The following is a 47,047-nucleotide window of genomic DNA, read 5'->3' on the forward strand; positions in this document are numbered from 1 at the left end:
TGTCCCTTCCATTCGTCTGCTTTTTGTTTAACTAATGTTTCAGAGGTACGCAAAAAGGGGTTGGTGAGGCGTTCCAGGCCGATGGTTGATGGCAAAGTGATGCGATTGTCGGCGCGCAAACGGGTAACGTCTTCGAACCGTTGCTGAACGTGCAGATTGGTGGGCTCCACAGCCTTGGCGAAACGCAGGTTGCTCAGGGTGTATTCGTGGGCGCAATAGACTTCGGTCTGCTCGGGAAGCGCCGCCAGACGGGCAAGGGCGGGCTGCATCTGCGCCGGGGTGCCTTCGAACATGCGCCCGCAGCCGGCGGCGAACAGGGTGTCGCCACTGAACAGCAGCGGTGTCGCGGGCTGATCGCTGAAGTAGGCAATATGGCCCAGGGTATGGCCAGGCACGGCCATCACCTGGAAAGTCACACCCAGCACCGTCACCTCGTCGCCGTCCTCCAGCGCCAGGTCGCGGCAGGGAATGCGCTCGTTGGCCGGGCCGCAGACCCTGGCCGCGGTCAAGTGCTTGAGGCGTTCGACGCCACCGACATGGTCGTTGTGGTGGTGGGTGACCAGGATGTCCGCGAGTACCCAGCCGGGGTTGGCGGCCAACCAGGCCTCCACCGGGCCGGCGTCGCCGGGATCGACCACCGCACAACGGCGTTTGGCAGTATCCTGTAACAACCAGATGTAGTTGTCGGAGAAAGCGGGGAGAGCATCGATCTGTATCATGGTGCGGATCCGATTCGCCTAGCGTGGCACATGAGGGCATCTTAGCCGCGATGGCGCGGTGCGAGAACCTTCGAGGGAGAGCGCAATGACCGACCAAGCCTTTGCCCAGGCCGACCCCGATTGGGTCGAGCTGATCTGCCTGGCACGTGAATGGTTCAACGGCCCTCTTGGCCAGTTGATGCTCAAGGAAGAGGAAAAGTTGCTGGAAGAAGAGCTCGGGCGCTTCTTCGGTGGTTACCTGGTGCATTACGGCCCCTGCGCCGAAGCACCGCCCAGCGCCCCTCAGGTGCAGCGCAACGTGCGTCTCGGCGCGCCGCTGCCAGGGGTGGAGATCGTCTGCGAGGAACAGGCCTGGCCGCTCAGCGAGCATGCCGCCGACGTGGTGGTACTGCAGCACGGCCTGGATTTCAGCCTGTCGCCCCATGGCTTGCTGCGCGAGGCCGCCAGTGCCGTGCGTCCGGGCGGGCACTTGCTGATCGTCGGCATCAATCCCTGGAGCAGCTGGGGCATGCGCCATTTCTTCAGCCATGGCGCGCTGCGCAAGGCCCGTTGCATTTCGCCGTCACGGGTGGGCGACTGGTTGAATCTGCTGGGCTTCGCGCTGGAGAAACGCCGCTTCGGGTGCTATCGTCCGCCGCTTGCCTCGCCGGCCTGGCAACAACGCCTGGCGGGCTGGGAGCGGCTGGCGGGTGGCTGGCAGGGTTCTGGCGGCGGGGTCTATCTGCTGGTGGCGCGCAAGATGGTGGTGGGCCTGCGGCCGTTGCGCCCGGAGCGTCGCGAACCGATGGGCAAACTGCTGCCATTGCCGTTGGCCAAGGTCAACCGCACCGCCGTCAATCCCGATACCGAAAAGCACTGAACATGAGTGGTACATGAGCGATAGCGTCGAGCTGTATACCGATGGTGCCTGCAAGGGCAATCCTGGCCCGGGCGGCTGGGGCGTCCTGCTGATCTACAAGGGCGTCGAGAAGGAACTGTGGGGCGGCGAGCGCGAAACCACCAACAACCGCATGGAACTGATGGCGGCGATCCAGGGGCTGATGGCGCTCAAGCGTGAATGCGAGGTGGTGCTGACCACCGACTCGCAGTACGTGATGAAGGGCATCAACGAATGGATGGTCAACTGGAAGAAGCGCGGCTGGAAAACCGCCGCGAAAGAGCCGGTGAAGAATGCCGACCTGTGGCAGTTGCTGGATGAGCAGGTCAACCGCCACAAGGTCACCTGGAAGTGGGTGCGCGGCCATATCGGCCACCCTGGCAACGAACGCGCCGACCAGCTGGCCAACCGTGGCGTCGAGGAAGTGCGCGCCAAGCGTTGAGCTGGGGTACAATCCGCGGCTCAGTAATTGATGCAAGTTGGAGCGCCCCGCGTGGAGCAGCAGCAAGATAAACGCCTGGTCATTCTCGATACCGAAACCACGGGCATGCCGGTCAGCGAAGGCCACCGGATCATCGAGATCGGCTGCGTCGAGGTCATTGGCCGCCGCCTGACCGGGCGACACTTCCACGTCTACCTGCAACCTGACCGCGAAAGTGACGAGGGCGCCATCAACGTCCACGGCATCACCGATGCCTTCCTGGTCGGCAAGCCGCGTTTCGCAGAGGTTGCCGAGGAATTCTTCGAATTCATCCAGGGCGCCACGCTGGTCATCCACAACGCGGCGTTCGACGTTGGCTTCATCAACAACGAGTTCGCGTTGCTGGGTCAGGGCGACCGCGCCGATATCTCGAACCACTGCACCATCCTCGATACCCTGTTGCTGGCCCGCGCCCGCCACCCGGGGCAGCGCAACAGCCTCGATGCGTTGTGCAAACGCTACGACATCGACAACTCGGGCCGTGAGCTGCACGGCGCGTTGCTCGACTCGGAACTGCTGGCCGACGTCTACCTGGCGATGACCGGTGGCCAGACCAGCTTGTCGCTGGCTGGGCACGGGGCTGATGGTGACAGCGAAGGGCAGGGCAGTGGCAGCGAGATCCGCCGGATTACCGGGCGTGCGCCGGGGCGGGTGATCGTGGCCAGTGCCGAGGAGCTTGAGGCGCATGCCGAACGCTTGGCGGCGATTGCCAAGTCGGCGGGTGGGCCTTCGATGTGGCAGGCGTTGACCGAGACCCCGGCTGGCTGATTCTTCGTCTGTACCGGCCCTATCGCCGGCAAGCCGGCTCCCACAAGGTTCACCGCTGACCTCCTGTGGGAGCCGGCTTGCCGGCGATGGGGCCGGTACTGTAACCATCAGGCTCTACTACCCTGAGAGGGACGATCCGTCCTTCGGAGGTAGCCGCCTGATGTACAAGGACCTCAAGTTCCCCATCCTCATCGTCCACCGCGCCATCAAGGCCGACAGCGTCGCCGGCGAGCGCATCCGTGGCATCGCCGAGGAACTGCGCCAGGACGGCTTCGACATCCTCGCCGCCGCCGACCACGCCGAAGCGCGCCTGGTCGCCGCCACCCACCACGGCCTGGCCTGCATGTTGATTGCCGCCGAAGGCGTCGGTGCCAACACCCACCTGCTGGAAAACATCGCCGAACTGATCCGCCTGGCCCGTGCACGTGCGCCCAACCTGCCGATCTTCGCCCTTGGCGAGCAGGTCACGCTGGAGAACGCTCCCGCCGAGGCCATGGGCGAGCTCAACCAGTTGCGCGGCATTCTCTACCTGTTCGAAGACACCGTGCCCTTTCTCGCCCGTCAGGTGGCGCGTGCAGCGCACAATTACCTCGACGGCCTGTTGCCACCGTTCTTCAAGGCCCTGGTGCAGCACACCGCGCAGTCCAACTATTCCTGGCATACCCCCGGCCACGGCGGTGGCGTGGCCTACCGCAAAAGTCCGGTGGGCCAGGCGTTTCACCAGTTCTTCGGGGAAAATACCCTGCGCTCGGACTTGTCCGTATCGGTGCCGGAGCTGGGCTCGCTGCTCGACCATACCGGCCCGCTGGCCCAGGCCGAAGCCCGCGCAGCGCGCAATTTCGGCGCCGACCATACGTTTTTCGTGATCAATGGCACCTCCACCGCCAACAAGATCGTCTGGCATGCGATGGTCGGCCGTGACGACCTGGTGCTGGTGGACCGCAACTGCCACAAGTCGGTGGTGCACGCCATCATCATGACCGGCGCCATCCCCCTCTATCTTTGCCCTGAGCGTAACGAGCTGGGCATTATCGGGCCGATCCCGCTCAGCGAATTCACCCCCGAGGCGATCCAGGCCAAAATCCACGCCAACCCCCTGGCCCAGGGCCGTGAGCCGCGGATCAAGCTGGCGGTGGTGACCAACTCGACCTATGACGGCCTGTGCTATCACGCAGGCCTGATCAAGCAGGTGCTGGGGCCCAGTGTCGAAGTGCTGCATTTTGATGAAGCCTGGTTCGCCTACGCGGCCTTCCACGACTTTTTCGCCGAGCGCTACGCCATGGGCACCCTGTGCAACGCGCAAAGCCCGCTGGTGTTCAGCACCCATTCCACCCACAAGCTGCTCGCCGCCTTCAGCCAGGCGTCGATGATTCATGTGCAGGATGGCGCGCAACGGCAGCTGGACCGCGACCGGTTCAATGAAGCGTTCATGATGCACATCTCCACCTCCCCGCAATACAGCATCCTCGCCTCGCTGGATGTGGCGTCGGCGATGATGGAGGGGCCTGCGGGGCGTTCGCTGCTGCAGGAGATGTTCGATGAGGCCCTGAGCTTTCGCCGGGCCCTGGCCAACCTGCGCGAGCACATCGCTGCCGATGACTGGTGGTTCAGTATCTGGCAGCCACCAGCGGCGGAGGGAATCCAGCGCCTCGATGCCCAGGACTGGCTATTGCAGCCGAGGGCCGAGTGGCATGGTTTTGGCGAGGTTGCGGACGACTATGTGCTGCTCGACCCGCTGAAGGTGACATTGGTGATGCCGGGCCTGAGTGCAGGTGGCGTGCTGGGTGAGCACGGCATTCCTGCGGCAGTGGTCAGCAAGTTTCTCTGGGAACGCGGCCTGGTAGTGGAGAAGACCGGGCTCTACAGCTTCCTGGTGCTGTTCTCGATGGGCATCACCAAGGGCAAGTGGAGCACGCTGTTGACCGAGCTGCTGGAGTTCAAGCGCCACTATGACGCCAACACCGCGCTTGGCACGTGCCTGCCCAGCATCGTCGCGGTCGACGCTCCACGTTACCAGGGCATGGGCCTGCGCGATCTGTGCGATCAGTTGCACGCCTGCTACCGCGCCAATGCCACGGCCAAGCAACTCAAGCGTCTGTTCACGCGCTTGCCCGAAGTGGCCATGACGCCGGCGCGGGCCTACGACCTGATGGTGCGTGGGGAGGTGGAGGCGGTACCGATCGAGGCGCTGCTGGGCCGGGTCGCTGCCGTGATGCTGGTGCCTTACCCGCCGGGCATTCCGTTGATCATGCCGGGCGAGCGGTTTACCGAAGCGACCCGCTCGATCCTCGACTACCTGGCATTCGCCCGTGCTTTCAACAGTGGCTTCCCCGGCTTCGTCGCCGATGTGCATGGCCTGCAGAACGAAAGTGGCCAGTACACGGTGGACTGCATCAAGGAATGCGAATGATCTCGACGCCGGTGCGCGCCAGCTCGAATCGGTTTTCACCCAAGTGGTTGACCCGGTCACCAATGGCCAGGCGATAGGTCGTGATCGGCGCGCCCAGGGTGCTGCCGTCGGTTTGCAGGGTCGACTCCTGGAACTCGTGAACGGGGTAGATGCGGCCTTCGGCGTCTCGGGCGTGGAACTGGCCGACCATTACTGCTGCCATTTAGGTGGAAACCTCTGAATTACGTAAGAAATGTCTGCAGCGATAGACCGTGCAACATAGCCGGAGTTTTCAAGGCCGGCAAAAAAAACCTAAACGCCGAGGAACGGTCATCTATAACTACAACGTCTCTTTAGCCAGCAAAGGTTGGAAATCGCCATGAGCCAGGTGTATTCGGTAGCGGTCGTCGTCGGCAGCTTGCGCAAGGACTCCTACAACCGCAAGGTGGCCCGCGCCCTTTCAGAGCTGGCACCGTCCAGCCTTGCCCTGAAGATCGTCGAGATCGGCGACTTGCCGCTGTACAACGAGGATGTCGAGGCCGCAGGTGTGCCCGAGCCGTGGAAGCGCCTTCGCGAAGAGATCCGCCGCAGCGATGCCGTGCTGTTCGTCACCCCGGAGTACAACCGCTCGGTGCCAGGTTGCCTGAAAAATGCCATCGACGTAGGTTCGCGGCCTTACGGTCAGAGCGCCTGGAGCGGCAAGCCCGCGGCCGTGGTGAGCGTGTCGCCGGGGGCCATTGGCGGCTTTGGTGCCAACCACGCCGTGCGCCAGTCGCTGGTCTTCCTCGACATGCCCTGCATGCAGATGCCAGAGGCCTATCTGGGCGGTGCAGCGAACCTGTTCGATGACAGTGGCAAACTCAGTGACAAGACCCGGCCGTTCCTGCAGGGCTTCATCGACAAGTTCGCCTCTTGGGTCAAGCTGAACCGGGCGGTCTGAGCTCACGCCCTTGCCGGCAGCCATTCCAGCTGTAGTCAGGCCGGGTAATCCTTACAGCATTGTCGCTCCTGAATCTCGTTGCTGGAGCGACAATGTCCAACACACCCTCGGCGATGCGCACGGCCGATGAAAAAATCCTCGGCGCCACCGATGACTTCATTGCTGCAAGGCTGCCAGCCTGGTTGAAGCAGGCTTCACGCGCCCAGTTGTCAGGATTGCGTGCGGCTTTCAATACTCACCAGGCCAGCCAGGCGCGCCTGCGTGGGCAAACCCTGAAGCTTGAACCGCTCGACGTATTCGCCGAAAAGCACCTCAAGGTGCTGTTGGCCAAGCCACTGCCTGAGGGCGTGGAGTTTTCACAGCTGGAATGGCTGGTGGTGACGCCCTGGCTGGGTACGCTCGGCAGTTCTGACATGCAGGCGTTTGGTTACAAGGCAACACGCACCTCCGGCATCTTGCGTCTGATGAGCAACTTCGAGCTTGGCAACTCCTTCTATGCCGGATCCGGCCTGGTTGCGCCTGGCCAGGATGAAGTGCTGTCGATCTCGGATACGGAGCTGGTGTCCACGTGCCGAAGGCTGGATGTGGGAAAAAAATATCAGGATGAGTTGGATCAGGTCTTCAACGCTGAGGCCCTGGGCATCCTGGCCGATGACAAGCGTTCCGGGCTTGCCTTGGCAAGCAAGATTGCAGCGATGAAAGGCGACATTTCCGCCAAGGTGGAAATCGCATTGCTTGAAATGACACGCGAACAGATACATCTGGAGAAGTCTGGGCTGCGCGGTTACGGCGGGACCTTGCAGGTTCTGGGTCAGGTGGCGGCCGATGGCATGCTGGTCCGCTTGCGCGATGTGGAGGGCAAGCAGGTGGGTGTCCTGCTCTACCTGCCGAGCGATCCGTTGCAGGCATTGCGCTACTTCGCTGATGAATCTTCGATGAACAGTGCCCTGGCCGCATTGCTGCAAGGCGAATCCTACCTTTCCTTTTTCACTCAGTTGATCAGCTTGAAAAACCGGGCCAGTTTCGTCGAGCAACTCGGCAAGCGCCTGAAAGACCCGAAACCTGACCTTGACCTTGAAGGTGTCGTGGTTGAAGGCAGCATTTTCGACGCGCTGGCCAGTGCCCAGGTCAAACGCACCAAAGAAGATGCGCGGTTACTGCTGGTGCCAACCGCCGAGGCCGATGTCAAGGCCGCCCGCGCCCGGCATGAGGCCTGGAAGTCAGCAGGCCTGAACCTGATCAACCTGGCAGGGCTTTTCATCCCGGTGCTCGGTGCGCTGTTGCTGGGGCAACTGGTGTTGCAGACCTTGAGTGATGTCTTCGAGGGCGCACAGGACTGGTACGAGGGGCACCGTCATGAAGCCTTGGAGCATATGCTCGGCGTGGCCGAAGCGCTGGCTGTGACCACCGCGACCGTGGTCGGCGTGAGTGTCGTGCGCAGTGCCCTGGTCGCTGCCATGGAACCCGTCAATGTAAGAACCGGTATCAAGCGTCTGTGGGACGACAGTCTCGTGCCTTACGAGTCGGTGCCCGAGAACATTGCCCTGCGTCCCGATGGCTTGTATGGCGATGGCAAGCAGCGCTGGCTGCGCTCCGGTTCACGTTACTACGAGGTGCATCGGCCTGACCCGCAGGGCCCTTATCGGTTACGCCATCAGCGTCGTTCAGGGGCATACGAGCCCGTCGTGCTGCATAACGATGAGCGATGCTGGCGGCCGATATGCGAGCGGCCCTGGGAGTGGGATGACCGTGCGCGAATGCTCGATCGGCTGTGGCCGCAGCACCCGATGATCGGTGCGCAACGGGCGGAGCAGGTGTTGCGCGTGGCAGGGGTCGATCAAGATGAACTGCGTGGCATCCTGATGGAAAACCGGGTGTTGCCTGTCAATCTGCGCGAAGCGCTGCGCAGCTTCGAGGCGGATGAGCAAATCGGGCGGTTCTTCGACCATTTGCAGCGCAAACGTCTGGATGCGCAGGATGAGAAGCTATTGAAGTGGTGTGAGGGGTTGCCCGATGTGGGCAAGGGTATCGCGCAGGTACTGAAGGCAAAGCTGCAGCTGCGCGGGGCGCTTTACACGCACCTGACACGGCCGGACATTGTTGGAAACGACCCTTTGTTCAAACAGTTGCAGAGGGATTTTCCTGGTTTGGGAGATAGCTATGCCAAGCTGCTGGAAGGCGGGGCCAGTGCGCTTGAACGCAGTGAAGCAGTCAGCAATCGCAAGCTTCCCCAAGGGTTGGCGCTCAAAGCGGCTTCGTTGCTGCGTGTGGCGAGAATCAGCAAGGCCTTGGCGGGCCTTTACCTTGCCAGCAGCTATTGCACGGAAACCGGCGAGCTGGTGTTCGCATTGCTCAATCAACTTGACCCTCGGACCATCAACATCAACCTGTGTGAGGGTGAAGTCGACGGACGCCTGGTGGCGAGTCTGGTGGCGCAGGGCCAGGGAGAGCCATTACGGACACTGGTTCATCAGGAGGGGCGGTTCAATGCCTTCGAGGCTGATGGCAGCAAGCTTGAGATTTCCGTAGACGACCCGGGCGATCTTTTCGAAGTCATCACCGCATTGACGACGCCTGCCCAATGGGCCGAGTTGGGGGTCGAGGGGGATGACGGGGTCAGCCAGTTACTGCGGGCCCGGGCACTGGAGCAACTGCCTGAAGGCCATGAGGAGATTGCCCGCTTCATGGAGTGGCCAGAGCGCACACGTTGGTTCAACCCGGGGCAACGCCTGGAAGACGGCCGGGTCGGTTACCTGCTCAGTGGGCGCGGAGCAGAGCGCGCGAGAACGTCTCGGGAGGTGTTGCGAGACGGTATGCGCCGCTACTTTCCAGGCTTGAGCGAAACGCAAATCGATAAGGAACTGCAGCGAATGCTGGCGGGACGGGCTTCGGCGTACGATCTGTTGCTCGAGTTGCAGGACGACCACGAGCAGTTGGAAGTGACGCTGCAACGCTGGCAAGGCAGTGAGCTCAATGATGCCAGGCGGCAAATCCGTGGACACGTTGCCCAACGTCTGAGAAGAGCGTGGGGCGCGCAGGCCGAGGTGGAAGCGGTGAACGATGACGGTGTGGTGCGGCAGCGCCTGAGCCTGACTGACTTGACTATCACCACCCTTCCGGCATTTGCGCTACAACTGAACTTCACCTACATCACCTCGTTGGTGATGACCGGTACAACGATCAGCGAAGTGCCGTCACAATTTCTCAGTGCTTTTCGCGGTTTGCGGGTTTTGAGCATGGGGGGGAATGCCCTGCTGCGGGTTCCAGAAGGTATTTCCTACCTCACCGAGCTGCGCGAGCTGAGCTTGGCGCGCAACAATATTCGACTGGACGCTGCCTCTGAGCAGGCATTGACCCTATTGCCGCGCCTCTGCTCGCTCGACCTCAGCCATAATCCTCTTGGTCAATTCGCGATGAGGTTCAATCATCTGCCGCACATGGTGAAACTGTATTTGCGTAACTGTCGCCTGGGTACCTGGCCGCTCGGCGTGGAGCTCTGTGGCTTTCTCGAGGTAGCAGACTTGCGCTACAACCAGTTGCCGGCTGCGCCAAACGACTTGCTGCTCATGCCGTATGAGTTTCGCCGCGCTTTCCAGCTTGACGGCAATTCGATAAGCAGTGGAGACCTGCAGCGCTTCTACGCGTTGGACAGCATACCGGAAGAGCCGTCTGCGCCGCCCGTCTCGACGATCGATGCACGCGTGTGGTGGTCAGGTGCAGATGCCCAGGGCCAGGTCAGCCTCGGTAAACGCTGGGACGAATTGCAGAAAACAGTGGAAGGGCAAAAGTTTGTTGGACTGTTGGGCAACCTGATTGCGTTTGCCGACTTCAGCTGGAAGCGGTCGTACCTGTTCGAACAGGGCTGGAGCGTGCTGACCGAGCGGGAAAACAATGCCGTGTTTCGCCAGCAAGTCGACGCATTGATGGCCCAGCCGATGACAGATGACAACGCTGTCATCGACCGTTTCAGCCAGTTGTCATTGCACTTGCGCATTGCTCGGGCAGAGGCGCGTGTGGCTGTTGGCCGCGGTGCCGAGCTATTGGATTTCGGGCGGGCGTTGATGCGGCTGGACTTCCTGGATCAGTACGCTCGTCGAGATGCCGACCGGCGCCAGCAGTTGCGCGTGCGCGTAGACCGCACGAGCATTGTCCTGGGCTACAGGGTACGCCTGCGCCAGCGCTTGAACTTGCCCCAGCAGCCGTTGGCACTGCGCGAGTCGCAGGACGGTCGGGTATCCGGGGAGCAGTTGCTGGAGGCGCTGCGTGCCTTGCGCGAGAACGAAACCCATGAAAATCTGGCAGCCAGCCTCTGTCGCCGGTCGTTCTGGCAACGGTATGTGGAGCTTGAGAATGCCGGTTCATTCAGTCACTTGACTGATGTGTACGCGCAGAGGCGCAACCTTGTCGAAGGGCAGCGTGCCCAGTTGGGTGAGCTCCAGTATCGAGCCAGCCTGAACGCGTTGGAAATCGAAAAGGACGCCGATACCCATGCCTTGAGGCTGCAGCTCACCTTGCAGACCATTCGCAGCCTTGAGAGAAGTCGGGGTTAGGCAAGGATTGCGCTCGGGCGATTTCACCCAGCGCTTTGGCGCGCAAGCCCGCACCTGCAGGCTCGAGGTTGTGCCTGTAGGCGCGGGCTGGGTGCAGCAGCGATGGATCAGGATGCCTGCGGCATTTCCCCTTTGGCCAAGCGCCGGTTGATGTCGGCGATCACCTCGGGCAGCTCATTGATGGTGTCGATCAGGTAGTGCGGGCGTGAACGCTCGAACATCGCGTGGATACGTTTTCGCTCGCTTTCCAGCTTTTCCGCACTCAGCGCCTGATAGCCTTCCCAGGTCAGGCCCAACGCATTACCCGAGCACACCAGGGCGACGGTCCACATGCCGGCGCGGCGGCCCTCCAGGATGCCCGGCACCGTGTCGTCAACCTTCACGCAGGCCGCGACATCATCGATGCCCAGGGCAATCACGTTGGCCAGGGCCTGGGCTGGCCATGGGCGGCCATTCGGGGTTTCGTCGGTGGCCACCACATGGTCGGCGACATAACCGTTGTTGGCCGCCAATTCCACCACCTTGTCCATCACCACTTTCGGGTATCCCGAGCACGAGCCGATCTTCAGGCCGTCCTGGCGCAGGCCGGTGAGGGTGTCCAGGGCGCCAGGGATCAGCGCCGAGTGCACGGCGATCTTTTCGATCTGCAGTGGCATGAAGCGGTTGTAGATGGCGGTGACGTCATCATCGGTCGGCGTGCGGCCGAACACCTTGCGATAGCGCTCGGCGATTTCCGGCACATCGCACAGGGTGCGGATGTGGTCCCACTTGCCCATGCCCATCGGGCCTCGGGCTTCTTCGATCGAGACCTGTACATCGAACTCGGCGAAGGCTTCGACGAAGATCTGGGTCGGGGCGAAGGAGCCGAAGTCGACCACGGTGCCGGCCCAGTCGAGGATGGCGGCTTGCAGCTGGGTAGGGTTGCTGTAGTTCATGTGCGCGTTTTCCTGAAATTGAGAGGGCAGCGAGTCAGATGTCCAGTACTTCCATTTCCCGCAGCACGTCGGCCACGGCATTGACGGCGGCCTGCATGCCGTCCGCCCCGACCACGCCAATGCAGCCGACGCGGAAGGTCTCGACCTGGGTCAGCTTGCCCGGATAGAGGATGAAGCCCTTGGCCTTGACGCGTTCGTAGAAGTCCTTGAACTGGTAGCGGGCATCGTTCGGCGCGTGGAAGGTGACGATGATCGGCGCCTGGATCTCGGCTGGCAGGAAGCTGCGCAGGCCGATGGCGGCCATGCCCTCGAGCAGGGTCTTGCAGTTGTTGGCATAGCGCTGGTGGCGGGCGGGCAGGCCGCCTTCCTCGTTGTACTGCTGCAAGGCCTCGTGCAGGGCCGCGACCACGTGGGTCGGTGGGGTGAAGCGCCACTGTCCGGTCTTGGCCATGTAGGCGTGCTGGTCGTGCAAGTCCATGGCCAGCGAATGGGCATTGCCTTCGGCGGCGGCCAGGGCGGTCTTTTCGGCGAATACGAAGCCCATGCCCGGTACGCCTTCCAGGCATTTGCCCGAGGCGGCGATCAGTGCTTCGAAGGGGATCTGGCGGGCGTCGATCGGCAGCGCACCAAAGGAGCTCATGGCGTCGATGATCAGGCGCTTGCCGTGGCGTTTGATCACCTGGGCGATCTCTGGCAGCGGGTTGAGGATGCCGGTGCTGGTTTCGCAGTGGATCAGCGCCACGTGAGTCACGGCCGGGTCCGCGGCGAGCAGGCGGTCGACGTCGGCGGCAGTGGTCGGTTGGTCTTCGGCGGTTTCGAAGGTGCTGAAGGTACGGCCGAGCACTTTGCAGATCTTCGCCAGGCGTTGGCCGTAGGCGCCGTTGATCAGTACCATGACCTTGCCGTCACGGGGTACCAGGGTGCCGATGGCGGCTTCCACGGCGAAGGTGCCGCTGCCCTGCAGGGGCACGCAGTGGTGGCTGGCGCTGCCGTCGATGATCGCCAGCAGCTGCTCGCAGACGCTGGCGGTCAGTTGGTTGAAATCGCGGTCCCAGGAGCCCCAGTCCTCCAGCATGGCTTGGCGGGTGCGCAGTGACGTGGTCAATGGGCCGGGGGTCAGCAGAATCGGGGCGTTGCTCATTCCGTGGTTCCTCACAAGCTGCGGTGGTCGCCGGTTGGTTGGGCGCTGAAACTACGGGGCCTAGGTTGCAATTCGCCAGGCTATCAATCAAATTGTTTGTTGTTATGTCAGCTATAAGTCAGGCCGATACGAAATGAACCTGTTCCAGCTTCGTGCTTTCGATGCCGTTGCCCGCGAAGGCAGCTTCACGCGTGCCGCCGAGCGTCTGTTCATCAGCCAGCCGGCGGTCACCGGGCACGTCAAGGCACTCGAGGAGCACTATCAGATCACGCTGCTCAGGCGGACCGCTCGGCGCGTCGAACTCACCGAGGAGGGCACGCGCCTGGCGGCCATCACCCGTGCCATGTTCGGCCTGGCCGAGGAGGCGCAGGCCATGCTCGAAGCCAATCGTCAGCTCCTTACCGGGCGTCTGGAGGTGGCTGCCGATGGGCCGCACCGGGTCATGCCCATGCTGGCGCTGCTGCGCGAGCGCTATCCAGGCATTACCGTCAACCTGCGCCTGGGCAATGCGCAGGAGACCCTGGCCGCGCTGCTGTCGGAGCATGCTGACGTCGCCGTGCTGACCGAGATCGAGCCGCGCAAGGGGCTGCATCTGCAGAGCCTCTGCGCGTCGCGCTTGTGCGCATTGCTGCCCGTAGGCCACGACTGGGCCAGCGGCGAGGATGACCTGCCGCTGGCCGCACTGCACCAGCAAATCATGGTCCTGCGCGAGCCGAGCTCGACGACCCGGCGTACGTTCGACAACGCCTGTGCCCAGGCCAAGGTACAACCGTGTGTACTGCTGGAACTGGACAGCCGCGAGGCGGTGACCGAAGCGGTGGCCTCGGAATTGGGCATTGGTGTTGTCTCTTCGACCGAGGTGGCGCATGACCCGCGTGTGGTGGCTCGACCGTTGGCGGGAGAGGGGCTGCGTAACCAGCACATGCTCGGTTGCCTGGAGCGGCGCCGCGAATTGCGCTTGATCCAGGCCTTCCTTGGCTTGGCGGCAAGCCTGTGAGGCCGCGCCTGGTTGCCGTAAGATGGCCGCCAACGAGCAAGCTGGCGCCGGATGGCCGATGAGCGAGAAAGATACGATTTCCATGCAGCTGGTGCGTGAGGCGCTGTTGCAGAGCTGCCCCGACAGTGATGCCGCTGGCGCTCTGCTGCGACGCGCCGGGATCGATGCCAGCCTGTTCGAACAGGCCGATGCACGGGTGCCTGCAAGCGCCTATGCGCGCCTGTGGCGGCTGTTGTCGCAGCGCTGCAACGACGAGTTCTTTGCCATGGATCCCCGTGGCCTGCGCACCGGCAGCCTGGCTCTGCTGGCGCGCGCCGCCATGGCCCAGCCCAGCCTGGGAGAAGCGTTGGACGTGGCCTTGGGTTTCCTTGGCCTGATGCTCGAAGACCTGCAACCGGTACTGGTGCGCCAGGGCAGCCTGGCCGAGATCGTCATTGGCGAGCCACGGGAACAACCGCGGCGCGCCTTCACCTATTTCACCTTCTGGATGATCGTGCATGGTGTGGCCTGCTGGTTGGCCGGACGGCGTATTCCCATTCTGGCCATCGACCTGCGCTGCGCCGAGCCAGCGTTTTGCGATGACTATCGGGTGATGTTCTCCGAAAACCTCCAGTTCGACCGTCCGCGCACACGCATGATCATCGCCGCCGATTGCCTGGCGCTGACGCCCAGGCGCACGGCGGAAGACCTGCAGCGCTTCCTGGCGGAGGCGCCCGGCAACATCCTGGTCAAGTACCGCGACCCGGACAGTCTGGCCCGGCGCATTCGCCATGACCTGCGCCAGCATGACCCGGCGGGTTGGCCTGATGCCGAGCGCCTGGCGCTTGAGCTGTGCATGTCAGCTTCCACGCTGCGCCGCCGGCTGGCCGAAGAGGGGCAGACCTACCAGGGCCTGAAAGACAGCGTGCGGCGCGAACTGGCGATCAGTTGGCTGGCCGACGCCGAACTTGGCCTGGCGCAGGTTGCCGAGCGCCTGGGGTTCGCCGACAGCAGTTCGTTCTACAAGGCCTTTCGCAAGTGGTTCGGCTGCAACCCGGGACATTACCGCACGTTGGTGTTGCAAGGGGACGGCGCGAGCTTCTCGTAGTTTGCTGTTGCGCCAGTTCCCTCTGCAGTGTCGAACCGCCACTGCAGCACTGTATGCGCTTTCCGACCTTCAGAGGTGTAGTGATGGCGCAAACCAAACAGCCTGTCAGGGCGCTCGACAAGTATGCCGACGCGTTCGTGGCAACCCGGCTGCCCCAGTGGCTCAAGCAAGCATCGCCCGGACAGATCAACAAACTGCGTGACTGTTACACGGCGCACCGCAACAGTCATGAGCCACTGGACAAGGCACTGCGCAGCCTGCCAACGCCCCAGGCCTACGCGTTGAAGGTATTCACACCTTTGCTGTCGAATTCAGCGGCCACACTGGGATTCGACAAGATGCAATGGCTCGATGTGCGTCGTCGCCTGGACGTGCCCGTTGGCATTGGCGTACCCACCGATGAGCTCAGATACGTGCGAACACCGGCGTTGTTGACCCTCATGCAGAATTTCCCCGATGGCGATCCTTTCTATGAGGGCAGTGGGTTGGTGGTCGAGGGCGAGTCGCTGGTGCTGATCGATGGGAACGGGTTGGCCAAGCAGTGCCGGAAGGCGGATGCAGGCCAGGGTTATCAGAAATTGTTGGCATCCACTGTCACCGATTCAGTGCGCGGAAAATTGGCCGCGCACAAGCGCACAGGTTTCGCGTTGGCACTGGAATTGGCGGCGCTCAAAGGGCAGCTGGACGGTGCTAGCCATGCAGCCCTGCGGGCTGTGGGCACGACCGGGCACGGGGACAAGCTGCTGCGTGGTTATGCCGGGCAGCTGAAAGTCCTCAATTGCTTGATCGCCGATGCCTTGCTGATCCAGTTGCACGAAGCCGACGGCAAGAACAAGGGCATGGTGCTGTATTTGCCCAGCGATGTGCAGCAGCCGCTACGCTACTTCGCTGATATCGCGGCGGTCTGCGATGCCTTGGTCAAGGATCTGAGCGAGAAGGCATTCCAGCAAAACCTCTGCAATCAGGTGAAGTTGAGGGAACGGGCCGACTTCATTGAAACCCTGAACCAACGCCTGAAGGACTCCCAACCCGACCTCCAGCTTGAACGCGCCACGCTGACAGGCGATGTTTTTGCCGCCCTCGCCAAGGCACATTTCGAACACCTGGAAGACGATGCCAGGATGCTGCTGGTGTCCACGGCCGATGCCGACAAGACTGCTGCAAGCGAGCGCCTGAAGCGGTGGGAGGGCATTGCCATGGGTGCAGCGGGCATCGCCGGCTTGTTCGTCCCGGGGCTGGGTGAGTTGCTACTGGCGCAGCTGCTGGTTCAGGTCACCGAGCAGCTCTATGACGGCGTGACTGATTGGGCTCAAGGCCATCAGCATGAGGCCACGGAGCATTTGCTCGGCGTGGCGGAAATTGCTGCAGTCACAGCTGTGACCGCGGTCGGCGCCGGCTTAGTCGCTCGCGGCTTCGCGCGTGGCGCCGTTATCGATGAGCTTGAACCGGTCACGGTGAAACAAGATGACGACCGCCTGTGGAAACACGACCTGAGTGTTTACGAAGTCAGTCCCGGTCTGGCGACATTGCAGGATGATGGCTTTTACCATGAGGGTGACCTGCGCTTTCTGCGCATCGAGTCGCGCTATTACGAAGTGCATCAACCGGACGAGGATGGCCCGTGGCGGCTGCTTCATCCAGCGCGTGACGATGCCTTCGAGCCCGAGTTGGTCGGCAATGGCGAACGCTGCTGGCGACTGCGCCTGGAACGCCCATTGGAGTGGGACGACAGCACCTTGATGCTCGAACGGTTGTGGCCAAGCCACCCACCTCGGGAGGCCACAGAGGTCGCACGGATTCTGCAAGTGGCCGGTGTCGATAAAGACGAGCTGCGTGGCTTGCTGGTGGAGAACCGCCAATTGCCGGTGAACTTGCGTGATACGGTGCGGCGCTTCGACGCCGATGCCCGGATCAACCGGTTGTTCAGCGCGCTTGGCCAAGCGCCAGAGACAATTCCCGAAAAGGACATGCTCACCTGGTGCAAGGCACAGGCAGCGCTGCAAGGGCTATCTGACACGCAGATCGGCAGCACCCTGCTGCAGGACCAGGGCCGATGGGGGCATGCCTTGTTCGAGCATCTGACCGCCCCTGGTGAGGTGGATGATGCGGTGCTGGCACTGCTCAAACGCGATTTCCCAGGATTGCCGGATGCCTATGCACGTGAAGCGCTGAGCAGGCTGAATGTCGACGAGCGCCTGGCCATGGCGGCGAGCCAGCGGTTGAGCTTGTCGCTGGCCCAAAAGGCCCGCGCGCTGCTGCAACTGGCACGGGTCAATCGCGCATTCGAGGGGGTGTTCCTGCAAAACGCCTATACCGACGGTAGTGGTGAACTGGTGATCGCGTTGCTGAGAAAACTGCCTGAGTGGCCAGGCGATCTCAATCTCGAACTGCGCAAGGGTAACGAAAGCGGACCTTTGCTGGCGCAATTGAACCCGCAGGGTAAGGCCGAGTCGCGCACGGTGATGGTCTATCGGCAAGGCGGCTTTCGCCTGTATGACCACCGAGGGGTGGAGCGCGCCGAGGAAATCGCTGAGCCCGCCAGCCTGTTCGATGCCCTGGTGGCCTTGCTCAAACCCGAACAGCGTACGCGCCTGGGGCTTTCTCAGGACAGCGCGGCGCAACAACTGCGTGAGCGGTTGGCCAAACAACTGCCAGGCCAGCGAAGCCAGGTGTTCAATCTGCTCGGCTGGCGCAATCAGTCGCCATGGTTCAACCCCGGCGCACGCCTGGCCGATGGCCGAGTCGGCTACACCTTGGGCGGCCGCACACCGGGCAGTGAAGTCTCCGTCAGAACCCTGCGCGAGCGTATTCGCGCGTTGTACCCAGGGTTCACCGAAGTGCAGGTCGAGAGCTTTTTCCAGCGTTTGTTGCGCGAGCCTGGTTCGCCCTTGGACCAGCTTCTGGAGCACGAGGACAATTTCAGGCAACTGGACCGCGCGCTCACGCGCTGGGAGCGCGCCACCACGAACGAAAACTTGCGCAATCAGCAACGACAATTCGCTGAACAGCTTCGTCGGGCCTGGCGCCTGGATGGCGGAGTGGAAATCGATCTCGCAGACAACACCGACACGGTGCGCCTGAGCCTCAGTGGCTGGCAGATCGAGCGATTACCGACTCTGCCCGCTGAGGTCGACATGAGCCATATCGGCGAATTGGTGTTGGCCGGCATGGGGCTGCAGGACGTGCCGGCGAACTTCCTGCGTTGCTTTCGCCACGTGCATACCTTGGTCCTCACCAACAATCGCCTGACCAGTATTCCTCCAGGCCTTTCCCACCTGCAGGCGTTGCGCACGCTGCGGTTGATGTCCAACCGTATTCGCATGAGCAGCCAGGACCAGGACATGCTGCGTTCGATGCCCTACCTGCACATGGTGGACTTGAGCCATAACCCGTTGCGTAGCCTCAGCCTGAGGTTCAATGAACTGCCACAATTGCGTAGGCTGCGTCTCGACAATTGCCATTTGCAGGTCATGCCTGAAGGCCTTGAGCGCTGTGAGTTTCTGGAGTTCGCTGACCTGAGTGACAACCAGATCCAGACCCTGCCGCCCGAACTGGTGCGGATGCCCTGGAGATTCCGGGCACGGTTGAATCTGAGTCGCAACCCATTGTCCGCTGCAGAGCGTCAGCGGTTTTACGGGCTGAGTCATCAACGTCACGGCACAGCGTTGAACGTGCCTGTTGACGCTGATGCGCACCTGAACCAATGGCTGGGCGACCAGCCTGAAGCACATCAACCTGCGCGAAGGGCGCTGTGGCAAAGGCTGCAGGAGATGGACGGCAGCACCGAGCTGTTCGAACTGCTGCAGGCGCTGACTCAAGGCAGCGATTTCACCCATGCAAGAGCCTACTTGAGCGACCAGGTGTGGGGATTGCTGGCGGCGCTTGACCAGGACCAGACACTGCGCAGCGAAATCTTCGAGAGTGCTCGCGAACCCATAGGTTGTGTGGACAGTTCGGCGGAGCGTTTCAGCCGTCTGCAGATCCAGGTGCTGGCCCATGAGGCGAACCTGCGCAGTGCGCAAGCCGACGCGGGGTCGCAATTGCTGACGCTCGGTCGCCAGCTGTTTCGTCTCGAGGCCCTCGACCGCTTCGCTTTCCAGGCAGTGGAACAGCGGCGGCGGGTGCAAGGTGTTGTGGATGACCTGGAGATCGTGCTCGGCTACCGCATTCACCTGGCCAAGGCGCTCAACCTGCCTTGCCAGCCCCAGAGCATGCGCTTTAGCAGCCTGGCTGATATCACCGAAGAGCGTGGGCGGGAGGCGCTGGCTGCCGTGCAGGCAGAGGAAACGCCTGAAGCACTGGCGCACAGTATCGCCCGCCAAGGGTTCTGGACCGCCTATCTGCGCCAGCAGCACCCCGAACCCTTCGCCGCAACCGCCAGGGCTTTCGACGCGCGCGGTGAAGCGCTCGATGAGCAGGCCAGCACATTGACCAGCGAGGTCTACACCCAGCGTTGGGATGAGCTCAAATACGAGCGCGAAGCGGCAGAGCAGGCACTTGAACTGATGTTGACCCGCGACGCGTTGGAACGGACCACCGGGGAGCGCTAAGGCCAAGGAGCGCCAACGGCCAAACCGCTCATCCAGATTGACAGCTTTGGCCATTGTCCCAGTGCGGCCTTGGCGTGACCATCGTCAGACCTATGGTGCGATTCCAACAATAAAAAACCAGGAGTCTGACGATGCGCGATTACGCCGAGGCCGTCCGTTCGTTTGCCTATGACGATACCGTGGACACAGCGCTGCAGGGCGATCTGCAGGGCCTCAATGCCTGTGTCGAATGTTGCGATCGCCATGTGGGCGAGGGCAAGACCGCGTTGGTCTGGGAAGACCGCGACGGTAATGGCAAGCGCTACACCTTCGAACAGTTGCAAGCCTTGGCAAGCCGTTTTGCCAATGTCCTCAAGGAACAGGGCGTAAAGCCGGGCGACCGGGTTGCCGGCCTGCTTCCGCGAACCCCCGAGCTGCTGCTGACCATTCTTGCCACCTGGCGTCTCGGCGCGGTCTACCAACCGCTGTTCACCGCCTTTGGCCCCAAGGCCATCGAACACCGACTTGAGCAGTCCGGGGCCAAGGTCGTGGTCACCGATCGGGGCAACCGTCCCAAACTCGATGAGCTGACAGTCTCCCCAGTCCGCATCACCGTCAACGCAGCTCAAGGCGAGCTGGATTTCCAGCGCCTGCTCGACGCGGCAGCGCCAGCATGCGACCCGGTCCTGCGCCGTGGCGACGACCCGTTCCTGCTGATGTTCACCTCCGGCACCACAGGCCCGGCGAAGCCGCTGGAAGTGCCGCTGCGAGCCATTGTGGCGTTCCAGGGCTACATGCGCGATGCCATCGACCTGCGCCCGGAAGACCGCTTCTGGAACCTGGCCGACCCTGGCTGGGCCTATGGCCTTTACTACGCCGTCACTGGCCCGCTGTCGCTGGGCCATGCCACCACCTTCTACGATGGCCCTTTCAGCGTCGAAAGCTGCGCGCGGGTCATCGCCAGGCTGGGTATCACCAACCTGGCGGGTTCGCCCACCGCCTACCGCCTGCTGATCGCCGCCGGGGATGAGTTTTCCGCGCCGATCCAGGGGCGCCTGCGGGTGGTCAGCAGCGCGGGCGAACCGCTCAACCCGGAAGTGATCCGCTGGTTCGCCGACGAACTGGGCGTGACCATCCACGACCACTACGGCCAGACCGAGCTGGGCATGGTGCTGTGCAACCATCATGGCCTGCAGCACCCGGTTCACCTTGGCTCGGCCGGCTTTGCCATCCCCGGTCACCGCATCGTCGTGCTCGACGAGCAGGGCAACGAACTGCCTGCCGGCCAGCCTGGCATCCTTGCCGTGGACCGGGAGCAATCGCCGCTGTGCTGGTTCGCCGGCTACCACGGCCTGCCCACCAAGAGTTTCGTCGGCAAGTACTACCTCAGTGGCGATACCGTCGAGCTCAACCACGATGGCAGCATCAGCTTCGTCGGTCGTAGCGACGATGTGATCACCACCTCCGGATACCGGGTCGGTCCGTTCGATGTGGAAAGCGCACTGATCGAGCACCCCGCGGTGATCGAGGCGGCGGTGATCGGCAAGCCGGACCCGGAGCGTACCGAGCTGATCAAGGCCTTCGTCGTGCTCGCCGCGGGTGTGAGCGGTACCCCGGCGCTCGAAGAGACGCTGCGCCAGCATGTGCGTCAGCGCCTGTACGCCCATGCCTACCCACGGGAAATCGAATTCGTCAGCGAGCTGCCCAAGACGCCGAGCGGCAAGCTGCAACGCTTCATCCTGCGCAATCAGGAAATCGCCCTACAACAAGCTGCGCTGGCCAACCGCGCCAGCGCCTGAAGGAACCCATCATGCAGATAGCCAACAGCAATTTCATCGTCAGCGGCGCGGCCTCGGGCCTGGGTGCCGCCACTGCGCAGATGCTGGTCGAAGCCGGCGCCAAGGTCATGCTGGTCGACCTCAATGCCCAGGCCGTCGATGCCAAGGCGCGCGAACTGGGTGACAATGCGCGGTTCGCGGTCGCCGACATCAGCGACGAACAGGCGGCCAAGGCTGCCGTGGATGCTGCCGTGGCCGCCTTCGGTAGCCTGCACGGGCTGGTCAATTGCGCGGGTATCGTCGGTGCCGAGAAAGTGCTTGGCAAACAAGGCCCGCACGGGCTGGCCAGCTTCGCCAAGGTCATCAACGTCAACCTGATCGGCAGCTTCAACCTGCTGCGCCTGGCCGCTGCGGCCATGGCCGAAGGCGCCGCCAACGCCGAGGGCGAGCGCGGGGTGATCATCAACACCGCGTCGATTGCCGCCTACGACGGGCAGATCGGCCAAGCCGCCTACGCCGCTTCCAAGGGCGCCATCGCCAGCCTGACCTTACCCACTGCCCGGGAGCTGGCGCGCTTCGGTATTCGGGTGATGACCATCGCCCCCGGCATTTTCGAAACCCCGATGATGGCCGGCATGACCCAGGAAGTCCGCGACTCGTTGGCCGCCGGCGTGCCGTTCCCGCCACGCCTGGGCCGCCCCGTCGAGTACGCGGCGCTGGCCCGTCACATTATCGAGAACAGCATGCTCAACGGCGAGGTGATCCGCCTCGACGGTGCGCTGCGCATGGCTGCCAAGTAAGGAGAAACGAACATGACCCTTGCCAACGATCCAATCGTCATCGTCAGCGCCGTGCGCACGCCCATGGGCGGGCTGCAGGGTGACCTCAAGAGCCTGACCGCGCCACAGCTGGGTGCCGCGGCGATACGCGCCGCCGTCGAGCGTGCCGGTATCGATGCCGCCAGCGTCGAGCAGGTGCTGTTCGGCTGTGTCCTGCCGGCCGGCCTCGGCCAGGCACCGGCACGCCAGGCAGCGCTGGGCGCGGGGCTGGACAAACACACCACCTGCACCACGCTGAACAAGATGTGCGGCTCGGGCATGCAGGCCGCGATCATGGCCCATGACCAACTGCTGGCCGGCAGCGCCGATGTCATCGTCGCCGGCGGCATGGAAAGCATGACCAACGCCCCTTATTTGCTGGACAAGGCGCGCGGCGGCTACCGCATGGGCCATGGCAAGATCATCGACCACATGTTCATGGACGGCCTCGAAGACGCCTACGACAAGGGTCGCCTGATGGGCACCTTCGCCGAGGACTGTGCCCAGGCCGGCAGCTTCAGCCGCGAAGCCCAGGACCAGTTCGCCATCGCCTCGCTGACCCGCGCCCAGGAGGCGATCAGCAACGGCCGCTTCAGCGCCGAGATCGTCCCGGTGGAAGTGACCGAAGGCAAGGAAAAGCGCCTGGTCAAGGACGACGAGCAGCCGCCCAAGGCACGCCTGGACAAGATCCCACAGCTCAAGCCGGCCTTCCGTGAAGGCGGCACGGTGACTGCGGCAAACGCCAGCTCGATCTCCGATGGCGCTGCGGCATTGGTGTTGATGCGCCGCTCAGAAGCCGAAAAACGTGGCTTGAAGCCCCTGGCCGTGATCCATGGCCATGCCGCGTTCGCCGATGCCCCGGCGCTGTTCCCCACCGCCCCGATCGGTGCCATCGACAAGCTGATGAAGCGCACAGGCTGGAGCCTGTCAGAGGTCGATCTGTTCGAGATCAACGAAGCCTTCGCCGTGGTCACCCTGGCCGCCATGAAGCACCTCGACCTGCCCCATGACAAGGTCAATATCCACGGCGGTGCCTGCGCCCTGGGCCACCCGATCGGTGCCTCCGGCGCGCGCATCCTGGTGACCCTGCTGTCGGCCCTGCGCCAGAACAACCTGCGCCGTGGCGTGGCAGCCATCTGCATCGGCGGTGGCGAGGCCACGGCCATGGCTGTCGAATGCCTGTACTGAGGTGAACCATGCTGGTAACTGACGAGCAACAACAGATCGCCGACGCCGTGCGCGAGTTTGCCCAGGAGCGCCTGCGGCCTTTCGCCGAGCAATGGGACAAGGCCCATCGCTTCCCCCGCGAAGCCATCGACGAGATGGCGGCACTGGGCCTGTTCGGCATGCTGGTGCCGGAACAGTACGGCGGCAGCGATACCGGCTACGTGGCCTATGCCATGGCCCTGGAGGAGATCGCGGCGGGCGACGGTGCCTGCTCGACGATCATGAGCGTGCACAACTCGGTGGGTTGCGTGCCGATCCTCAAGTTCGGCAGCGAGCAGCAGAAACAGCAGTTCCTCACGCCGCTGGCCAGTGGCGCGATGCTCGGCGCCTTTGCCCTCACCGAACCCCAGGCCGGTTCCGATGCCAGCAGCCTGAAGACCCGCGCACGCCTGGACGGTGACCATTACGTGCTCAACGGCAGCAAGCAGTTCATCACCTCCGGGCAGAACGCCGGGGTGGTGATCGTCTTTGCTGTCACCGACCCGGACGCTGGCAAACGCGGCATCACGGCATTCATCGTGCCCACCGATACACCGGGCTACCAGGTGGCGCGGGTCGAGGAAAAGCTTGGCCAGCATGCCTCCGATACCTGCCAGATCGTCTTCGACAATGTGCGTGTACCGGTGGCCTACCGCCTGGGTGAAGAGGGGCAGGGCTACAAGATCGCCCTGGCCAACCTCGAAGGCGGCCGTATCGGCATCGCCTCGCAGTCGGTAGGCATGGCCCGCGCCGCGTTCGAGGTGGCGCGCGACTATGCCAAAGAGCGGCAGAGCTTCGGCAAATCCTTGATCGAACACCAGGCCGTGGCCTTCCGCCTGGCCGACATGGCCACGAAAATTGCCGTGGCCCGGCAGATGGTGCTGCACGCGGCGGCGCTGCGCGATGCCGGGCGCCCGGCCCTGGTTGAAGCGTCGATGGCCAAGCTTTTCGCCTCGGAAATGGCCGAAAAGGTCTGTTCGGATGCCTTGCAGACGCTCGGCGGTTATGGCTATCTGAGCGACTTCCCGCTGGAGCGGATCTACCGCGACGTGCGTGTCTGCCAGATCTACGAAGGCACCAGCGACATTCAGCGCATGGTCATTGCGCGCAATCTTTGAAGGAGCAGTCTGCATGGCATTCGAAACCATCCTGTTGGACATCCACGGCAAGGTCGGCCTGATCACCCTCAATCGCCCCCAGGCGCTCAACGCGCTCAACGCGCAAATCATCGCGGAGATCAACCAGGCCCTGGACCAGCTGGAAAGGGACCCGAACATCGGCTGCGTGGTGCTGACCGGTTCCGCCAAGGCCTTCGCGGCGGGTGCCGACATCAAGGAAATGGCCGAGCTCAAGTATCCGCAGATCTACGTCGACGATCTGTTCAGCGACTCCGACCGCATCGCCAACCGACGCAAGCCGATCATCGCTGCCGTGTCCGGCTTCGCGCTCGGTGGTGGTTGTGAACTGGCCATGATGTGCGACTTCATCCTCGCGGGCGACAACGCCAAGTTCGGCCAGCCCGAGATCAACCTCGGCGTGCTGCCGGGCATGGGCGGTACCCAGCGCCTGACCCGTGCCGTGGGCAAGGCCAAGGCCATGGAACTGTGCCTGACCGGCCGCCTGATGGGCGCTGAAGAGGCCGAGCGCGCGGGGCTCGTGGCGCGTGTGGTGCCTCAGGCCGAACTGGTCGAGGAAGCCCTGAAGGTGGCGGCGACCATCGCCAGCAAGTCGATCCCGGTGAGCATGATGGTCAAGGAAAGCGTCAACCGTGCGTTCGAAGTCACCCTCAGCGAAGGTGTGCGCTTCGAACGCCGGGTGTTCCATGCCGCGTTCTCCACCGAAGACCAGAAGGAAGGCATGGCCGCCTTCATCGCCAAGCGCGAGGCGCAGTTCAAGGACCGCTGAGATCCCTGGCCAGACCCTCCAGCGTGCAACTCCTCAGCCGGTGAAGAAGTAAGCGTTCGCCGCGGCCCGATCGATCGGGCTGCGGTGGACCTCGACTTCACGGCCGTCAGGATTCTTGGCCAATCGACCGCGCTCGTAGCGCTGCTCGGCGGTCTTGAGATGACCCGCGGTGTAGTCGGCCTGCCGCGTGTTCATGGCGGGGTAGTGGAAGTGGGCAAACCAGTGCGCCTGGTTCTGGTGGCGTATGACGAACTCTTCCAGATAGTCGTCGCTGCGCCCTGCGACCTTGGCCAGTTTGTGGCGTGGCCCGGTCGACTCGATCACTACCTTTTCCCGCTCCAGCAGGAACTGCAGCTCACCCATCCTGGGGGCCTGCAGCAGTGCCACGCGTGCCCGCTGTGCGGTCGCCTGATCGGCCAAGGTCGATGACATGTCCTCTATCGCCTTGATGCTGATGGCTGCGTCGGCACCTGGCGTGCCTTCGTCGGTCTGGTTGTCGCGTGTCAGGCGCAACTCGATGGCGGCGCGGTGCTCGTCCAGTCGTGCGCGATGGCCAAGCAGGCTGTCCTGGATGTCGACCGGGATATAGGTGTTGGCCTTCTTGCTCTTCATCAGGGCGACTTCCTTGCGGGCGCCATCGAGTAACCGGGTGCTTTGCTTGAGCAGCGTCTTCAACTTCGCAGGTTCCTTGCCCGGTGACGGCTTGGTCTTGTTGATCGGTGCGGCCTCGACGGCGGCCCACAGGTCGTCTTCGCGCTTGTAAGCACCAGAGACAGAGTCGTTCTCGACCCCTGGAATGTCGACGATGTCGTTGTCATCTGTACGGGGTTGGCCAAGTAGCAGACCGTCATCGCGGGTTTCTATGAGCCCGGGCAGTTGCTCGCTCAACTGGGCTATCGTGCTGCGCTCGTCGTTCCCTGGATACTCCGAGCGCTCGAAGTCGACGCTGGTGCTGATGGCGTTGACGTCGCTCCTCAGGTCGCTGAGCAATGTGGGCACATTGTCCTTGTCGAAGGCGTCTGCCAGGGCGCTTAGCCGAGTTCTGGCCTTGCCCAGATTCGAGGCGATGCTTTGCAGCACCCGCCGCATGACTTCATCGCTGGCGTTGGCTTGCTTGTGCAGTTGCACGTACTGACTGATGGCCAGATCGATGTTGCGCCAGGCACGCAAGAGCCAGATCCCTTTATTGTGTGTTTCGTCGAGAATCAGGCGGTCGAAGCGGTTCTCGCAGCGTATGAAGCGCCAGTGCACGATCGTCCAGCTGCCCTTGTGCGGCTCGATCTGTCTCAGCATCTCGGCCACCTTCGGCTGGGCCGGACCTGCCAGTCGGCGCAACTGTCCCAGGCTTTGGGTGAAGGCGGTGGCATTGTCGAAGAGCTGGTCGATCAGGCCTCCCGTATCTTCCAGGCGTTTTTGAAGAATGACGACGTCTGTGGGGGAGAGCTCGACCAGGCGATCAATCATGCCCGTCAGGTGCGCGCGTTCGGGCTTGTAGAGGCGCAGCTGCAATTCACGTATCTGCAACTGGCATTCGAGCTGATGGAACAGGGTGCCGGCGCGCTTGAGCTTGTAGTCTTGCACCGGGGTTTGTGCGTTCAGCTCGTGCAGGCGCTGGATATGTTCTGCGATGAACGCCTCGAATACTTGCAGTTTCTCCAGGCAGCCGCGAATGACGCGAGGCTCATCGGAGCCTTGCCCCAGGGTGCTGACCTTCCTGAGTTCGGGTAGTCGGGCGACGATGCTTTTCGAGTCGGTGACCAGGCGCTTGGCCAGCTCCTCGGTGCTTTTCCTGATGGCGTCCTTCGATCTGGCGATCTGTTTCTTGGGAGGCATGCCACCTTTCAGGCGTAACCCGAGGTCCAGCTGCCAGCGGCCCGCTTCATCGCGCCGCAGCCACGGGCCGAGTGCGTTGCCATCGGCTGTGCCGACGATTCGAAACTGCTCGCTCACAGGATCGAGTTGCACCTTGTAGACCTTGCCCTCGACCCGACCGTAAAGCTGGTCGGCATGCAGGTAGAGGCCGCGCATGGGGCCAGAGGGCACCGCGGAACCGAGGGTGTCGGCCGAGATATCGGCCCGCAGCTTGTCAAGCGCACTGGCCTGCTTGCTGTCGAGCTTGAGCGTCGGTTGCGCCCAGCCGAATTCGAGCCGTGTCTCGGTCGGGCTGGTGACCACCACCGGCGCAGGCGTCAGTGCCGGCTGCTGGCCGGGAGGCAGGGCTGCGTCCAGAGGGTGCTCCTGCTCCATACGGTCCATCGCGTGGTTGAAGATCAGGAAGGCGACATTGACCAGCAGTGCTATCCAGTCTGCGCTGCGGTCTCCCGGCTGGTTGTTGTCGTTGGCCTGCACCAGGCGGGCGAACGCGGTCTCCATCTGCACCAGCCAGGCGGCTTCGGCTACGGGGCCTTCGACGAACGGCAAGACCGTGTTGAGCAACAACCAGCCCAACTCCTCCCAGCGTTGCCAACGGGCTTCGTCGCTGCTGGCCGATCGTTCCTTGAAATTGTGCAATGCTTCTTCGACACAGGCCTCGTAGATGGCGCGAACCCCATCGACGACAGGGGCTTCGCGTGACAGGGTCACCGGTGCCGGCTTGCTCGATGGGACCGCCCAGTCGTCTTCCAGCGGGAAGAAAAGATGCGGTTCCATGAAACCGCCATGCTTGTACACCCGCCGGTCTTCTTCGGGCAGTCGATGAATGATGTCATCCTGCAGGTCGCCGCTTTCGCTGAGTGCCACCAGTAAAGCAAGGCGATCGCGGAACTCCACGATGGGCTCGTGGTGCAGGGGGCGATAAAGCAGGCAGCGCTGGCTGGGCAAGGTGTCGTTTTCTATCAACCAAGCGTTGCGCGGGTGGTCAGGGAAGGCGTCCATTGTTCTCAGCAGGCCCAATGGGCGTATGACCCAGTGATCGTGTTCATCGGGCAGCGCAGCGAATAGCTGCTCAACGGCGATGATCGCCAGCAGTGAGGGATGTCCGTGCTGGAGATACCGGGTCATGAGCTGCGTTGGCAGTTGGCTGCGCAATTGATCGGCAAGCAGTCGCTGCCGCTCGTTGCTCTGTTGGGCATCGTCGAGTAGCAGGGCTTTCAACCTTTTCGGGTAGGTCGCGCCGATGTCGGCCTCGTCGATCAACGCACGCAGCGCCGATGTGTCGAGCCAGGTGGGTATGGGTTGTCCATCGGTCGTTTCCAGCGTGACTCGCCCCGGCTTGAGCAGCCCGAGGTTGGCGATGGCCAGCTGCGTCAGGCTGAAGGTCACCGCTACCGTGGTGCCTTCGCTCACCAATTGCCCTGCCACCGGAATTGCCGTGGCGGTGGTCTGGTGGTTGATCACGCGCACGGCTGCAGGGTCAAGGGTCGACGTAGGATGATCACGGCGAATCAGTTCGCCCAGGCGCTCGCAGGCGAAGGCCTGTGCGCTGGGTACGCCGCTCAGCCAGGTCTTGCCATCGGCGTCGGAGTTGCTGCGGGCGACATCGGTCAGCATCGAGCTGTAGACGATCAGCGCCTTGGGGTCGCCATCGCGCATCCAGCCGGGGAGTTGGTCGATGAGGCTTCCATGGCCCGCCAGGTCGTCCATGCTGCACAGGTGCGCCAGCGAGCTGAGGCGGTCCAGGGCATCTGCCAGTTGCTGGGCACTGCCTTGGGCATGAAAGGCGGTGGCGGCGACCTCAATGCCTTCGAGTAGCTGCTGCAGCAGGTTTGCAGCCTGCGCCTGGAACAGTTGCCGCTCGGGTGTGGCCAGTTTTACGGCGGGTGGTGACTTGGCGATGATCGCTGGCCAGTGCTCGCTGATGGCTTCCAGCAAGCGCGTGCGGGAGGAGAAGGACAGCAATCGGCCCCCGGCAGTGAAGAGCAAGGTGAAGGGTGGGCGACCAGGTGCGTCCGGGCGCTCGATCAGGACAGCGCTGGCCAGGTTGGGGTCCAGCTGCCAGTCGGCGGAAAAATTGGTGACCACCGTCTGCAGCGTGATGCCGTGTTCGGCGCAAAGCTTGAGCTGGTCGTCGTAGTTGGCGGGCTCTTTGGCGAGTGCCTTGAGCGTGGCTTGGGCGGCAGGCAGCTCATGCTTGGCAGCGGCCTCGGCCACCGCGCTGCGCAAGCGTTCCTGCAGATGGTTGCTCAGCCAGGACCAAGGGGTTTCACCGCTGCGGTCGGCCGCGCACCAGAAGTCGACCAGTGCTGCGTTGAAACGGTCGATAAGAAGCGGGCCGCAGTCGTTTATGAGGGCTTCGAGCCGCACCAGATCGACCGGCACCGGCTTCTCGGGTTCGATGTCCAGCTCGCGGCAGACGACATCCTGCCCCGGGGTCAGATTGAGGGTGGTGCGCAGGCAATAGCGCTCAGCCAGCAACTGATACAACGGACGGACATAGGCGATACCTGGCACAGGGCCGAAACTGGCCAGTTGCAGACCCACTGGGTCGAGTGTGGCGTCGAAGCCGTAGGCGGGCCATTGTTCCACAAGCAGACTGGCGGCAACCTCGAACAGTCGAGGGCGGTTGGCGAAGGTCTGGGCGATCTGGCATGGCAGCGTGGTGTTGCGACGTAGCCTGTTGGCGGCGGGCATGGCGGCGATCTCGGTGATGGTCCCGCCGCCATTGGGCCGTCAGGACGACGGCTTGGGGTACTACAGATCTACTGCCAGAGGTGTGGACTGCGCAAGGAAGCAGCGTCGAGAGACCCCGCAGAAATAGGGGTGGCCAAGCCGGTGGGGTAGCAGGTTGCTGCCAGTGTCTTCCACTGCCTTGGGGCTGGTTGCCCTGTCGGAAAATGACAGCCGGCAGGCAGTTTCCACCTCATTTCGGTCAAATCCACTGTCATTGGTGTTGCCCCTGGCGACGCGGCGCCTTAGACTTCCGCCCCCTGTAAAAGAGTGCCAGTTGGCGCTTGAAGAATTCCGCTGCCGATGCCAGTGCGTCGGCGGCACCCGAATCGCCCAAATGCACATTTTTTCATAGAGAAATCGATGACCAAGGAACAGTTGCTGGCCATGTCGGCCGATGACTACATGAACGCTGAACAGCTGGCATTCTTCACTGCCCTGCTGCAGGCGATGAAAGTCGAAACCCATGAACGCATCGAGCTGAGCCGCGCCACCATCGAGGGCCTGGACACCCCGTCGGACCCTGCCGATGTGGCTTCGGTCGAGGAAGAGCGTAGCTGGTTGGTCAATGCCATTGACCGCGACCAGCGCTTGTTGCCGCAGCTGGAAATGGCCCTGGATCGGATTACCGACGAGAGCTTCGGCTGGTGCGATGACAGTGGTGAGCCGATTGGTCTGAAGCGTCTGCTGATCAGCCCGACCACCAAATACTGCATCGAAGCCCAGGAGCGCCACGAGCAGCTCGATCGCCACCAGCGGCAGATCTGACCGCGCGGTGTGCGCCAAGCCCCATGGAGCAGTCCTTGGGGCTTTTTGCGTTGCCTGCGGGATACGTCTGTACGGTATTTGTTGCTCGTTGTGTAACGCTGCTGTACTGCAATGCGCTGTTTCTCCCCGGCTGGCGGGGGTATCATGGCTATATCGTTAGGGTGCTAATTATATTCCGGAGGGAATGATGAATAGCCGAGTCGATGTAGCCGTGATGATCGGTACAGGTGTGCCAGCAGCGCTGCAGGCGTTGGGCAAGCGCATTTGCTGGGTGGTGTTGGTCAACGGCGAGCGCCGTGGTACGGCATTCGCCACCCGTGAGGAGGCGCTGGAGTGCCAGTCAGCCTGGTTGCAGCAGTTGCAGAAGGGTCAGGCCGCTTGAATGCGGAGCAAGAAATGCTTTTTAGCGCTCGACGGATTTCGGTGTTTTCGTGCATATTTAATCCCCGGCAATGCGCTACTCGATACCTGCGCCCGATCTGCCGAGGGGTCTGCAGTTATCTATCGCATCTTTCTGGCGGATGTATTTGTCAGGCATAACGCTTCCCGTTCAGGGATCATGTCGAGCGGCTTCATAACGGCCGGGTCTGACAAGCTCGTGTAAAGTTTCCTGCGTGCTGCATCGCCAGCAGGCACAGACGTTTCGCGCTTCGCTTTATTACTCTATTTGCCTATCGAATTGAACAATGGCCGCACCTCACCAAGGTCGAGTGGGGGCGGATGTCACCGATCTGAGGATTACTTCATTGGCAGTCAGTACACTTGATACCCACGCCTTGTTTGCACTTGGCGATTTGCGCGGTAAGTTGGCCAAGCTGTTTCAAGGTCGTTTCGTTTATGTCACCGAACAAAACCCCGAAGGCCTGTACATGGCCGAAATCGACACCGAGAGTGCCTTGGTGGTCGATGACAAGCAGCGCCTTGAGTTGAAGGTGGGCGATCATTTTCGCGCGGCCGTCTTGCCCAGCCGGGAAGGTGGCAAGCTGGAAATGCGCTTTCGTGAAATCAAGCTCAACGTCTATGGTGTGGGCGACTACGCTTTCGTTTCGGTGCCGGAAGGCGAAGGCATCGTATTCCGAGACGGGCAGGGCGTCATGCTGGTTTTCGCGGCTCAACAGCAAGTGCAGGAAGGCCTGGGTAAATTGCTGAAGGCTGTCACGGGCAAGGTCGCGAAATGGCGCAAGGGCGAACTGACCACGTTCAAGGCCAGTGAATGAGTGAACGAGGCGAGGAGCCGGGCACTCGCGCCGCGTTCCATCAGCAGCATCAGGCGGGGGCGACTGCCCTGGCCGAATCACTGTTGGCCCGGCGTGAAACGATGCAGGGTGCCTGGTTGAACTGGGTGGCTGCTCAACTGTACCAGCTCAGCCCACCACCCTACGCCGCCATGGTGCGGCGAGAATTGCAGCGCCTCACCCAGTAGTGAGGCGGGTGCCACTCACTTGCCGCGATGTCTGCCGCTGCTGATTTCTTCCGGCACCGTTTCCTTGGCCATGCGCTTGCGAAACAGCGCTGCCCGGGCAAGCAGCAGCGTAGTGACCGGGACGGTGATGGACAGCAGAATGGGGATAAGCCAGGCATGCAGCACCGGGCTTTGCTTGAGCCACGAAAAATAGATGATCGAAGCCAGCGATACACACCAGGTGCCAATGGTCGAGGCCAGTGCTGGCGGGTGCATACGCTGAAAATAGTCTTTGAGCCGCACCAGGCCGACCGCACCGATCAGGGCGAACAGGCTGCCAAGTAGCAACAGTACGGCGGTGACCAGTTCCAGCCAGAATGGTAGTTCAAGGGTTTGGTTCATTCGATCACCTCGCCACGCAGCAGGAACTTGGCCAGGGCGAACGAGCCGACGAAGCCGAACAGGGCAATCAGCAAGGCGCCTTCGAAGTACGTGTCACTGGCATAGCGAATACCCAGCACCAGCATCATCAGCATGCCTAGGATGTACAGGTAGTCCAGCGCCAGTACCCGGTCCTGGGCGGATGGGCCGCGAAACAGCCGTATCAGCGTCAGCCCCATGGCCAGGGCGAAGATGAACAGGCTGGCGAGAACGGCATTGGCGAGCAGCCCTGTCATTCGAAAATCTCCATCAGCGGGCGTTCATAGGTGTGTTTGAAATGCTCGATGAAGGCCACTTCGTCCTCCAGGTCGAATACGTGCAGCAGTAGCACACTGCGATCCAGGGCCAATTCCGACCAGACCGTACCCGGTACCACGGTGGTGATCATCGACAGCGCCGCCAGGCCGTGGGCATCGCGCAGGTTCAGCGGGATGTGAACGAAGGCCGAACGCGGCGGTTGCTGGCCAGCACGCAGTACGCCACGTGCCACCATAAGATTGGACTGGATCACGTCTAGCCCTACCCGCCCTATCAGCTTTGCGATCACCAGCGGCCGGCGCACATGGGCGTGCTGCGGGCGCAGTGGCGCCATCAGTTGTGGGGCAAGCACTGCCAGTGCGGCAGCGAGCAGCAGGTTGCCAGGGCTGACCGACAGGTTCAGCAGCAACCACAAGAAGAACAATGAGATGGACAGCAGCGGAGCGGGGAACAATCGGCTCATGGCTGCACCTGTTCGTCGAGTGTGGTCGGGCCGGGTATGGGACGCGCTGCCATCACCGCTTCGATGTAGCGATCCGGCGTTTGCAGGCTGGCGGCGGTGTCCTGGGTGTAGCGCAGCAACGGCTCGGCCTTGAAGCTGAGAATGATGCACAGGCCCAGCAGAATGACGATCGGCAGGCACTCGTTGCGATGCAGCACAGGCGAAGGGCGCTCTTCGGGTTTCCAGAAGCGCTGGATGCCCACGCGGCCGAATGCGATCAGCGAAGCCATGCCCGACAAAACGAGCAAGGAAACCAACCCCCAGCCTGCTGCGGACAGCGGCTGATCGGCTGGAACACCCAGCCCCAGCGGATTGAACAGCGCGCTCATCAGGTTGAGTTTGCCGACGAAGCCGGACAGTGGCGGCATGCCGATGATCAGCAGGGCGCAGGCGATGAAACTGAGACCGAGGAAGGCCATGGTCCAGGGGATGATTTGGCCGATCACAACCTTTTGGTCGTCGTCGAGGTTGATCCCCTTGGGTGGGTGCAATGACTCGAGCGGCGATGGAATGGCGTCCTCTTCTTCATCCAGCGGTACTTCATTGGCCGAGCGCGAGCGCTCGACCAGTTCGGCGAGCAGGAACAGCGCGCACAGCGCCAGGGTCGAGTTCACCAGGTAGAACAGTGCCGCGCCTGTCAGGGCCGGTTGGGCGAAGCCGACAGCCCCGAGCAGCGTGCCTGCGGAGACCAGAATGCTCAGCGCGGCCATTCGCTCCAGCCGCTGGGCTGCCAGTATCGACACTGCCGCTACGGCCAGGGTGGCCAGGCCACCGTAGACCAGCCATTGCCCGCCAAAATGTGCCGATGCGCCCGCTTGCCCGGAGAACAGCAAGGTCCACAAGCGCAGTACGGCATACAGGCCGACCTTGGTCATGATGGCGAACAGCGCTGCCACTGGCGCGCTGGCCGAGGCGTAGGCGGGGACCAGCCAGAAGTTCAGCGGCCAGATCCCGGCCTTCACCAGGAACGCCATGGCCAGCACCGCCGCCCCAGCGTGCAGGAGGCCGCGGTCGGCTTCCGGTACCAGCGGAATCTTCAGGGCCAGGTCGGCCATGTTGAGGGTGCCGGTAACGCCATAGAGCATGGCTGCGCCGATCAGGAACAACGACGAGGCAAACAGGTTGATGGCAATGTAGTGCAGACCTGCTCGCACCCTCGCTCGGCCCGACCCATGCAGCAACAGGCCGTATGAGGCCGCCAGAAGCACTTCGAAGAACACGAACAGGTTGAACAGGTCGGCGGTGAGGAAGGCGCCGTACAGGCCCATCAGTTGGATCTGGAACAACGCATGAAAGCTCGCGCCGGCACTGGCCCAGCGGACGCGGGCGAACAACAGCGCGCAGACACCGATCACCCCGGTCAGGGTCAGCAACAGTGCCGAAAGGTGGTCAAGCACCAGCACGATGCCAAACGGCGCCGGCCAGTTGCCGGGCAGGTAGACGCCGATCGACTCCGCCTGGCCCTGGGTGCGTACCCACAACAGCAGGCAAACTGCAATGGCAAGGCCGGTGAAGGTGGACAGCAGGTTGAGGCGCCCCTTGAGCTGGCGATGCTTTTCGCCTAGCAACAGCATCAGCGCCGCAGTCAGCAGCGGCAGCAGTATGGGGGCGACGATCAGTTGACCCATGCCTGTCATTCGTCACGCTCCCGGCCATCCACGTGGTCGGTACCGGTCAGGCCGCGCGATGCCAGCAGCACCACCAGGAACAAGGCGGTCATGGCGAAGCTGATGACGATCGCGGTCAGCACCAGCGCCTGGGGCAACGGGTCGGTGTAATGCAGCAGGTCCTGGGTTACCCCGTCCTTGATGATCGGTTCCTTGCCGATGAACAGGCTGCCCATGCTGAAGATGAACAAGTTGACTCCATACGACAGCAGGCACAGGCCCATGATCACCTGGTAGGTGCGTGGGCGCAGGATCAACCACACCCCCGAGGCGGCCAGTACGCCGATGGCGACTGCGATGACTTCTTCCATCAGGCGGCTCCTGCTTGACTGGTTTTCGACGGATTGCCCGGGCGATAGGCGCGTACCGATTGGTGCGCCAGGGCAGTGAGGATCAGCAGGGTCGAGCCGACCACCACGGTGTACACGCCGATGTCGAAGAACAGCGCACTGGCCACGTGCACATCGCCCAGCAACGGCAGGTGCAGGTGGGCGGTATGGGTGGTGAGGAACGGGTAGCCCAGCAGCATGGCGCCCACCCCGGTCAGGGTGGCGCACAGCAGGCCGGTGCCCATCCAGCGCAGCGGCCGCAGGCTCATCTGAGCCTCGACCCACTGGGTGCCGGCGACCATGTACTGCAGAATGAACGCCACCGACATGACCAGCCCGGCGACGAAGCCACCGCCTGGTTGGTTATGGCCACGCATGAACAGGTACATCGAAACCAGCAGGGCGATCGGCAGCAGCAAGCGCACCAGCACCGCGGGCACCATCATGAAGCCCAGCGCGGTGTCGCTGGCATGCCGCGGGTTGATCAGGTCGGTTACCACGTCGGGTGCCAGCAGGCGCTGCTGGGCTGGCAGCTGCATGCTCTCCTTGGGTGGGCGGAAGCGGCGCAGCAAGGCGAAGACGGTGATCGCCACGGCTACCAGCACAGTGATCTCACCGAGGGTATCGAAGCCACGGAAGTCAACGAGCATCACGTTGACCACGTTGGTGCCGCCGCCTTGGGGCAGGGCCCGGCTCAGATAGAACGAGGAAATATCGTTGGGTGTCGGCCGCGTCAGCATGGCGTAGGACAGCACGGCCATGCCGGTGCCGACCAGCACGGCGAGCAACAGGTCGCGCAGGCGCCGAATGCGTGCACGGTCCAGGCTGCCCGGTAGGGGCGAGACGCCTTCGATACGGCGTGGCAGCCAACGCAGGCCGAGCAGGATCAGCACCGTGGTGACCACTTCCACCACCAGCTGGGTCAGCGCCAGGTCGGGCGCCGAGAACCACACGAAGGTGATGCAGGTCATCAGGCCGCAGACGCCGACCATGATCAAGGCGGCCAGGCGGTGGTACTTGGCCTGGTAGGCGGCCCCGATGGCGCAGGCAATGGCGATCAGCCACAGCGCGACGAACACGCCGGAGCCAGGAATCTTCGGTCGATCCCCCCAGCTAAGGCCGCTGTACAGCATGGGCGTGAGCCCGGCGAGAAACGCTGCCAGTACCAGCATGAACAACTGCGATTGCAGTCGGCGGCTGGTCAGCAGCCTCTCGGCCCGTCGGGCCAACAGCATCAGGCGCGCCTGGCCGTGTTCGAACAGGCGCTTGCCATTGAAGCGCTCGATCAGCGGGGGGTAGGGGAAGCGTCCGAGGCGTAGCTGGTTGCGCAGCAGCAGGTACAGCACGACGCCACCGCTCATGGCCACCAGGCTCATGATCAGCGGGGCGTTCCAGCCATGCCAGATGGCCAGGCTGTATTCCGGCAGCGTGCCGCCTACCACGGGCAATGCGGCGGCGGCCAGCAGCGGGCCGACCGACTGGGCAGGGAAAATACCCACCACCAGGCAGGTGAGCACCAGCAGTTCGACGGGGGCGCGCATCCAGCGTGGCGGTTCATGGGGTGTGTGCGGCAGATCTTGCGCGGTAGGGCCGAAGAACACGTCGACGGTAAAGCGCAGGGCGTAGGCGACGCTGAAAGTGCCGGCAAGGGTGGCGATGACTGGAAGCGTGGCTTCGACCCAGGCAGTGGAGGAGATGAACACGGTTTCGGCAAAGAACATTTCCTTGGACAGGAAACCGTTCATCAGTGGCACTCCCGCCATCGAGGCACTGGCCACCATGGCCAGCGTCGCGGTGTAGGGAACCAGTCGGATCAGGCCGCTCAGGCGGCGAATGTCGCGGGTGCCGCTCTCGTGGTCGATGATGCCGGCGGCCATGAACAGCGAGGCCTTGAAAGTGGCATGGTTGAGGATGTGGAACACCGCGGCGACGGCTGCCAGCGGGCTGTTGAGGCCCAGCAGCAGGGTAATCAGGCCGAGGTGGCTGATGGTCGAGTAGGCCAGCAGGCCTTTGAGGTCGTTCTGGAACATGGCCGCGAAGGCGCCCAGCAGTAGCGTCAGCGCGCCGGCACCACCGACGATCCAGAACCACTCTTCGCTGCCGGAAAGCACTGGCCACAGCCGCGCCAGCAAGAACACCCCGGCCTTGACCATGGTCGCCGAGTGCAAGTAGGCAGAAACCGGTGTCGGCGCCGCCATGGCGTGGGGCAGCCAGAACTGGAAGGGAAACTGCGCACTCTTGCTGAGCGCGCCGATCAGGATCAAGGGCAGCAATACCGGATACAACGCGTGCTGGCGGACGGTCTCGCCGGCGACCAGGACCTTGTCCAGGTCGTAGCTGCCGACCACATGCCCGAGCAGCAAGGCGCCCACCAGCAGGCACAACCCGCCGGCGCCGGTAACCATGAGGGCCATGTAGGCCCCGCGGCGGGCGTCAGCGCGGTGGTGCCAGTAGCCAATCAGCAGGAACGAGAAAAGGCTGGTCAGTTCCCAGAAGAACACCAGTTGGATCAGGTTGCCGGAAATCACCAGGCCGAGCATGGCCCCCATGAACGCCAGGAAGAACGCGAAGAAGCGCGGTACCGGGTCCTGTGGCGACATATAGTAGCGCGCATACAGTGACACCAGCGCGCCGATGCCCAGCACCAGCAGCGAGAACAACCAAGCGAAGCCGTCCATGCGCAGCACCAGGTTCAACCCCAGGCTGGGCAACCAGAGAAATTCTTCGCGGATCACCCCGCCATGGGCGATCTGGGGGTACAGCAGTGCTACCTGGACCGTGCCGACCAGGGCCACGAGTCCTGCGAGGATGGACTCGGCGTTACGTGCGTTGTGCGGCAGCACAGCTGCCAGGCAACTGCCCACGAACGGCAGAAGCAGTAGCACTATCAATGACATAGCGTTCTATTCTGGAGAGGTTTGCAAGGATCATACGTGCCGAGCAGTTGATCACCAACACGCAAGCTGTCGCAGAATCATACAAACAGGGTGTGACACGCAGCTTTTTTATAACAGTTTTTTACGAAGCATAGCTGCAGTTGCGCGGTTTACAGGCCGGGTTCGCGTTCTCGGTCGTGCGCGATTTCGATTTCTTCGGCAGTCTCACGAGTGCGTCGGATTTTCAGTTCGCTCACCACAACGGCCATCACGATCAACAGTCCGCCCAGCAGCGCCACGCCTGGCAGGCGCTCGCCGGCGATGCGCCCGACGACCCCGGCCCATACCGGTTCACCGGCGTAGATCAACGTGGCGCGGGTGGGCGAAACCGATTGCTGGGCCCAGTTCATCGCGACCTGGATCACCGCGCTCATCGCGCCCAGGCCGAGGGCACTGAGCAGCAGCAGCCACGAGAAATCTGGGAGACGCTCCTGGGTCGGAACGATCATCAGGAAAGACAGCAACGAGGCGGTGGCCAGTTGCACCACGGTGACCCGGCGGACATCGACCTGGCCGGCGTAGCGACTGATCAGGATGATTTCGCCGGCGATGGCCACGGCACTTACCAGCGTTACCACTTCGCCTTCACTGAAGTGCAGTGCACCCCCCTCGGGACCGGCCAGCAGCATCAGGCCGATGAACGCCAGGCAGATGCCGATGCTCGGCATCAACCCTGGGCGTCGACCCAGCACCAGCCACTGCAGCAGCGGCACGAACGGCACATAGAGCGCGGTGATGAACGCCGACTGGCTGCTGCTGATGGTCTGCAGGCCCATGGTCTGCAAGCCGTAACCGAGCATGATGGTGATGCCGATCAGCACACCGGCCTTCAGTTCGGTGAAGGTCAGCCCAGACAGCGAGCGCGCCGACACCAGGCCCACGAACAATGTCGCTGCGGCAAAACGCAGGCCGACGAAGAACATCGGGCCGCTGACGGTCATGACATTGTGCACCAGCAAGAAGGTGCCGCCCCACAGCATGGTGATGAATACCAGCACCATCTCGGCCTTGCTCAGGCGAAAGGACAGGGAGGTCTTTGGGCTGCTGGTCGGCTGGCTCATGCGCTTGCACACTCGAAGGGGTCGGCGCACAATCGGCGCAAAGTGGGCAGTATACTGCGCAACCTGGGTAAGTGAGCAATATAGTGCACAAAGATTCCACGCATCGCGCGTCAGTGCTGCAGCATGTCAGCTTCAATGTCCGCAGCCTGCGCAACGCCGCTTCGATGAGCCAGACAACCCTGGCGGAGCGCTCAGGAGTCAGCCGGCGCATGCTGGTGGCGATCGAGGCTGGTGAGAAGAATGTCAGCCTGACGACCCTTGACCTGATTGCCGAAGCCCTCGGCGTAGCTTTCAGCACGCTGATTCAGGCGCCCGACCGGCGTGACCCTGGTCGCATCGACGAGCTGGCCTGGGCTGGAGAGCATCCGCAGAGCAGGGCGGTGCTGCTGGCCAGCAGCGCGGCCCGGCGGGAAGTAGAAATCTGGGAATGGACCCTGGCTCCCGGGGAGTGCTATGTCAGCGAGGCCGATGCAGAGGGCTGGAGCGAGCAGATCTACGTGGCCGAAGGGCAGCTTACCCTGATCATCGAAGGGGTCGAGCGTTGTCTGCAAGTTGGCCAGTTCCACGTGTTTCCCAGCGACTGTCACTACGCTTACCGCAACGATGGCGCCGTGATCACGCGCTTCGTGCGCAACGTGGTGATTTGAGCGCGACTCTGTGCCGACCGCTTCGCGGGCTTGCCCTTGAAGGGGGCGGCACGGGTGATACTCGCGTTCAGTGGCCCAGCAACTCGTCAGTCTTCACAACTCTGGCATAGGCAAACGCCAGTGCGGCCATTGCCGAGGCATGCACATCAGCCGCCGGTACTTGCTTGCCGTCGAAGTCCAGCGGCAGCGTGGCACAAGCGTCATGTGCGACGGTGACGTCATAACCATAATCGGCGGCGGCTCGCGTCGCTGCGTCGATGCACATATGGCTCATGCTGCCAACGATGGTCAGCGCCTGGATGCCGTTTTGGTCCAGGGTGCTCTTGAGCGGGGTATCGCGAAACGCATTGACCTTGTGCTTGAGTACCACGGGTTCGCCGTCCAGCGGTCGGACTTTGCTGTGAATGGCCGCGCCTTGCGATTCGGGGGCGAAGAACGGTGCGTCGGCGCTTTCGAACTCATGCCGCACATGCACTACCAGGTCGCCCCGCTGGCGGGCCGCCGCCAGCAGTCGTGCGGCATTGTCGGCTGCCTGCTCGGCACCGTCGAGGGTCCATTTGCCGCCGGGGAAATAGTCATTCTGGATGTCGATGATGATCAACGCCTGCTTGCTCATGTCGCCTCCTGAGGCAATTGTTGTGGCTAGACGCTAGTTATAGGCGCTTCACAGCCGCGCTGCCGCACAGTAATGGCACCTTCACAGCGGCTCTGGATGCGCTGGCGGATGCGGCCCAGGTCCCACTTGGGCCAGATGATCCTGGCGGTTGCGCAGTGGGCACTCCTTCAGAGACAAGCAGCCACAGCCAATGCAGCCATCCAGTTGGTCGCGCAGGAGGGTCATCTCATCGATGCGGCGGTTAAGGTCTTCACGCCAGCGCGCTGACAATCGTTGCCAATCCTCGGCAGTTGGCGTGTGGTCGTTCGGCAATGTGGCCAGCGCGGTGGCTATATCCACCAACGGGATACCCAGGCGCTGGGCCATCTTGATGACCGCCACCCGCCGCAGCATCGCTCTCGGGTACCGGCGCTGGTTACCGGTATTGCGGCTGCTGTGGATCAGTCCTTTGGTTTCATAGAAGTGCAGGGCGGTGACGGCCACGCCGCTGCGTGCGGCCAACTGGCCGACGCTGAGTTGCTTTTCCTGCGCTTCGGACGGTTTGCGTGGCATGTGGAAAAAGCTCTTGACCTTGAGTTAACTCGAGGTTTTACCCTGCTGGCCATCGCGCTGCAAGCGTTCAGAGCAAGGAGACTGACCATGACGGCTACGCCGCTTTCCCTGTGGTTTACCCAGATGATCGAATACGAGGTGCCGGTTTCTCGCCAGGCGGCGTTGGCCGAGGCTCTGGTCACGCGCAGCGAGGAACTGGCCTTGCGTTGCGAGGGTCTGCAAGGGGTCAGTGTCCAGGCCAGTGATGACGGCAGTCGGGTGCTGCAGTACTTGCAGTGGCAGTCGCGCCAGGCGTGGGCATCGGCGGCACACAGCTTTGCCGATGAGCCTTTTCTCGACTTGCTCAGCCTGCATCAGGCGCGCGGCGTGAACTTTACCGCCTATCAGGCGCTACGCAGCCTGGTGCGCGACGTCGATGGCGGCTTGCATTGCCAGGTGGGCGAGCTTCAGGCGTACCACGGCGCGTAGTGCGGGTAGCGGTCCAGGCGCGCGCCAATCACCATCTCGCTGATCCACGCAGCCAGAATTGAGCTGTAGGATTTCTGGCTTTCTTCGCTGGAGAGCGCATGGTCTGCACCATCGACGATACGGTGGGTGAGCGAGTGGGCACTGACGAATGCCGAGCGATAGCTCATCAGCGTGGTGTGCGGCACATAATCGTCCTGCTCGGACTCTACCAGCAGCACATCGCCAGTGAATTCCGCGCAGGCCGCAAGCGCTCGGTTATCGGCCGGGCCGAGCTGGCGCTGGCGGTAGGCATTGAGGCGCTGGCGGTCGAGGGTCTGCTTGGGGGTGTCCCATTCCTCGTCCCAATACATTGCCGGTACCCGCAAGGCCAGCCATTTCACCGGTCGCTGGAGGGTCAGCAGGGTGGCCAGGTAACCGCCATAGCTGCTGCCGATGATCGCGATGGCGGTGCTGTCCACCGAGGGGTGGTTGGCCAGGCAGTCGTAGGCAGCAAGCAGGTCATTGAGGTTCTGCTCGCGGGTGACGGTCAGCCGTTGGCTTTCAGTCTTCTCATGGCCGCGCAGGTCGAACGTCATGCATACGCATCCCAGCCCGGTAATATGCCTGGCACGGGCCAGGTCACGCTGCTGGCTGCCACCCCAGCCGTGGACGAACAGAATGCCCGGCATCTTGCTACCGGGGCTGACCAGCGTGCCGACGATGCTGTCGTTTTCCACTTGCAGTTCTACGGTTTCACTCTGAATGGTCATGCTCGCGAATCCGCGCGAATTTGCTGAGTTGTCCGAGTTCACTGTCGTTTCCTTGGTAGAAGAGGGTGGCGTCAGCGGGTAGATCGGGTGTGCCGAACACCTCGTGGGTGGACGCACGTACCCGCTGCAAAGCGGGGTCTGCGGCAAATGCCTGCAAGGCCAGGAGTTCTGCACTGCTCGCCCCGCCCAGGCGCCAGGACTGTTCGAGCACGCCGCTGCGCAGATGGCCATGAGGGTTGTTGCCCCGGGCGATGTCATAGTTGCGGCGGGATGCGATGAAGCCAGGAAAGTGCTGCTCGGCTGCCTGCTCGTAGGTGATGGCCTGGTTGATCGCCAGGCGCAGGTGGTCCTCCAGCGCAAGCTGCAGTAAGTCTTGGTAACCGCCGCGTACCACCACCAGCTCGGAGCCGCCGTAGACTTCGATACCTTGGTGGTCGCGGGTCAATTGCTGGGTGCCGTGGTAGCTGCAAGTCAGCCCGGCGACACTGACCTGGCCGACACTGAACGTCTGCACATCGCTCAGGTCCTCCTCAAGCACCAGGCCCCATAGCGCCAGTTCCTGGTCATCGATGTTGACCAGTAGCGGTTCCAGCTCATCGAGTTGGGTGAGCACCTGCTGCCCGCGCCCGGCACAGGCCAGCACGGGTTTGAGCCGCAATGGCCCTTCTAGCAGCAGTAGCTGCGCGGCGCGGCGGGCATCGGCTTTACTGAACACGGTGTAGCCACGCAGCAGGGCATCACTGGCTTGCAGCGCGAAGGCGTCGGTCCAGCCTGGTGGGAAGCTGGCATTGGCCGGCAAGGGGTGGGAGATCGCTTTGGTGGCCATGTACGGATGACTGACCAGGCCACCGAACAAGTCCTGTTCGGTGCGGATCCCCATCACGGCATGGCGGTCCGGGCCGATCAAGGTTTCGGTAGGCAGGTAATAGTAGTTGTCCACACTGCTGGGTGGTTGCGCGGGTTGCACGACTGCGCAACCCAGCAATTGCGCCAGGCCGGCAGCGAGCTTGAGATGAACCGCGTGCTCGTGCTCCGGGGTGTGCTCGCGGGTATCGAGGAGAACGACAGCATTCTTCCGGTCGCAGGCGCTGGACATGGGCGTCGACCTGTGTGCAAGGAATGTACTGGTTGTGAAGCTTGGGTTGGCGGGAAGTTCAGCTGAAGTCGATCGAAGGTATCGGTGTGCTTGTAGGAATGATCCTATTTGCAGGTGGCGTCCAGGCTTTGCGGGCCGTGCCCAGGTCGCCACGATTGCAGCGCTGGGGTGGCTGTTCCATTATCGTCATCCTGGATTAACCACGATGTATCCGCAGGAGTGCGCATGAACGTTCAGACCACGATTGAGCAGAGTGTGCCGGAGCGCGTGGCGCGTGTGCGCCAAGTGATGGCCGAGGAGGGCATTGATGCCCTGCTGGTGCCCTCGGCCGACCCCCATCTGTCCGAGTACCTGCCGGGGTACTGGCAGGGGCGCCGCTGGTTGTCCGGCTTCGATGGCTCGGTGGGGACCCTGGTGGTCACTGCTGATTTTGCCGGTCTGTGGGCCGACAGCCGTTACTGGGAGCAGGCCGAGAAAGAGCTGGCTGGCAGTGGTATCGAGCTCATGAAGCTGCAGCCAGGCAAGCCGGGTGCACTGGAATGGTTGGGCGACAATGTCGTCACCCAGGGCACCGTGGCCGTGGATGGCGCGGTCATGGCCCTGGCCTCGGCGCGTCAGCTCGAAGAGCGCTTGGCCGTTCGTGGCATCCGCCTGGTGACTGACAACGACGTGTTGGCCACGGTCTGGGAGGGGCGTCCGACACTGCCTGGTAACCCGGTCTACCAGCACCTTGCGCCCCACGCCACGGTCAGTCGGGAGGAAAAGCTCGCCCAGTTGCGCAGCACCTTGAAGGAGAAGGGGGCCGATTGGCACTTCCTCGCGACCCTTGATGACATCGCTTGGCTGTTCAACTTGCGCGGCAGCGATGTTTCCTACAATCCGGTGTTCGTTTCCTTCGCGCTGATCGGCCAGGCGCAGGCCATTTTGTTCGTCGGGGCGGATAAGCTAGATGAGCACTTGCGTCATGTGCTTCAGGCCGACGGTATTGAAGTGCGTGATTACTCACAGGTTGACCAGGCACTCGCAGCCTTGGCGCCGGCCAGCCGTTTGCTGGTCGACCCCGCGCGGGCGACCTGCGGTTTGCTGAAGAACCTGGATGCCCAGGTGCAGTTGGTCGAGGGGCTGAACCCCACCACGCTGAGTAAATCACGTAAAACCGAAGAAGAGCTGGTGCATATCCGCCGGGTCATGGAGCAGGATGGCGCGGCGCTGTGCGAATTCTTCGCCTGGTTCGAAGCGCATCTGGGCGCACAGGTCATTACCGAGCTGACCGTCGATGAGCAATTGAGTGCTGCGCGGGCCCGTCGACCTGATTTCGTTTCGTTGAGTTTCTCCACCATTGCCGCCTTCAACGGAAACGGCGCGATGCCGCATTACCGGGCAACCGAGCAGTCCCACGCGGTGATCGAAGGTAATGGCCTGCTGTTGATCGATTCGGGAGGGCAGTACCTGGGCGGGACCACTGATATCACCCGGATGATCCCGGTGGGTACGCCGACTCTCGAGCAGAAGCAGGATTGCACGCGAGTGCTGAAAGGGATGATCGCACTGTCGCGTGCCACGTTTCCTCGCGGGATCCTCTCTCCGTTGCTCGATGCCATTGCGCGTGCGCCGATTTGGGCGGATCAGGTCGACTATGGCCATGGTACCGGGCATGGCGTGGGCTACTTCATGAACGTGCATGAAGGGCCGCAGGTGATCGCCTACCAGGCGGCGACCACGCCTCAGACAGCTATGCAGGCGGGAATGATCAGCTCGATCGAGCCAGGCACTTATCGCCCAGGCGCTTGGGGCGTGCGTATCGAGAACCTGGTAGTGAACCGTGAGGCCGGCACGACGGCGTTCGGTGACTTCCTGAGTTTCGAGACCTTGACGTTGTGCCCTATCGATACTCGCTGTCTGGTGCCGGAGCTGCTGGCACGGGAAGAGCTCGACTGGCTCAATCGTTATCACGCGACCGTGCGCGAGCGTCTGGCGCCATTACTTGAAGGTGCTGCACTGGAATGGCTGCAAGTTCGCACGGCACCGCTATGAAGGGCGTGGCGGGAATGGAATGAAAGAAGGGCAGCTCACAGGCTGCCCTTCTTGCTACTTGCAGATGATGATCATGCTACGACTGGTATAACCGGCTGGGTTGATGCCGAACAGGTAATCGCCCGGCTCTTCGTCGGTATCCCCAGAGCGCGCGATGACCTTGTAGCCCCGTGCGCTGCAGGCCGCGGTAGCCTTGCTGTAGCACTTGTCCCACGACGAGGACAGGCCCGAGCAGTTGATATGCAGGCCCTTTTTCCCTTTTTTGACCTCGGTCTTGGCCGTAGCGGCACATCCTGCAATGACCAGGACCGCCAGGATGAGCAAAATACGTTTCATTCCTGTCCTTAATTGCAGGGCTGAGCACACGCCTTACCCTGTCATTATCGCTTCGGTGTTTCGTGAATACTCCCCGGCATCCATGTGCATCAAGTAGATAGCGTGAAGATGATGCTTGTGTGACAGCTTAATCAGCGGGGCGAGTCGCCACAATGGTTAATCCTGCAGCAAATGTAAATATGTCTCAATTCAGTCGGCAGCAACGGCTGGGTTACTGTCGCGGCCCATTGAAAGCGTGGCGCCTGCCGAAGCCGCGATGATAGCGAGAATCGCCAGCCATTGTGTCGTAGTCAGTACTTCGCCGAGGAACAGCAACCCTGAAAGTGCGCCAATTGCAGGTTCGATGCTCATCAATGTGCCGAAGGTGCGTGCCGGCATGCGGGTCAGGGCAACCATTTCCAGGCTATAGGGTAATGCCGTCGAGAGAATGGCAACACCGAGCGCCATCGGGATGAGCGCAGGTGTGAGCAATGCGCTGCCGGCATGGACGATACCAATAGGCGCTACGAACAGAGCGGCCACCACGACACCCAGTGCGGCGCTTTGAATGCCGTGCTCCGCGCCGGCGCGCTGTCCGAATAGAATGTACAGTGCCCAGCAGACACCGGCCCCCAGCGCATAGCCCACGCCAACCAGGTCGAGGGATTGGCCAGTTTGACCGACCGGAATGAGCAGCAGCAGGCCGGCAACTGCGAGTGCAATCCACAGGAAGTCGAGCACGCGGCGTGAGGCGAAAAGCGCCACGGCCAATGGTCCGGTGAACTCCAAGGCAACGGCGATACCCAGCGGAGTGGTCTGCAGGGCCATATAGAAGAGGAAGTTCATCCCCCCTAGGGCCATGCCGTAGATGACCACATTGCGCAGTGTGGTTGCCGTCATCCGTACACGCCACGGGCGCAGGATCATCAGCATGATAATGCTGGCGAAAACCAGGCGCAGGGTCGTAGTGCCTTGTGCGCCAACGATCGGGAACATGCTTTTGGCCAATGAGGCGCCGGACTGTATGGATGCCATGGCGATGAGCAGCAGGCCGATGGGGAATAGCGTTGTGGCCAGGCTGCGAGGCTGGGTGTTCATTTGCGGGAGGCAATCCTTGAGGAGGGTAGGGCGGTGTGCACTATAGTGCGCAATTGCTGGGGTAGGGGCAAGGGTGTACACCGGATCTCAATGGAGCAGAAGATGCCGTGGCAAGCACCTGGCGGCCTTGATACGGTCTTCGCTCAGGATATTTCAAATAAATGAAATTAAGGGTTGACCAAGTTTCAGATCTCCTTATAATGCGCCCCACTTCCAGCGTAGTCGGAACGAGAAACTCCTTGAGATTCAAAGAGTTAATCGAGCCAGGTGGTACTGGAAGTGCTTCGGTCGAATGATCGATAGCGGTTGAAAAGGTGGTTGACAGCGCTTCTAAACGCTGTATGATTCGCCTCCCGCTACGAGAGATCGCAGCGTTGCCAAGT

General features: G+C 62.5%; 39 protein-coding genes (1 of these 39 only partly in view). 21 read left to right on the top strand and 18 right to left on the bottom strand.

Annotated features, from left to right (window positions below; genetic code table 11):
* A protein-coding gene (gene gloB / locus ACIPZB_RS19545; RefSeq protein WP_400642169.1) for a hydroxyacylglutathione hydrolase crosses the window boundary here: on the bottom strand, positions 1–719 show its 5' portion. It extends 61 nt beyond the left edge of the window; 719 of the gene's 780 nt are visible here — the first part of the coding sequence; it begins with the start codon at positions 717–719; its stop codon lies beyond the left edge, outside the window.
* A gap of 85 nt (positions 720–804) precedes the next feature.
* On the opposite strand from gloB, the gene ACIPZB_RS19550 reads away from it, so the two are divergent.
* The 4 genes from ACIPZB_RS19550 (at position 805) to ACIPZB_RS19565 (ending at position 5,255) form a co-directional block, all read left to right on the top strand.
* Entirely contained in the window at positions 805–1,578 is a 774-nt protein-coding gene (locus tag ACIPZB_RS19550) for a class I SAM-dependent methyltransferase (protein ID WP_400642170.1), read from the top strand.
* Between the two features lie 13 nt (positions 1,579–1,591).
* Entirely contained in the window at positions 1,592–2,038 is a 447-nt protein-coding gene (gene rnhA, locus ACIPZB_RS19555) for a ribonuclease HI (protein ID WP_008091240.1), read from the top strand.
* 51 nt (positions 2,039–2,089) lie between these two features.
* The gene (dnaQ, locus tag ACIPZB_RS19560; RefSeq protein WP_400642172.1) at positions 2,090–2,845 is read left to right on the top strand and encodes a DNA polymerase III subunit epsilon; all 756 of its coding nucleotides are present in this window, start codon (positions 2,090–2,092) and stop codon (positions 2,843–2,845) included.
* Between the two features lie 160 nt (positions 2,846–3,005).
* Positions 3,006–5,255 carry an Orn/Lys/Arg decarboxylase N-terminal domain-containing protein gene (locus ACIPZB_RS19565; RefSeq protein ID WP_400642173.1) on the top strand — a complete coding sequence of 750 codons (2,250 nt, stop codon included), beginning with the start codon at positions 3,006–3,008 and terminating at the stop codon, positions 5,253–5,255.
* Here ACIPZB_RS19565 and ACIPZB_RS19570 read toward each other — a convergent pair.
* Positions 5,239–5,457, bottom strand: coding sequence for a hypothetical protein (locus tag ACIPZB_RS19570; RefSeq protein ID WP_400642174.1), 219 nt, complete (start codon positions 5,455–5,457; stop codon positions 5,239–5,241). The genes ACIPZB_RS19565 and ACIPZB_RS19570 overlap by 17 nt on opposite strands.
* Before the next feature lie 156 nt (positions 5,458–5,613).
* Here ACIPZB_RS19570 and ACIPZB_RS19575 point away from each other — a divergent pair, with 156 nt between their 5' ends.
* Together ACIPZB_RS19575 and ACIPZB_RS19580 are read left to right on the top strand one after the other, a co-directional pair.
* On the top strand, positions 5,614–6,174 hold the full coding sequence (locus tag ACIPZB_RS19575; protein ID WP_400642175.1) for an NADPH-dependent FMN reductase: 561 nt from the start codon (positions 5,614–5,616) through the stop codon (positions 6,172–6,174).
* A gap of 92 nt (positions 6,175–6,266) precedes the next feature.
* Entirely contained in the window at positions 6,267–10,724 is a 4,458-nt protein-coding gene (locus ACIPZB_RS19580) for an NEL-type E3 ubiquitin ligase domain-containing protein (protein ID WP_400642176.1), read from the top strand.
* 107 nt (positions 10,725–10,831) lie between these two features.
* Here the strand turns inward: ACIPZB_RS19580 and phnX are convergent, their stop codons facing one another.
* Together phnX and ACIPZB_RS19590 are read right to left on the bottom strand one after the other, a co-directional pair.
* The gene (phnX, locus tag ACIPZB_RS19585; protein WP_400642178.1) at positions 10,832–11,659 is read right to left on the bottom strand and encodes a phosphonoacetaldehyde hydrolase; all 828 of its coding nucleotides are present in this window, start codon (positions 11,657–11,659) and stop codon (positions 10,832–10,834) included.
* A 34-nt stretch (positions 11,660–11,693) separates the two neighbouring features.
* Positions 11,694–12,800 carry a 2-aminoethylphosphonate--pyruvate transaminase gene (locus ACIPZB_RS19590; protein ID WP_400642179.1) on the bottom strand — a complete coding sequence of 369 codons (1,107 nt, stop codon included), beginning with the start codon at positions 12,798–12,800 and terminating at the stop codon, positions 11,694–11,696.
* Between the two features lie 133 nt (positions 12,801–12,933).
* Between ACIPZB_RS19590 and ACIPZB_RS19595 the strand changes: the two genes are divergently transcribed.
* From ACIPZB_RS19595 to ACIPZB_RS19630, 8 genes are all read left to right on the top strand, one after another.
* The gene (locus ACIPZB_RS19595; RefSeq protein WP_400642180.1) at positions 12,934–13,797 is read left to right on the top strand and encodes a LysR substrate-binding domain-containing protein; all 864 of its coding nucleotides are present in this window, start codon (positions 12,934–12,936) and stop codon (positions 13,795–13,797) included.
* A 58-nt stretch (positions 13,798–13,855) separates the two neighbouring features.
* The gene (locus tag ACIPZB_RS19600) at positions 13,856–14,884 is read left to right on the top strand and encodes an AraC family transcriptional regulator (protein WP_400642181.1); all 1,029 of its coding nucleotides are present in this window, start codon (positions 13,856–13,858) and stop codon (positions 14,882–14,884) included.
* A gap of 83 nt (positions 14,885–14,967) precedes the next feature.
* Positions 14,968–19,434, top strand: a complete 4,467-nt coding sequence (locus ACIPZB_RS19605) for an NEL-type E3 ubiquitin ligase domain-containing protein (RefSeq protein WP_400642182.1) — start codon at positions 14,968–14,970, stop codon at positions 19,432–19,434.
* Positions 19,435–19,565: 131 nt separating this feature from the next.
* Positions 19,566–21,212: an acyl-CoA synthetase gene (locus ACIPZB_RS19610; RefSeq protein WP_400642183.1), complete on the top strand. Its 1,647-nt coding sequence runs from the start codon at positions 19,566–19,568 to the stop codon at positions 21,210–21,212.
* 11 nt (positions 21,213–21,223) lie between these two features.
* Positions 21,224–21,991, top strand: a complete 768-nt coding sequence (locus tag ACIPZB_RS19615; RefSeq protein ID WP_400642184.1) for an SDR family NAD(P)-dependent oxidoreductase — start codon at positions 21,224–21,226, stop codon at positions 21,989–21,991.
* Positions 21,992–22,003: 12 nt separating this feature from the next.
* The gene (locus tag ACIPZB_RS19620; protein WP_400642185.1) at positions 22,004–23,197 is read left to right on the top strand and encodes an acetyl-CoA C-acyltransferase; all 1,194 of its coding nucleotides are present in this window, start codon (positions 22,004–22,006) and stop codon (positions 23,195–23,197) included.
* Positions 23,198–23,205: 8 nt separating this feature from the next.
* Entirely contained in the window at positions 23,206–24,333 is a 1,128-nt protein-coding gene (locus ACIPZB_RS19625) for an acyl-CoA dehydrogenase (RefSeq protein WP_400642186.1), read from the top strand.
* Between the two features lie 13 nt (positions 24,334–24,346).
* Positions 24,347–25,120: an enoyl-CoA hydratase gene (locus tag ACIPZB_RS19630; RefSeq protein WP_008099503.1), complete on the top strand. Its 774-nt coding sequence runs from the start codon at positions 24,347–24,349 to the stop codon at positions 25,118–25,120.
* Positions 25,121–25,153: 33 nt separating this feature from the next.
* On the opposite strand, the gene ACIPZB_RS19635 is transcribed toward ACIPZB_RS19630, so the two are convergent.
* Positions 25,154–29,689 carry a dermonecrotic toxin domain-containing protein gene (locus ACIPZB_RS19635; protein WP_400642187.1) on the bottom strand — a complete coding sequence of 1,512 codons (4,536 nt, stop codon included), beginning with the start codon at positions 29,687–29,689 and terminating at the stop codon, positions 25,154–25,156.
* Positions 29,690–30,088: 399 nt separating this feature from the next.
* On the opposite strand from ACIPZB_RS19635, the gene ACIPZB_RS19640 reads away from it, so the two are divergent.
* The 4 genes from ACIPZB_RS19640 to ACIPZB_RS19655 all read left to right on the top strand — a co-directional run bounded on the left by ACIPZB_RS19640 (position 30,089) and on the right by ACIPZB_RS19655 (position 31,916).
* Positions 30,089–30,493, top strand: coding sequence for a TraR/DksA family transcriptional regulator (locus ACIPZB_RS19640; protein ID WP_008099509.1), 405 nt, complete (start codon positions 30,089–30,091; stop codon positions 30,491–30,493).
* A gap of 187 nt (positions 30,494–30,680) precedes the next feature.
* Complete coding sequence (locus tag ACIPZB_RS19645; protein WP_008099511.1) at positions 30,681–30,875, top strand: hypothetical protein; 195 nt, start codon at positions 30,681–30,683, stop codon at positions 30,873–30,875.
* A gap of 364 nt (positions 30,876–31,239) precedes the next feature.
* A complete protein-coding gene (locus tag ACIPZB_RS19650) occupies positions 31,240–31,710 on the top strand; it encodes a hypothetical protein (RefSeq protein WP_008099512.1) in 471 nt (156 codons plus the stop codon).
* Positions 31,707–31,916, top strand: coding sequence for a hypothetical protein (locus ACIPZB_RS19655; protein WP_400642188.1), 210 nt, complete (start codon positions 31,707–31,709; stop codon positions 31,914–31,916). Before ACIPZB_RS19650 ends, ACIPZB_RS19655 begins: the two co-directional genes overlap by 4 nt.
* 15 nt (positions 31,917–31,931) lie before the next feature.
* On the opposite strand, the gene ACIPZB_RS19660 is transcribed toward ACIPZB_RS19655, so the two are convergent.
* The 7 genes from ACIPZB_RS19660 to ACIPZB_RS19690 form a co-directional block, all read right to left on the bottom strand.
* The gene (locus ACIPZB_RS19660; RefSeq protein WP_400642189.1) at positions 31,932–32,297 is read right to left on the bottom strand and encodes a Na+/H+ antiporter subunit G; all 366 of its coding nucleotides are present in this window, start codon (positions 32,295–32,297) and stop codon (positions 31,932–31,934) included.
* Complete coding sequence (locus ACIPZB_RS19665) at positions 32,294–32,572, bottom strand: K+/H+ antiporter subunit F (protein ID WP_008099518.1); 279 nt, start codon at positions 32,570–32,572, stop codon at positions 32,294–32,296. The genes ACIPZB_RS19660 and ACIPZB_RS19665 overlap by 4 nt, the downstream gene beginning before the upstream one ends.
* Positions 32,569–33,057 carry a Na+/H+ antiporter subunit E gene (locus ACIPZB_RS19670; RefSeq protein ID WP_400642190.1) on the bottom strand — a complete coding sequence of 163 codons (489 nt, stop codon included), beginning with the start codon at positions 33,055–33,057 and terminating at the stop codon, positions 32,569–32,571. The genes ACIPZB_RS19665 and ACIPZB_RS19670 overlap by 4 nt, the downstream gene beginning before the upstream one ends.
* A complete protein-coding gene (locus ACIPZB_RS19675; RefSeq protein ID WP_400642191.1) occupies positions 33,054–34,733 on the bottom strand; it encodes a monovalent cation/H+ antiporter subunit D in 1,680 nt (559 codons plus the stop codon). The genes ACIPZB_RS19670 and ACIPZB_RS19675 overlap by 4 nt, the downstream gene beginning before the upstream one ends.
* The gene (locus tag ACIPZB_RS19680) at positions 34,730–35,074 is read right to left on the bottom strand and encodes a Na+/H+ antiporter subunit C (protein ID WP_003250128.1); all 345 of its coding nucleotides are present in this window, start codon (positions 35,072–35,074) and stop codon (positions 34,730–34,732) included. Before ACIPZB_RS19680 ends, ACIPZB_RS19675 begins: the two co-directional genes overlap by 4 nt.
* On the bottom strand, positions 35,074–37,989 hold the full coding sequence (locus ACIPZB_RS19685) for a monovalent cation/H+ antiporter subunit A (RefSeq protein WP_008099532.1): 2,916 nt from the start codon (positions 37,987–37,989) through the stop codon (positions 35,074–35,076). The genes ACIPZB_RS19680 and ACIPZB_RS19685 overlap by 1 nt, the downstream gene beginning before the upstream one ends.
* 149 nt (positions 37,990–38,138) lie before the next feature.
* Positions 38,139–39,089: a DMT family transporter gene (locus tag ACIPZB_RS19690; RefSeq protein ID WP_400642192.1), complete on the bottom strand. Its 951-nt coding sequence runs from the start codon at positions 39,087–39,089 to the stop codon at positions 38,139–38,141.
* An 83-nt stretch (positions 39,090–39,172) separates the two neighbouring features.
* Here ACIPZB_RS19690 and ACIPZB_RS19695 point away from each other — a divergent pair, with 83 nt between their 5' ends.
* A complete protein-coding gene (locus tag ACIPZB_RS19695; RefSeq protein ID WP_400642193.1) occupies positions 39,173–39,736 on the top strand; it encodes a helix-turn-helix domain-containing protein in 564 nt (187 codons plus the stop codon).
* A gap of 67 nt (positions 39,737–39,803) precedes the next feature.
* Here the strand turns inward: ACIPZB_RS19695 and ACIPZB_RS19700 are convergent, their stop codons facing one another.
* Both ACIPZB_RS19700 and soxR read right to left on the bottom strand, forming a co-directional pair.
* Positions 39,804–40,352 carry a cysteine hydrolase family protein gene (locus tag ACIPZB_RS19700; protein ID WP_400642194.1) on the bottom strand — a complete coding sequence of 183 codons (549 nt, stop codon included), beginning with the start codon at positions 40,350–40,352 and terminating at the stop codon, positions 39,804–39,806.
* Positions 40,353–40,433: 81 nt separating this feature from the next.
* The gene (gene soxR / locus ACIPZB_RS19705; RefSeq protein ID WP_400642195.1) at positions 40,434–40,904 is read right to left on the bottom strand and encodes a redox-sensitive transcriptional activator SoxR; all 471 of its coding nucleotides are present in this window, start codon (positions 40,902–40,904) and stop codon (positions 40,434–40,436) included.
* Between the two features lie 87 nt (positions 40,905–40,991).
* Here soxR and ACIPZB_RS19710 point away from each other — a divergent pair, with 87 nt between their 5' ends.
* Complete coding sequence (locus ACIPZB_RS19710; protein ID WP_400642196.1) at positions 40,992–41,372, top strand: antibiotic biosynthesis monooxygenase; 381 nt, start codon at positions 40,992–40,994, stop codon at positions 41,370–41,372.
* On the opposite strand, the gene ACIPZB_RS19715 is transcribed toward ACIPZB_RS19710, so the two are convergent.
* Both ACIPZB_RS19715 and ACIPZB_RS19720 read right to left on the bottom strand, forming a co-directional pair.
* Complete coding sequence (locus tag ACIPZB_RS19715; protein ID WP_400642197.1) at positions 41,351–42,121, bottom strand: alpha/beta hydrolase family protein; 771 nt, start codon at positions 42,119–42,121, stop codon at positions 41,351–41,353. The two genes, ACIPZB_RS19710 and ACIPZB_RS19715, sit on opposite strands and share 22 nt — an antisense overlap.
* Entirely contained in the window at positions 42,105–43,217 is a 1,113-nt protein-coding gene (locus tag ACIPZB_RS19720; protein WP_400642198.1) for a DUF3182 family protein, read from the bottom strand. Before ACIPZB_RS19720 ends, ACIPZB_RS19715 begins: the two co-directional genes overlap by 17 nt.
* A 225-nt stretch (positions 43,218–43,442) precedes the next feature.
* Between ACIPZB_RS19720 and ACIPZB_RS19725 the strand changes: the two genes are divergently transcribed.
* Positions 43,443–45,251, top strand: a complete 1,809-nt coding sequence (locus ACIPZB_RS19725) for an aminopeptidase P family protein (protein WP_400642199.1) — start codon at positions 43,443–43,445, stop codon at positions 45,249–45,251.
* A 54-nt stretch (positions 45,252–45,305) separates the two neighbouring features.
* Here the strand turns inward: ACIPZB_RS19725 and ACIPZB_RS19730 are convergent, their stop codons facing one another.
* Both ACIPZB_RS19730 and rhtA read right to left on the bottom strand, forming a co-directional pair.
* Complete coding sequence (locus tag ACIPZB_RS19730; RefSeq protein WP_400642201.1) at positions 45,306–45,587, bottom strand: hypothetical protein; 282 nt, start codon at positions 45,585–45,587, stop codon at positions 45,306–45,308.
* 189 nt (positions 45,588–45,776) lie between these two features.
* The gene (gene rhtA, locus ACIPZB_RS19735) at positions 45,777–46,664 is read right to left on the bottom strand and encodes a threonine/homoserine exporter RhtA (protein ID WP_400642203.1); all 888 of its coding nucleotides are present in this window, start codon (positions 46,662–46,664) and stop codon (positions 45,777–45,779) included.
* Positions 46,665–47,047: the final 383 nt, after the last annotated feature.

Origin of the sequence: Pseudomonas sp. NPDC089396 (assembly GCF_044749545.1) — a bacterium.
Lineage (GTDB): Bacteria > Pseudomonadota > Gammaproteobacteria > Pseudomonadales > Pseudomonadaceae > Aquipseudomonas.

Coding starts and splice junctions, on each gene's coding strand:
- ACIPZB_RS19550 (WP_400642170.1), top strand. CDS start 805: ATGACCGACCAAGCCTTTGCCCAGGCCGACCCCGATTGGGTCGAGCTG.
- rnhA (WP_008091240.1), top strand. CDS start 1,592: ATGAGCGATAGCGTCGAGCTGTATACCGATGGTGCCTGCAAGGGCAAT.
- ACIPZB_RS19565 (WP_400642173.1), top strand. CDS start 3,006: ATGTACAAGGACCTCAAGTTCCCCATCCTCATCGTCCACCGCGCCATC.
- ACIPZB_RS19570 (WP_400642174.1), bottom strand. CDS start 5,457: ATGGCAGCAGTAATGGTCGGCCAGTTCCACGCCCGAGACGCCGAAGGC.
- ACIPZB_RS19575 (WP_400642175.1), top strand. CDS start 5,614: ATGAGCCAGGTGTATTCGGTAGCGGTCGTCGTCGGCAGCTTGCGCAAG.
- ACIPZB_RS19580 (WP_400642176.1), top strand. CDS start 6,267: ATGTCCAACACACCCTCGGCGATGCGCACGGCCGATGAAAAAATCCTC.
- phnX (WP_400642178.1), bottom strand. CDS start 11,659: ATGAACTACAGCAACCCTACCCAGCTGCAAGCCGCCATCCTCGACTGG.
- ACIPZB_RS19590 (WP_400642179.1), bottom strand. CDS start 12,800: ATGAGCAACGCCCCGATTCTGCTGACCCCCGGCCCATTGACCACGTCA.
- ACIPZB_RS19595 (WP_400642180.1), top strand. CDS start 12,934: ATGAACCTGTTCCAGCTTCGTGCTTTCGATGCCGTTGCCCGCGAAGGC.
- ACIPZB_RS19600 (WP_400642181.1), top strand. CDS start 13,856: ATGAGCGAGAAAGATACGATTTCCATGCAGCTGGTGCGTGAGGCGCTG.
- ACIPZB_RS19605 (WP_400642182.1), top strand. CDS start 14,968: ATGGCGCAAACCAAACAGCCTGTCAGGGCGCTCGACAAGTATGCCGAC.
- ACIPZB_RS19610 (WP_400642183.1), top strand. CDS start 19,566: ATGCGCGATTACGCCGAGGCCGTCCGTTCGTTTGCCTATGACGATACC.
- ACIPZB_RS19615 (WP_400642184.1), top strand. CDS start 21,224: ATGCAGATAGCCAACAGCAATTTCATCGTCAGCGGCGCGGCCTCGGGC.
- ACIPZB_RS19620 (WP_400642185.1), top strand. CDS start 22,004: ATGACCCTTGCCAACGATCCAATCGTCATCGTCAGCGCCGTGCGCACG.
- ACIPZB_RS19625 (WP_400642186.1), top strand. CDS start 23,206: ATGCTGGTAACTGACGAGCAACAACAGATCGCCGACGCCGTGCGCGAG.
- ACIPZB_RS19630 (WP_008099503.1), top strand. CDS start 24,347: ATGGCATTCGAAACCATCCTGTTGGACATCCACGGCAAGGTCGGCCTG.
- ACIPZB_RS19635 (WP_400642187.1), bottom strand. CDS start 29,689: ATGCCCGCCGCCAACAGGCTACGTCGCAACACCACGCTGCCATGCCAG.
- ACIPZB_RS19640 (WP_008099509.1), top strand. CDS start 30,089: ATGACCAAGGAACAGTTGCTGGCCATGTCGGCCGATGACTACATGAAC.
- ACIPZB_RS19645 (WP_008099511.1), top strand. CDS start 30,681: ATGAATAGCCGAGTCGATGTAGCCGTGATGATCGGTACAGGTGTGCCA.
- ACIPZB_RS19655 (WP_400642188.1), top strand. CDS start 31,707: ATGAGTGAACGAGGCGAGGAGCCGGGCACTCGCGCCGCGTTCCATCAG.
- ACIPZB_RS19660 (WP_400642189.1), bottom strand. CDS start 32,297: ATGAACCAAACCCTTGAACTACCATTCTGGCTGGAACTGGTCACCGCC.
- ACIPZB_RS19665 (WP_008099518.1), bottom strand. CDS start 32,572: ATGACAGGGCTGCTCGCCAATGCCGTTCTCGCCAGCCTGTTCATCTTC.
- ACIPZB_RS19670 (WP_400642190.1), bottom strand. CDS start 33,057: ATGAGCCGATTGTTCCCCGCTCCGCTGCTGTCCATCTCATTGTTCTTC.
- ACIPZB_RS19675 (WP_400642191.1), bottom strand. CDS start 34,733: ATGACAGGCATGGGTCAACTGATCGTCGCCCCCATACTGCTGCCGCTG.
- ACIPZB_RS19680 (WP_003250128.1), bottom strand. CDS start 35,074: ATGGAAGAAGTCATCGCAGTCGCCATCGGCGTACTGGCCGCCTCGGGG.
- ACIPZB_RS19685 (WP_008099532.1), bottom strand. CDS start 37,989: ATGTCATTGATAGTGCTACTGCTTCTGCCGTTCGTGGGCAGTTGCCTG.
- ACIPZB_RS19690 (WP_400642192.1), bottom strand. CDS start 39,089: ATGAGCCAGCCGACCAGCAGCCCAAAGACCTCCCTGTCCTTTCGCCTG.
- ACIPZB_RS19700 (WP_400642194.1), bottom strand. CDS start 40,352: ATGAGCAAGCAGGCGTTGATCATCATCGACATCCAGAATGACTATTTC.
- soxR (WP_400642195.1), bottom strand. CDS start 40,904: ATGCCACGCAAACCGTCCGAAGCGCAGGAAAAGCAACTCAGCGTCGGC.
- ACIPZB_RS19710 (WP_400642196.1), top strand. CDS start 40,992: ATGACGGCTACGCCGCTTTCCCTGTGGTTTACCCAGATGATCGAATAC.
- ACIPZB_RS19715 (WP_400642197.1), bottom strand. CDS start 42,121: ATGACCATTCAGAGTGAAACCGTAGAACTGCAAGTGGAAAACGACAGC.
- ACIPZB_RS19720 (WP_400642198.1), bottom strand. CDS start 43,217: ATGTCCAGCGCCTGCGACCGGAAGAATGCTGTCGTTCTCCTCGATACC.
- ACIPZB_RS19725 (WP_400642199.1), top strand. CDS start 43,443: ATGAACGTTCAGACCACGATTGAGCAGAGTGTGCCGGAGCGCGTGGCG.
- ACIPZB_RS19730 (WP_400642201.1), bottom strand. CDS start 45,587: ATGAAACGTATTTTGCTCATCCTGGCGGTCCTGGTCATTGCAGGATGT.
- rhtA (WP_400642203.1), bottom strand. CDS start 46,664: ATGAACACCCAGCCTCGCAGCCTGGCCACAACGCTATTCCCCATCGGC.